We start from the raw sequence: 57,671 nt of genomic DNA, 5'->3' as shown, positions 1-57,671 counted from the left end.
CAATAAGTCCGGAAATGCGGACATCCATAGAAAAACTTAGGTTTAGGATACAATCTGTTTTAAAGGCCCGCGACTCTAAATATGTGCTTTTAAATGCTCCAAATGATAAAATTGACAAAATAATAGAGCTTTTACCGGGAATGCGCAGCCCAACAGTGCTTCCTTTGGCAGAAGAAGGCTGGAGCTCCATACATACGGTTATCAACAAAGACCGTTTTTGGGAAATTATAGACGAACTCAAGGCCATTGGGGCAGAAGGTATTTTGGTTTGCCCTATTGAAAAAATGGTGGTGTGATTTATTAAAAATGATAAAAGGAATTAAGTTAAAGAATTAAGGTTTTTATCTTATTAACGAACAACGAACAAAATGAACAAAATATACAATCCAACAAGAAGCCAATGGAACGAGGTTTTAAAAAGGCCTACACAGACCATTGAAGACATAGAGGCAACCGTGAGCGAGGTTTTTAACGAGGTAAGCCAGAAAGGCGATGAAGCTATCAAAAAATATACAAGTCTTTTTGACGGGGTGGACCTAAAGAACAACAAGGTTTCTAATGCAGAAATTAAAGATGCCATAAAGCAAATCCCCTCAGAACTTAAAGAAGCCATTAATACCGCAAAAAACAATATTGAAGCTTTTCATGCCGCCCAAAAAACAAACGGCATAAAGGTAGATACCGTAAATGGGGTTTCTTGTTGGCAAGAAAAGCGCCCAATAGAAAAAATTGGCCTTTACATCCCTGGCGGAACGGCACCTTTATTTTCCACGATTTTAATGTTGGCCATTCCTGCACAATTGGCCGGTTGCAAAGAGGTAGTATTGTGTACGCCGCCAAACAAGGAAGGGAAGGTAAACCCGGCCATTCTTTACACAGCTTCTCTGTGCGGGGTGGATAAAATTTATAAAATAGGGGGGATACAAGCTATAGCCGCGATGACTTTCGGTACCGAAACTGTGCCAAAAGTTTATAAAATATTTGGCCCGGGGAACCAATTTGTTACCGTGGCCAAACAATTGGCAACACGCTACAATGTTGCCATAGACATGCCTGCGGGGCCTTCGGAGTTATTGGTGGTGGCCGATGAAACCGCAAATCCTTCATATGTGGCGTCCGATTTGTTGTCGCAGGCAGAACACGGTATCGATAGCCAAGTGGTTATGGTATCTACTTCAAAGGAAATGATAGATTCCGTGGCCGACCAGATTGAGGAACAAATTAAGGGTTTACCGCGCAGGGCAATTGCAGAAAAAGCAATAGAAAATTCCCGGCTTATTTATGTCGATACCAAGGAAGATGCACTGGAATTGATTAATGAATATGGCCCCGAGCATTTTATAATCACGGTAAGCAATGAAAATTATTATGTAGACGGGATAGTAAATGCCGGATCGGTTTTTATTGGCGACTATACGCCCGAAAGCGCCGGCGATTATGCGTCGGGAACCAATCATACGCTTCCTACAAACGGCTATGCCAAGCAATACAGCGGTGTAAATTTGGATAGTTTTATGAAGAGCATGACATTTCAAAAAATAACAAAAGACGGAATAAAAAACATAGGGCCGGCCATAGAACTTATGGCAGAAGCCGAAGGATTGCAGGCACATAAAAATGCAGTAACCATACGCTTGAAAGATTTAAAGTGAGTTGTTGTTTGATGAAGAAATAGGGCTTCGCAAATATTTGAGTGAAGCATAAAAAGCAACAACAACGAGCAACAAACAACGAACAAATGACAACAACATTCAATATAAATACTTTAGTTCGGGAGAACGTTAAAAAACTCAAACCGTATTCTTCTGCGAGGGACGAGTTTAAGGATTTCGACAAGCAGATGGTTTTTCTTGATGCCAACGAAAATCCTTTTAACAACGGCATGAACCGCTATCCCGATCCGCAGCAGCGCTCCCTAAAACAAGCACTGGCTGGGCAAAAAAATGTTAAATCCAGCCAGATTCTCCTTGGGAATGGAAGCGACGAAGTTTTAGACCTTATTTTCAGGGCTTTTTGCGAACCCAGGCAAGACAATATCATTACGCTTCCCCCAACATACGGTATGTACAAAGTATTGGCCGAAACCAATGATATTGAAAACAAGGAAGTACTTCTAACCAAAAGTTTTGAGCCCGATGTAAAGAAAATTATAAGCGTTGCCGATAAAAACAGCAAGCTCCTATTTTTGTGTTCGCCCAACAACCCAACGGGGAATGCTTTTAATTCTGAGAAAATAGAAGAGCTGTTGCAAAATTTCCCGGGGATTGTAGTTATAGATGAAGCGTATATCGATTTTTCAAACAAAGAAAGTTGGTTAAGCCGTTTGCCGGATTATCCTAATTTAATCGTTACGCAAACCTTGTCAAAAGCATACGGAATGGCGGGTATCCGTCTGGGAATTTGTTTTGCTTCTGAAGAAATCATACATGTACTCAATAAAATAAAACCACCGTACAATGTAAATCAGTTAACACAGCAAAAGGCACTTTCAAGAGTTTTAGATATTACATCAGTAAAAAATGAAATAATCTCAATTTTAGAGGAAAAGGATAGTTTATCTAAAGTTTTAGATGAAGTGTATTTTGTTGAAAAAATATATTCGTCCGATGCCAATTTTGTGCTTGTAAAAGTAGACGATGCCAATTTGCGGTACCGTCAATTATTAAAAAAAGGTGTTGTGGTGCGAAACAGAAGCACACAACCTTTATGTAAAAATACATTGCGTTTCACCATTGGGACGCCCGCCGAAAACAAACAGCTAATTAAAGTTTTAAAAGAATTATAAATGAAAAAGAAAGTACTTTTTATAGATAGGGACGGGACTTTAATAAAAGAGCCCGCCGATGAACAAATAGATGCTTTTGATAAATTGGACTTTTACCCAAAAGCATTGGCGTACATGCCTAAAATTGCCGCGGAACTCGATTACGAGCTGGTTATGGTTACCAATCAAGACGGTTTGGGAACGAATGCCTTTCCCGAAGATACTTTTTGGCCTGTGCATAATTTTATCATGAAAACTTTTGAAAATGAAGAAGTTGTGTTTAAAGATGTTGTTATCGACAGAACCTTTGCCAAAGACAATGCACCCACAAGAAAACCAAATACGGGGTTGTTAACCAAGTATTTTTCAAGTGAATACGATCTGCAAAATTCCTTTGTAATAGGCGATAGGCTTACTGATATTGAGCTTGCTAAAAATTTGGGCGCAAAGGGCATCTTCATTAACAATCAAAGTTATCTTGGAGCAGAGGAGATTTCGGTAAAACGAGATGAATTAGATAGTTACATTGCTTTGGAAACAGATTGCTGGAAAGCAATTTATAGCTTTTTAAAGCTGGAAAATAGGGTGGCCGAAATATCCCGAAAGACCAACGAAACCGATATTTACATCAAATTAAACCTCGATGGGACCGGAAAAAGTGAAATTGATACCGGAATTGCTTTTTTCGACCATATGTTGGACCAAATTTCCCGTCACGGGCAAATGGACTTGACCATAAGCGTAAAAGGCGATCTGGAAGTAGACGAGCATCATACCATTGAAGATACGGCCATTGCCCTGGGCGAAGTTTTTAGCATGGCACTTGGCGATAAACTCGGGATCGAGCGTTATGGTTTTTGTTTGCCAATGGACGATTGCCTGGCGCAAGTGGCAATAGATTTTGGGGGAAGAAATTGGCTGGTTTGGGAGGCAAGCTTTAAAAGGGAGCTAATTGGGAAAATGCCTACCGAAATGTTTTTTCATTTTTTTAAGTCGTTTACCGATGGGGCAAAAGCAAACCTGAACGTAAAGGTGGAAGGTGAAAATGAACACCATAAAATAGAGGCGATTTTTAAGGCTTTTGCAAAAGCAATTAAAGCTGCCGTAAAAAGAGATACCGAAAAAATGATTTTGCCATCAACTAAAGGAATACTTTAGTTAATTTACATAATTCAATGGTAATAAATGTATTAATAAATAAATTAGAAAATAATCGTATAGCTAAAATTGATGAATTTTACGGTTAAAATTCTTTTGTTTGCTCTTTTAACTTCAAACTTTTAAACAATGAACATAACCATAATAGATTACGGAGCAGGTAACATACAGAGTATTAAATTCGCATTTGAACGAATTGGAATAACGGCTGTTTTGTCTGATGAAGCCGAAACAATTTTAAGAGCAGACAGGGTAATTTTTCCGGGTGTTGGGGAAGCCAGCAGTGCTATGCAAAAATTAAAAAGCACAAAATTAGACAGCATCATTCCAACATTAAAACAACCGGTATTGGGGATATGCTTGGGTATGCAACTTATGTGTAAATCATCAGAAGAAGGAAACACAAAAGGATTGGGGATTTTTGATGTAGACGTGGTAAAATTCAGCAATCAAGTAAAGGTACCTCAAATTGGGTGGAATCAAATAACCGATTTAAAATCCCGACTTTTTCAAGACATCGCGGAAAACGAATACATGTATTTGGTGCATAGTTTTTATGCGCCTTTATGCAACAAAACCGCAGCTTTGTCCAATTATGGACTCGATTATTCATCAGCCTTGCAAAAAGACAATTTTTATGGGGTACAATTTCACCCGGAAAAGAGTAGCAAAGCCGGGCAACGTATTTTGGAAAACTTTTTAAAGTTAGATGTTAAAAGTTAAATGGGAAAAGTAGAATTTATATAAAATCAATTGTTAGATAGAACTTAACAATTTACCCTTTTTGATGGAAATTTCTGCTTTAAGATACCAAAATCAAGGGAGTACAGAATTATTGATAATATTCATTGAAACACAAAAAAAGAACCAAAAAGATAGACTTTTAACTTTGAATATCTAATATTTAACATAAATAAAATGAGAATCATCCCCGCAATAGATATTATTGAAGGTAAATGTGTGCGACTTTCCAAAGGAGATTACAGCACCAAAAAAGTATACAACGAACATCCGCTGGAAGTAGCCAAGGAATTTGAGGCACACGGCATCCGGCATTTGCATTTGGTAGACTTGGATGGCGCCAAAAGCAAGCATATTGTAAATTATAAGGTTTTGGAGAGCATTGCTTCTAAGACAGGTTTGAAGATAGATTTTGGCGGCGGACTCAAATCGGATGAAGATTTGCGCATAGCTTTTGAAAGTGGTGCCAGTCAGATTACCGGAGGGAGCATTGCCGTGAAGGATCCAGAAATTTTTGAGCGTTGGATTGAAAAATTCGGGAACGAAAAAATTATTTTGGGCGCAGATGCCGACAATGAAAAAATAGCCGTTTCCGGTTGGCAAGAGGCATCAAAAGAAGAACTGCTTCCATTTATTCAAAAATACCTTCAAAAGGGAATTGAATATGTAATTTGCACCGATATCAGCAAAGATGGTATGCTGCAAGGCCCATCGTTTGAGCTTTATAAAAAAATAATAAATACTTCTGAAGGCATAAAATTAATAGCTTCCGGAGGGATTTCAACTTTTGACGAATTGCCCAAATTGGCAGAAATCGGTTGTGAAGGGACAATTATTGGAAAAGCCATTTATGAAGGAAGAATAAGCCTAAAACAATTAGAAAATTATATTTTAGATAGTTAAGGTTAGGGAAAAGGGATTGGGGAATAGTTATTTGTTAATGGTTAATTGTTGTTAACGATATTTTGAAACCAGAAACCTTGAATAGTTAATGATTATTAGTGAAAAGGGAGAAGTGAAAAGGGAATGGTTATTTGTTAATGGTTAATTGTTGTTAGCGAAACCTGAAACCTGAAACCTGGAATCTTTGAACCTCTGGACCCTCAACTCTCAACAACATAGCTACGTAACATCATAACAACATAGCAGCGTAACAATGTAACAACAAAAAAAATGCTTACAAAAAGAATTATACCTTGCCTGGATATTAAAAACGGTCGTACTGTAAAGGGCGTAAATTTTGTAGCCCTTCGTGATGCGGGCGACCCTGTGGAATTGGCAAAGCTATATGCCGAAAATGGGGCCGACGAACTTGTTTTTTTAGATATTTCGGCTACCGAAGAACGAAGAAAAACCTTGGCCGATTTGGTGCTTCGCGTGGCAAAAAACGTGAACATTCCCTTTACGGTAGGCGGTGGCATATCGTCTATAGAAGACGTGGACACCCTGCTTAAATGTGGTGCCGATAAAGTTTCGGTAAATTCATCGGCGGTTAAAAATCCGCAATTAATAAACAGTTTATCCGCAAAATTTGGAAGTCAGTGTATCGTGGTGGCCATTGATGCCAAACAGGTCAACGGGAAATGGAAAGTACATTTGGTAGGAGGCAAGGTACCAACAGATATAGACTTGTTTGAATGGGCAAAAGAAGTGGAATTGCGCGGAGCCGGGGAAATATTATTTACGTCCATGGACAACGACGGAACAAAAGACGGTTTTGCAAATGAAGCCCTTGCAAAACTTTCCACCGAATTAAACATCCCGATTATTGCTTCTGGCGGAGCGGGGAACACACAGCATTTCACTGATGCATTTTTAAAAGGAAAAGCCGACGCGGCCTTGGCGGCAAGTGTTTTTCATTTTAAGGAAATAGAAATAAACGATTTAAAAGAAGAACTAAAGAAAAATGGAATCCCAGTTCGGTTATAATGCTTTTGGTTGATTAAATGTTAGATAGTGATTGGGAAAAGGGATTAGTTATTTGTTAATGGTTAATTGTTGTTAACAATATTTTGAAACCAGAAACCAGAAACCAGAAACCTTGAACCTTGAATCTTTGGACCCTTAACTCTCAACTCTCAACAACATAGCAACGTAACATCATAACAGCATAGCAACATAACAGCGTAACAACGAAAAATATGAAAACAAACATAGATTTTAACAAAAACAAAGACGGGTTGGTTCCGGCCATTATTCAAGATCAAAACACCAAAAAGGTATTGATGCTTGGGTATATGAACGAAGAAGCCTATAAAAAAACGGTGGAAACTCAAAAAGTAACATTTTACAGCCGCACCAAACAACGTTTATGGACAAAAGGCGAGGAGAGTGGTAATTTTTTAAATTTAAAGGATCTAAAAATAGATTGCGATAACGATACGCTTTTAATCTATGTACAACCCGTTGGCCCTGTTTGCCATAAAGGAACAGATACTTGTTGGGCAGAAAAGAACCAAGCCGATTTTGGTTTTCTTTCAACGTTGGAAAATATAATTTCCAACAGAAAAGAAAATCGGGAAGACGAAAAAAGTTATGTGGCGTCGCTTTTTAGAAAAGGAATTAACAAAATAGCACAAAAAGTAGGCGAAGAAGCCGTGGAAACCGTAATTGAAGCCAAAGATGATAATGCAGAACTGTTTTTAAATGAAAGCGCCGATTTATTGTTTCATTACCTTATTTTATTACAGGCAAAAGGATATACATTGAAAGATATTGTTAAGGTTTTGGAAAGCAGGCATTAGGATTTTTTATATTTTTAAGGACACCGAGATATAAAACCGCTTGTATGAAAAATAAAAAAATCAATCTTAAAAGGGTTATCAAAAAGCCATTTAAAACTCAACAGAAAGTTGGAAAAGCCCCAGGAACCGTTACATATTTGGGTTTACGTGAAGATGGAGAGAATAAAATTTCGGTTACCGATTATTCAGGGGATTTTTACGAGACCAAAGTTTTGGAAAATGTTGAAGAAACATTCAAGTTTAGGGATACCGAAGCCATTTCATGGATAAATGTACAGGGGCTCAGCAATGTTGAAGATATAGAAAAGCTCGGCAAATATTACAATATCAATCCGTTGGTACTGGAAGACTTGGTAAATACCAACCAGCGGCCTAAGATTGATGAATATGAAGATTATATATTTTGTGTTCTTAAAATGCTGTACCTCGACAAAGAGGGGCAGTTAGTAGTGGAACATATGGCTCTTATTCTTTGCGAACATGCCGTGTTATTGTTCCAAGAAATAGAAGCCGATGTTTTTGATGGCGTAAGAGAGCGATTGGCCAATAAATTTGGGAGGATCCGCAATAGGGGAGCCGATTATCTGTTTTTTGCGCTAATAGATTCTATTATCGATCAATATTTTATTGTGTTGGAGCATTTAACAGATAAAATAGAATTACTGGAAGAAAAAGTATACAACAGCCCCGAACAGGATGTGGCCAATAGCATTCAGCAAATAAGAAAGGAAGTTTTGGGGATACGGAAAAACATATTTCCAGTCAAGGAAATCGCAAGTAGGTTGGTAAAAACCGAACACCGGTTGATTAAAGAAGACACCAAACTCTTTTTAGGCGATGTACTCGACCACAGCATTCAAATTCATGAAACCATAGAAATGCTCCGGGAAATGAGCATGAGCCTTATGGAAATGTACATGAGCAACGTAAGCAATAAAATGAACGAAGTAATGAAGGTACTTACCATAATGGCCAGTATTTTTATTCCACTAACGTTTATTGCGGGAATTTATGGGATGAATTTTGAATATATGCCCGAGCTGCATCATAGAAATGCCTATTTTATTGTTTTGGGGATTATGTTTTTAATTATAATTATTATGCTTATTTATTTTAAAAGAAAAAAATGGCTATAAATTTTTTAAATGAATTTAGCTCTTGAACTGCAAAATAGAATATCAACCAACCTGAGAATAAAAATCAAATGAGAAAAATTGTATGTGCGTTAGTAATCTTGATAGGATTTATAAGTTGTAAAAATGAAAAATCTTCCACTTCAGCAGAAAAACAAAAAACCAATACGGTTCCCAATATTGTAATCATTAATTTTGACGACCTTGGTTATGGAGATGTAAGTTTTAACGGTTCCAAAACCATACAAACCCCCAATATGGACTCGTTGGCACTAAACGGGGTACGGTTTACCAATGCCTATGCCGCTTCTGCCACATGCACCCCGAGCAGGTATTCCCTGCTAACGGGAATTTACCCTTGGAGAAAGGAAAAAGCAAAAATTTTACCGGGAAACGCGCCGTTGTTAATAGATACCAGTCGTGTTACATTGCCAAAAATGTTACAAAATTCGGGGTATACAACAGGCATTGTAGGAAAATGGCATTTAGGGCTTGGTAGCGGAGACATTAATTGGAATGCACAAATACAGCCCGGGCCGAATGAAGTAGGTTTTGACTATTCGTACATTTTAGCGGCCACCCAAGACAGGGTACCTACCGTGTATATTAAAAACGGCTATGTGGTCGGGTTGGATAAAAACGATCCTATTGAGGTGAATTATAAAGAAAATTTTGAGGGAGAACCTACAGCGCTCAGCAATCCTGAAATGCTTAAAATGAAGTGGGAACACGGACATAATAATAGCATTGTAAACGGAATTCCAAGAATTGGCTTTATGAAGGGAGGCGATACCGCTAAGTGGAACGATGAAGAAATGGCCAATGTTTTTTTAAAAGAAGCTCAAAATTATGTAAAAACTAATAAAAAGAAACCCTTTTTCTTGTATTATGCCCTGCAACAACCGCATGTGCCACGAACACCAAACCCAAAATTTGTGGGCACTTCTGGAATGGGGCCAAGGGGAGATGTAATTAAGGAAGCCGATTGGTGCATAGGCGAATTTATTAAAACGTTGAAAGAAGAAGGAATGTTGGAAAATACATTGATAGTACTTACGAGTGATAACGGACCAGTTTTAAACGATGGTTATTATGATGATGCTGTAGAAAAAGTAGGCAACCATAAACCGTGGGGCGATTTTCGAGGCGGAAAATATAGTATGTACGAAGCTGGAACACGGGTTCCTTTTTTTACCTATTGGAAAGGGAAAATTAAACCGGGCGTATCTAATGCCTTGTTTTGTCAAACAGATTTGTTTTCTTCTTTGGCACAATTGGTAAAAAGTAACGAAAAGGCGAAAGATAGTGAAGCATTGTTGCCTGTTTTAATGGGAGAAAGCACACACGGAAGGGAGCAGTTGACGCTTCAGGGGTCTTTGGGGACATTTTTTAGAAAAGGGGATTGGGCAATGATTCCACCGTCAAAAGGACCTAAACTTTTTAAAAATGTCAATATCGAGTCGGGAGCTTCAGACAAATATCAATTGTATAATTTAAAAGAAGATATTGGGGAACAAAATAACTTGTCAGAAAAATATCCTGATAAATTAGAAGAACTAAAGAAGGAATATCAAAATAGCCTAGCGGAATAAGCAGATAGAGATTGAGTATGTTTATAGTTGACTGTTGTTTGTTAATGAGTGAAAAAGTTATTTGTTAATGGTTAATTGTTGAACTTTTGTGACTTTGAACCTCTGAACCTCTGAACCTCTGAACCTCTGAATCTCTGAATCTCTGGGCTCTCAACTCTTAACAACATAGCAGCGTAACATCATAATATCATAGCTAGATAACAACATAACAGCATAACAACCTCAAACTTGAAACTTAAAGTTTGAAACTTTAAAAAGTGATAAGTGAAAAGGGATTGGGGAATAGTTAATTGTTAGATACTTGAATCTACTCTGGACCTTTGCAACTTTGAACCTCTGGACTCTCAACTCTCAACTTAAAAATGTTTGTTTAGAGGCGATACAATCGTTATCTATTGATTATAAAATTGGACATCATTACCAAGGCGGCCAGCACCAAGCCCATTCCGATTAATTTTTCGAGGGTCGCATTTTTTATTTTCAAGTTGAGTTTTTGTCCGCCCAGGGCACCCAAAGCAAAACCAAGCATTATTGGCCATGCTTCGCTAAACTGAACATGGCCTAGCATAAAATGGCTAATACTTCCCGTGGTGCTCGTAATTACAATCATGAAAAGGGCGGTAGCGGTCGCAATTTTTGCGGGCATTTTAAAAACCCTAAGCATGATGGGCGTTTTTAAAAAACCGCCACCAATGCCAAAAAGCCCGGCAAGTGTTCCGGCCATCAGTCCAAAAAACAATACCATCCAAACACTAAACCGGTATGCGGCATGATTTAAATGATTTTTAATGATGTAACGCGGTTTTAGCTTATTGAGCATATAGAAAAAACCTTGGCCTTTTTTGTTCTTTTCTTTTTTGAGGAAGAAAGATATCCCTAAAAATAAAACCATAACGGCAAACAGTACCTCTAAATGCACCGCAGTAATATACGAAAGGAGCAAGACGCCAATAAAAACACCTAAAATTGTTGGCACTTCAAGCAAAACTCCCATTTTAAAGTCAACAAAACCTTCCTTTCGATTTAAAAAAGTAGAAATAAGTGACGATGGCAGAAGCGATATCATAACCGAACCAACAGCCGTTGTAAGGGGAAAATGAAAAACCGCAATTAAAATGGGCACCATAAATATACCGCCGCCAAATCCTACTACAGAACCAAACATACTTATGGTGAAGCTGATAAGAATTAAAATGATGGTAATAATGATTTCGGTTTCCATATAATTAGTTTACCAACCCTTCCAGTGTTGCCCATTCGGTCCATGACCCATCGTATACTGATTTTTTAGTATTTACAACCAATTCGGAAGCCAATAAAACAATACAGGCAGTAATTCCCGAACCGCAAGTAAAGGTCAACGCTTTAGGGTTTTCGTGTTTTATTTTTTCAAAAATAGGTATTAATTCTCTTTGATTACGAATTTTTCCGTTTTTTAAAACACTTGTATAGGGAATATTGATGGAATTTGGAATGTGTCCGCTTTTTAACCCTTTTCTCGGGTCGGGGGCTATTCCATTGTACCTTTCAGAAGATCGAGCATCAATAAGAAGCGATTGTTTCACTTCAATATTTTTTTTAATGTATGGATAATTTTTTATTTGGCTGCGATCTATTGAAGCTGTAAAGTTTCCTTTTTCAGTATCAGGTTTTTGTATCGGTACCGTTTTATATCCTTTGGCAATCCATTCTGGCAACCCTCCATTTAAAACAGCTACATTATGGTGCCCCATAACTTTATACATCCACCACGCTCTTGGGCTGGAATAGATGCCCATATTGTCGTAAATAATTATTTTACTGTTATTGTTAATGCCAAGTTTTCTACTTTCGGTTTCAAATTGCTTTTTATCTGGAAAGGTGCTTGGAAATACCGATGTTTGGTCACTAAAATTTTCTTTCAAATTAAAATAGCGGGCATTTTTAATCTGGATTTGGCCTAAATTGTCTATTTCGTCATTTACTTTTGAAGGCAAACTGGCATCCAGGATTATTAAATCCGGGTCGTTTATATTTAAGTGAAGCCATTCTACCGAAACAATTGGTGTTTCCATTTTAGCGTATCAATCAAATAAATCTGAAGATAAATAACGATCGCCGCGGTCGCAAATAATAACCACAACAACCCCTTTATCCATGGTTTTAATTAATTTTAATGCAGCGGCTACGGCCCCGCCACTGCTCATTCCTGCAAAAATACCTTCTTTTTTGGCAAGCTCTTTGGCCATGTTGCGTGCCTCGGCTTCACTTACTTCAATAACCTGGTCTACTTTTTTAGGATTGAATATTTTTGGCAGGTATTCCTGCGGCCATTTGCGTATGCCCGGAATTTTAGATTCATCCGTGGGTTGAACCCCAACAATTTCTATTTGATGGTTTTTCTCCTTTAAAAAAGTAGAAGTACCCATAATGGTTCCCGTGGTTCCCATGGAAGAAACAAAATGAGTGATTTTGCCATCGGTATCTCTCCATATTTCGGGACCGGTGGTTTTGTAATGTGCTTTCCAGTTATCGTCGTTTCCAAATTGGTTGAGCATTACATAGCCTTCGTCTCTCACTTTAGCTTCGGCATAATCACGGGAGCCTTCAATGCCAACATCGGCAGAGGTTAAGGTTACCTTGGCACCATATGCCCGCATGGTCTGTACCCGCTCTTTGGTAGAATTTTCCGGCATAACGAGTTCCAGGTCCAAATGGAAAAGGCTGGCAATCATAGCCAGTGCTATTCCGGTATTTCCACTGGTAGCTTCAATAATTTTGGTGTTTTCTGTAATTTCGCCCCTTTCCAATGCGCTTTTAATCATATTGTAAGCGGGACGGTCCTTTACACTTCCACCGGGGTTGTTACCTTCCATCTTGAAAAGCAATTTTACATGCGGCTTATTTATTAAAACTTTGGCTTCTACCAAAGGCGTATTTCCTATTTGGTCAAGTATTGAAGAGCTATTCATTGGTAACGGTCTTTATTTTAATATCGGGGGTATGGGAAACGACCGAATTTGCGGGAATGGACTTTGTTAGCCAAACATTTCCGCCAATTACGCTGTTTTCACCAATTACGGTATCTCCTCCTAAAATGGTTGCATTTGCATAAATGGTAACATTATTTTCTATGGTAGGGTGCCTCTTTACGTTTTTTAAGTTTTTGGCAACATACAGGGCGCCCAAAGTAACTCCTTGATATATGCGGACATGATTTTTTATAACAGCGGTCTCCCCAATAACAATTCCGGTGGCATGGTCTATAAAAAACGACTTGCCAATTTTAGCGCCCGGATTTATGTCCACACCCGTAAGCCGGTGCGCATATTCGGTCATTAAACGCGGTACCAACGGAAAACCTGTTTCGTACAGCTCATGAGCTAACCTATAAATGGCAATGGCATAAAACCCCGGATAGCACAAGTATACTTCTTCTTTGGAAAGTGCTGCCGGATCGTCTTCTACAAATGCTTTTGCGTCGAGATTGAGCAATTCCAGTATTTGTGGAAGCTTTGCCAGATAATTTTCCCAAACCTTCGAGCATGGCTTTTTTACGTTCCAGCATGCCAAATCTACCAAGTCTTCAAAAGTGGCGGCTAGTTTTTCCATGTTTTCATCAACTGGAGTTTCGGCATCAAATAAAGTATAAAACAAAGTGTCCGTAAATTTTTCGGCAGTTTCTTTTAAACGGAACTTTAAATTAGGCTGTTGTTTGTGTTTTTTAATGCTATCGGCTATCGATTTTTGCATAACAATCTCTTTTAATTCAAAATTAATAATAATAAATGCTATAGCCCATGCAATTTGTATAACTTTATAAAACTATAACAAAACTAATCAGTCGTATGAGCATAACTCACATTTCGCCAAGTGTCTATAATTTTTTAAACAAACTGAAGGACAATAACAATAGAGACTGGTTTAATGAACATAAAGAAACATTTAAAAAAGAGCAACAAGAAGTTAAGGCATTTTATCAGGCTTTAATGGAAAAGCTACGCCTTCATGACGATATCGAAGACATGAAAATGTTTAGAATTTATAGGGATGTTCGTTTTTCTGCTAATAAACAACCTTATAAAGAACATTTTTCGGGGAGTTTTAAGCGGACGAAACCTAGGTTACGGGGCGGGTATTATTTGCATATTGAGCCCGGAAACACTTTTCTGGCCTGTGGCTTTTGGGCTCCCGAAAAGGAAGATTTATTGCGGATAAGAAAAGAATTTGAACTGGATGATGATGAAATAAGGGAAATTCTTAGTGAAAAAAAATTTAGGGATACTTTTGGTCAGCTTAAAGGCGAAGAACTTAAAACGGCGCCAAAAGGTTTCGACCGGGAACATACAGCCATCGACCTTATAAGAAAAAAGCAATATGTGGTTACCAAGAAATTTACCGACAAAGAAGCTACATCTTCTGGGTTTATCGATACTGTAGACGAATCGTTTAAAGCAATCCGCCCGTTTTTTGATTACATGAGCGACGTGTTGACAACCGACCTAAACGGGGTTTCTTTAATTGATTAATATATTTTTTCAACTACATAGGTATTGTTATTAAAGCTAATGCTATCTCCAATTTTTTTACCAATAAGCAACTGACCAACAGGAGCCTCTTTGGAAATGGCAAAAAATGTTTGGCCATCCAAAATTATTTTGCCCAGCGGGATAGACAAGAAAAAATTTCCATTACTGCATGCTACAAGACTCCCTTGCTTCACGGTGTCGTTGGTTTGAAAAATATCGACCTGTTTGAGTTTAGCCTTAAGGCTGTTGGCCTCTTCAAGATATTCCAGTATCTTGGTAAAATTACTTCCGTAGCCATTGCCGCTGCTGCCTTCGCCTTCATCTCCCTTGGTTTTGTCCTCGTTTTCTGCAGATTCCTTTATAATGTTGATTTCGGCTCTGTAACGTTCAATCCTTTCGTTTAAAATGTCGATACATTTATGGTAAAGCTGTTCCTTGTTCATTATCTAAATTTAAAATGAGCAGTTATGTAAAATTAACAGATAATGAAAACTTAAATCATAAAAATCATATAAAAAATCAAGCAACTATTTCGTGCTCCAAAAGCTGAATTTGATCTTTTAACCTTTCAATAACCAAATTCATCATCCTTTTGTTCAAGGCAGACGAGTTTTCAATGTAAATTAAATATTCATCTACGGTAAACTGTCCAATAACCATTCCTTTTAAAGAGTTCCTAAACTTAATGTCCTTTTGAATGGCATTGTCGATATACAGAAATCTTTTTTCCAGCGATAAAGTAAAAAATACGCCTTTGTGCTTGTTGGCATAATTTATAAAAGCTTCCAACAATAAATCGTTTTGCAGTTTAATAATAGGCCTTAAAGTAACGTTCTGGAAACGTTCGTCTTTACTCATTGAATCATAAACTGATGCTGATGGAATTTCTGGACGTACACTAAGCAAATCCGTTGTTCTGGTATCCATAATAGAGAAGTTTCTTTAAAGTTATGAATATATTTAGCTACAAAAATTTAAAAAAAAGATACTTTTCAACCATGTTATAAACAATAACACATCTTTAAGAAAGAAGCATTAACAAAATAGTAATTTAGTAGAAAAAGAATATGATTTATTCCATAAACCCATATACGGGCAATAAGATATGCAGTTTTACAGAACTTACCGATGCAGAAATAGCCCAGCAGATAAACAAGGCAGACGCGGTATATAACGAATGGAAAAATACATCTTTTAAAGAACGCTCTCAATTGATGCTGCATGCAGCCAAAATACTTTTGGCAAATAAAAAAGAATATGCTTCGACCATAAGCGAGGAAATGGGAAAACCCATAAAGCAAGCAATAGCCGAAGTTGAAAAATGCGCATGGGTATGCGATTATTATGCAGAAAATGCAAAAGAGTTCCTGTTGGAGAAGCAGATTCCTACCGATGCAAAAAAAAGCTATGTCTCATTTGAGCCTTTGGGAGTTATTTTGGCCGTTATGCCATGGAATTATCCTTTTTGGCAAGTGTTTAGGTTTGCGGCCCCAGCACTAATGGCAGGAAATGCAGGAGTTTTAAAACATGCCTCTTCGGTAATGCAAAGCGCAAATAACATACAACAAATCTTTGAGGATGCAGGATTTCCAAAAGGATTGTTTCAAAACTTGGTTATTGGCAGCAGCAAAGTTGATAGTGTGATAAAAAACCCAAAAATAAGAGCGGTTACCCTTACTGGAAGTAAACCTGCTGGAAGTGCTGTTGCAAGCACTGCGGCAAAAGAAATAAAAAAATCGGTGTTAGAGCTGGGCGGAAACAATGCTTTTATAGTTTTAAAAGATGCCAATATAGATCAGGCCGTAGAAATAGGGGTGAATGCCAGGTACCAAAATACGGGTCAGAGTTGCATTGCCGCCAAAAGGTTATTATTGCACGAAGCTATTGCTGAAGAATTTACAGAAAAATATATTGTTAAAGTGAAGCAATTAAAAAGCGGGGATCCATTGAATGAAAAAACTTATATTGGGGTTTTGGCAAGGGAATCCCTGGCAGAAGATTTAGAGAAACAAGTTGAAGATTCACTTAAAATGGGTGCACACGTTTTATTGGGCGGAAAACGGAAACAGGCTTATTATCCACCTACCATTTTAACAGACGTCACAAATGAGATGCCTGTTTTTATAGAAGAAACGTTTGGGCCGGTAATTGCCATAAAAACATTTAAAACTATTGAAGAAGCTATAGAAATATCGAATACTTCTGAGTTTGGGCTTGGGGTTTCTTTATTTACAGAAAATATTGACGAAGCCTTAAAATTGGTTCCCAGATTTCAAGAAGGTGCCGTTTTTATAAACGAATTGGTAAAATCGGATCCAAGGTTGCCATTTGGTGGAATAAAACAATCTGGCTATGGTAGGGAATTGGGTAGTTTTGGTATTAAAGAATTTGTGAACATTAAAACGGTTTATGTAAAATAAAAAACCTCCGAAAGTCAAATTTCGGAGGTTTTGAGTGTATTGCATTTTATTTATTGCTAATACCCCGGATTTTGTGTTAATGTTGGTTCTCCAGATGCGTCAACACTTAAGTCAATTTGCGCCTGTGGAATTGGAAAATACTCACTCTTTCCCGGAATGAACTTACCGCCACGTACGTCGGTTGTTATAGAGCCTTGATATGCAAAATAAGCATTTAATGTTTGCTCTGCAATACCCCACCTTACAAGGTCGAAGAAACGGTGACCTTCCATGGCCAATTCCAGTTTTCTTTCAAAATAGATGGCTTTTAGGGCATCTTCTTGAGAACCAAACTGCGCAGTGGTATAATCGCTTATATTGTAATTTGCAGCATTGGTAGTTTCATCAAACCCAGCCATTGGGTCACTTTCATCTTCATATTCCTTTAAGAAACCATTGGGATTTGCTGCTCTTTCTCTAACACGGTTTACATATCCCATAGCTAGGTCAAGGCTTCCTGCTTGTGCTTCTGCTTCGGCAGCCATTAATAAAACATCGGCAAAACGGATTATATGCACGTTAATAGCTGTACCAGGAGCCCATGAACTCTGATCGGCATATTTGTCTTGTGTTGCTTGCCAATAGATGTTCTTTTTAGGGGCATAAGGGCCACCGTATGCTTGATCTCGTACCCAAGCAGCGCCGGGATGGTCTCCCCAGTCATGGAAGGGGACGCCACGACGGCCCACTGTCCAATCCACGCGGGGGTCAAGAGAACCTGTATAGGGTGTAAAGGAATCATCAGCTGCAACACCCATATCATTTTTAACAGGGTTTTGGTTGTAATTATCCAAATCTGGCAAACCGGTAGTTTCATCAGTTTTATAGGAATTTACCAAGTCTTGTGTTGGCTGTAAAAAGCCACAACATCTAAACGGACTGTTATATGGAAAGTTTAATTTTCCGCCTTGATTGGAATTAGCAATAGTTCCGGTTCCGTCATTAGCGACCATTTGGATATCGAATACCGTTTCGGCATTATTTTCGGTTGCTGCATCAAAATTATCTTTGAAATCAGGAACGAGATCGTATTTTTCACCTCCGGAATTTACCCCCATATTAATTACATCGGTAAAAATGGTTTTGGCTTCTGAAAATTTTTGTTGATATAAATAAGTTTTTCCCAAATAAGCGGCGGCGGCCCATTTATTGGCTCTTGCAAATTCACCTTGAGTAGGAGGTAAGTTGTCGTAAGCATACTGAAAATCAGCTTCTATCATAGGCCAAATGTCCTGATCGTTGGGTTGCTTTGGATCCTCTGTGGTTTCATCAATCCAAGGAACCATATTGAACATTTTTTTTAGTTCAAAATAATAATGCCCTCTTAAAAATCGGGCTTCTGCCATAATTTTCGTTTTATCTCCTTCTGAAATATCCTCGGCTTCATTACAGTAATAAATGGTATTGTTGCACCTTTTTATACCTTCATATGTGGCTCTCCACTTGGTATTAAAAAAGCCATTGGAAGGATCAGCAATAAATTTGGCAATAGGGTCAATTGCGGGTTGATCCCCACCAAAACTTCCTTTACTGGCTATACCGCCAACAACAGTACCATAAATCCAATTATCGGGAGCGGCTTCCCATGGATTTCCACCTCCCAAAGCTTCTCCACCGGTAGAATTTCCTTGACCGTCCAAAGCGGCATAAGCACCAATTAACAAGGCTTCAACACCTGTTTGAGTTGCCACTTGATCTTCAGGGAGCGCACCAATGGTAGGTTGCTCCAAAAAGCTATCGGCACATGACCCCAAAGCCAGCATAAAGATTAAAATAGGAGTGTATATATAGCCTATTCTTTTTATAATTTTCATATATTTTCTTTTTTTAGTGTACATAATTAAAATATTACATTAAGTCCAAACAACAATTGTCTTTGGTTAGGATAGGCACCTTCATCGATACCAAAGTTTACAGATCCCCCAGATATTTCCGGATCAAGTCCAGAATAAGAGGTAATTGTAAAAGCATTTACCATTTGTGCGTACAAACGTAGCTTGGTAAGGTGTATTTTATCAAGAATTGATGACGGTAACGAATACCCTAATTGCATTTGTTTTGCCCTTAAATAAGAGCCGTCTTCTACAAAATATGAGTTAGGGACACCCGCTGTACTAGTAGACCCAGTAGTTTCTTGAATTGGAGCCCTGGCATTATGGTTATCTGGTGTCCAAGAATCGTACAAAGCTGTTTTACTTTTAGCTCCTTGAAACGAACTATAGAAATCGGTCCACCAGCGTACATTGTTCCATATATCATTTCCTTGAGACCCATATAAGAACATACTAAAATCCCAATTTTTATATAATAATTCTATATTCAAACCATATGTAAAATCAGGATTTGGATTTCCAAGAAAAGTTCTGTCGTCAGCATTTACAATATTATCTCCGTTTGTATCTGCATATCTAAATCTACCTACGGCAACATCACTTTGATATGTAGCGTTAGCATTTCCAGTTGCGGCAACGGCATCGGCATTTGCTTGATCTATTTCTGCTTGGGAATTCCAGAACCCGTCTATTTGATATCCAAAAAATTGACTTATTGAATGTCCTTCGGCATTTCTAATAATTGAGCTACCGTTAAAACGTCTTCCTTCTAAATCAAAATACTGCAATTCATCGGTGATTCTTATAATTTCATTATCATAAGAAGTTAATGTCACTGATGTATTAAGTTTTAAATCTTTGGTTATGTTGAAGAAGGTAGAAATATCAATGTCAATACCACTATTTTTCATTTCTCCAACATTTATATATGGTACTGTTGCCGCGCCTACTGTAGCTGGCAAGTTTGGATTATATAAAAGGTCTTTTACTGTTTTTTTATAATAATCGGCTGTAATTTGCACGGAGTTGTTGAATAGTGAAGCATCTATACCAATATTTGTATTGATATTCTTTTCCCATTGCGCACCTGGATTTCCGATTCTTGATTGAGAAAACCCTTCTGATGTACCCTCATTACTACCGCCAATGGCATAATATGAACCTTGCTGATTTCCAAGGAAAGTTGTGAATGAGTTTTGTGGATCTACATTTAACTGGTTACCCATAGTACCATAACCACCTCTTATTTTAAGGTCGTTTAACCAATTAGTTTCCGGGAAAAAGCTTTCATTGGTTATGTTCCAACCAGCACTAAAGGCAGGGAACCAACCGTATTGATTTTCTAAAAACCGTGAGGATCCATCACGACGAATAGTAGCACTTACTAAATAACGATCACTAAAATTGTAGTCTAGTCTACCAAAAACCGATGCCAATTGATCCTGATATTTAAGACTGTAGTTTGTTTGCGTACCCGATCCAGTATCTAAGGTTACATAATCTGGGTCGAAAGAGAAGTAATTTTGAGTAGTACCACCAACTTCGCGCCCTTTGTTTTGATAGGCTTCAGTACCCAATAATACTGTTAAGTTATGCTTTTCATCAAATGAATTTTGATATTTAACGGTATTGGTCCATGTCCAATTAAAGTTGGTAGCAGCTCCTTCCGTATATTGGTTTACGGTTAAATTTTCAGAGTTTTCATATTCAGGAAACTGGAAAGAGTTAAAACTATCTGTAAAATATTGGCCTCCGAAACTGGTTCTAAAAGTAAAGTGCTTTAAAAAGTCAACTTCGGCAAAAACATTTCCGAAAATCCTTGAAGATACCCCTCTGTTATTTCGGGTCCTGTCCATAATAGCCACCGGGTTTTTAGCATTACCCAAACCACTACCAAAGGAACCGGCATAATTGCCCATAATATCATATACGGGAATAATAGGCTGATTTCTAAATGCCATCCCGATGCCACTTCCTTCTGTAAGGGCATCAATTTGTGGATTGTCACGAATGGTAAAACTCATATTTTCCCCAATACGAACATTTTTTCCAATATTGTAGGTAGCATTGGCTCTAATGGTATAACGTTTTAAGTATGTATTAATTAAAGTTCCTTCTTGGTTAAAGTAATTTAAAGAGAATAGATAGCTGCCTTGATCACTACCACTACTTACCGATAGGTTATGACTTTGAATACTGGCCGGACTAAAAATTTCCTGGAACCAATTGGTGCCTTGTTTGTTGGCGCGTACAATTCTATAAAAATCATTTACGTCTCCTGAATTTGTATAATTTGGATCGACATTATACAATGACTCATCTACTGAATTGGCCCCCACCGGTGCAATGTAATTTGGTAATACGGGATTGGCCCCGTCCCCATATTGATCACTGCTTGGGGATTCACCTGGATTGGTATTGCGTTGCGCTATCCAGTTTAAGTCGGCCATTTCTTGAGAATTTAAGATATTCCATGGGTTTCCACTTTGTACCATCTGTACTCCGTAGTAGGAGTCATAAGACACCTTCATCTTACCTTTACCTTTTTTTGTGGTAATAATGATAACTCCATTTGCAGCACGGGAACCATAGATTGAAGCTGAAGCCGCATCTTTAAGTACCTGCATGGTTTCTACATCATTTGGATTTAGATCACCAATTCCATCAGTGGGGATGCCATCTACAACATAAAGGGGGGTGTTGTTGCCAAAGGTGTTGGCCCCACGAATTTTTACCTGGGGGGCTTCCCCTGGTTGTCCACCTCCGGTAATTGTTACCCCGGAAACACGCCCTTGTAATTGATTGGTAACATCAGCAGAGGGCTGCTGTGTTAATTCTTCTGTATCTACTACAGAGATTGCTCCAGTTAAATCCTTTTTACGTTGGGTACCATAACCTACCACTACAATTTCATCCAGTGCTGTAACATCTGCAGAAAGGGTAACGTCGATTGTGGTTTGCCCATTAACGGGAATCTCTTGGTTTTGATATCCAATATAGGAATAAACCAAAGTAGCGTCTGCGCTTACGGTAATGGAATAGTTTCCGTCAAAATCGGTTGTTGTTCCATTTGTAGTTCCTTTTTCAACAACGTTCGCCCCGGGAATTGGTGTTCCGGTCTCGGCGTCGATAATTGTACCTGTAATTTGTTGTTGAAGATTTGTTGAGTTGTCTTTAATAAGACCTCCCTTGTTAGCATACATACTTACACTAAAAAGTGCAAATATTAAAGGGAAAAATAGCTGTTTGAAAGTTGTCAAATAGTTTTTCACACATTTAATTTTGGTTAGACAATATAGTTAGCAGAATTATGTTAATGAATTCATAATTCGGTTAAAATTAGCTAAAAATTAATCGAATATTAAAATTTTAATTAACTTTTTTGAGAAAAGAATATATAAAACGAGCAAAGACTGCTAATTTGATAATAGCATATAAACTATACATATAACTTAATGAAAAGCTAATAAAAAACTAATAAAAGATTATTTGAAGAATTGCAATTTTTGTAAATTGATTGCTACTATTATAGAATATATAAATTTAATTTTTTTGATGAAATGAAATTTGGAAAAGTAAATAATCCTGAAAATATAGATTTTAAGCTACCGAAAGATCATCCCGAGACCGAAGTAATCCTTAAAAAGAAAAAAACAAAAACCGCAAAATTAAAAGTGCATGTTGGTTGTGCAAAATGGAACAAGCAAGATTTAAAAGGTTTTTATCCAAGAGGCACAAAAGATGAGTTGTCGTATTACAGTTCTCAATTCAATTCAATTGAAATGAACTCTACTTTTTATAGGAATTTTCCAATCGATCAGTTTGATAAATGGTATGAAAAGGTACCAGCCGATTTTAAATTTTTTCCAAAAGTCAATCAAATGGTAAGCCATATGAAAAGGCTTATCGAACCTGAAAAATTTCTCCCAGAATACTTAGACGGTGTTTCGCATTTTAAAGACAAGTTAGGGACCATATTTTTGCAGATGCATAATAATTTTGGACCGAAAAACTTTGACCGTGTAATACATTTCATTGAACAATGGCCCAAAGAGTTTGGCCTAGCAGTTGAATTTAGGCATACAGATTGGTTTAACGACGAAAAAGTAGCTCAGGAATTATATCATTTATTAGAAGAAAACAATGTAACCAATGTACTTGTGGACACGGCCGGAAGACGAGATCTTTTACATATGCGTTTAACCACCAATGAAGCTTTTATAAGGTATGTAGGTGCCAATCACGCTACCGATTACGAGCGTCTTGACGATTGGGTGAATAGATTAAAGATTTGGCATGACGAAGGCCTTTCCAATATTAATTTTTTTGTGCATCAAAACTTGGAAAAAGAATCCCCTTTATTATCGGCTTATTTTATTAAAAAGCTAAATAAGGAATTGGGAACAGATTTAAAGATTCCTAAAACCAAAGATGGAGAAAATCCCAAGCTTTTTTAAAGCATACGGAGTATTGTATTATTGATCCGACATGTTAATGTAGCTCAATGATATAACAGTAAAGTTTATGGTTCAATCAATTTCAACAATAATCAATTAATTTGACTGGCGGTTCTTCATAAAATTCTGTAGGTCCGAACCGGAAGGACTTTCAAATATTTCAAGATCAAAATGTGGGACCGCTGCAATTATGTGCTCAAAAATATCTGCCATAATACGTTCGTAGTTTTCCCATCGCTTATCACTTGAAAAAACATAAATTTCAAGAGGGATCCCTTCGGGGGTAGGCGCCATATGACGGGTCATAATCATAAGGTCTTTATTTGTGGCCGAATGATTTTGCAGGTACAAATCGCAATATTTCCTAAAGACACCAAGGTTGGTTTGGTTCCTTCCGTTAACAATATTGAGGTCTTTGTCGTAGCCCTGTTCTGTATTGAACTTATTGATATCGCGTTGCCTGTGCTCAATATATTGCTGCACGGCCTGAATGCTCTGGAATTTTTTCAATTCTTCTTGTGAAAGGAATTTCACGCTCGACGCTTTTATAAAAATTGCCCTTTTAATACGCCTACCGCCACTTTCTTGCATTCCTCTCCAGTTTTTAAAAGAATCGGAAATAAGTGCGTAAGTTGGAATAGTGGTAATGGTATTATCGAAATTTCTAACTTTTACCGTTGCAAGGTTAATTTCAACTACATCGCCATCGGCCCCATATTTTTCCATGGTAATCCAATCGCCAATGCGTACCATGTCGTTGGTAGAAGTTTGTATGCTGGCAACAAAACCCAATATGGTGTCTCTAAAAACAAGCAATAAAATGGCCGATGCAGCACCCAGTGCGGTAATAAACTTTACAATGGAATAGCCGGTGAGTTCAGAAAAAATAAAAACAATTCCTATAAACCATATAAAAATAATAACAACCTGTGCATAACTATCCAAAGGCTTATCATAAAAACGGTCGGTGGTACGAAGGTAATTTTTTATGCTCCTTACAATACTCCTTAAAATAAATACAATAAGCAGTATTAAATAAATATCCGTAGCTTTTAAAAGAAAGGTCTCCAGTGTTGGGAAATCTACAAAAACATAGGGGATAAGGCGCTTGATTAATATAAAAGGAATGATGTGCGCAACAAACTTTGGAAAATTGCTCTTTACCAAATAATCATCAAAAGTTGTTTTGCTTTTGTTTGTAAAAGAATAAAAAAACTTAACCACAAAAGTCCTTAAAATAAGATCTATTACGTAAATAAAAACACCAACTACAAGAATATTGATTAATAAATTGATTTTTTGAGCGGTTCCCAATGCATATCCTTGATTTAACAACCAATCGTGAACGTGGCAACTAAGTTGGGTCAATAATTCCTCTTTATCTTCCATAAAGGTTTAATTAAGCGATACAAATTTAACATAAAAGAAGTGTAATAAAATAGTTACTTCTTGCTTTTAAATTTCCTGCTTTTCTTTTTATTTGGATTGTTGAACAATCTTTTAAAAAAACCATCGCGTTTTTCCGGGTTGCAATCAAGGCTTTCCAATATTTCTTTTGATGGAGTTTTAAATGTTGTTTGTGTAATGGCATCTAACTCTTTTTGTTTGTTCATTTTTTGCAACCATAAGCCAAATATAGGTAAGGCAGCATTAGCACCTTGCCCCATGGCCGTTGTTTTAAAGCCTATTTGGTGATTGTCCAGCCCAACCCAGGTTACGCTTACCAATGCCGGTGTAATGCCCACAAACCACGCATCCTTATTATTTTGGGTGGTACCTGTTTTTCCGGCTATATCGTTTTTTAGTCCATACGTACCCCGTAACCGGGTTGCTGTACCGCTATTAATTGTAGCTTTCATCATTTCCAGCATAACTTCCCTAGTGGTGTCAGAAATAGCTTTTTCGTTTTCTTCCGGTTTTTCGTGTTCCATCAAGACATTTCCATGATCGTCTTCTATTTTTGTTATAAAAAAGGGCGTAGCGGGAATTCCGTTATTTACGTATGAAGTATAGGCTTTTGCCATTTCCATGACGCTAACTTCTGCCGTACCCAAAGCTAACGAAGGAACTTCTGGCAGGGCAGAGGTAATGCCCATTTTTTGTGCCTGCAATATGGTATTTTTTATACCTGCTTTTTCCAGTACTTTTACGGCAATTGTGTTAATGGAATTGCTCAATGCGTATTCCATGGAATAGTTCATGTATTCTTCATCTTCGTCTTTTGAGGCATTTTCTGGGGTCCAGCCTTTTAGGTTTTCGTAAGAAACGGGCTCCACCGAAAAATACGTGCACGGGTCCAATCCATTTTCAATGGCAGTAGTGTAAACAAAAGGTTTAAAGGTAGACCCCACTTGGCGCTTACTTTGTATTACATGGTCGTATTTAAAAAACTCGTAGTCAATTCCGCCGACCCATGTTTGCAGGGCGCCATTTTTTGGGTTAACGGATACAAACCCACAATTTAAATATTTTAAATAATGTTTTAGGCTATCTACCGTACTCAAGTTTTGTTTAGAAATGCTATCCCATTCAAAAACTTTTATTTCTTTTTCTTTCTGAAGGGAATCCATAATCTGGGCGTCATTCAAGCTGGCATTGGCCAATTTTTTATAAGAAGTTGTTTTTTTCAGTGCAGTATTTATAAGAAGCTTGTTGGTAAGCCACGGAGCCTTTTCTCCATAACTTTCTTCAAATTGTTGCTGAAGCTTGCTTAAATGTTCTTTAATGGCTTCTTCGGCCAATTTTTGCATTTCATAATTAATAGTGGTATGTATTTTTAATCCGTCGGTATAAATATTTATGGTGGTATCTTTTTTCTGGTTGTACTCTTTCAGCCAATCTTTTAAATATAGCCTTACATGTTCCCTAAAATAAGGCGCCATGCCGTCGTTGTAGCTATATTGCTGGATGTCCAGTTTTAAGGTGTCTTTAGAAAGGGTATCGTATGCTTCTTCATCGAGGTATTTGTAGTTTTTCATTTGATAAAGCACTACGTTTCTCCGTTGCATGCTCCTTTTTGGAAATAATTTTGGATTGTAATAATAAGTGGCTTTTAACGAGCCCACGAGCGTAGCGGCTTCAACAATGGACAAATGCGATGCTGTTTTATTGAAAAAGTGTTTTGAGGCACTTTCTATTCCGTAGGTATTGTCGCTAAACGGAACCGTATTTAAATAGTGCAATAAAATTTCATCTTTTGAATATACATCTTCCAGCCTTTTGGCAATTATGGATTCTCTTAATTTATGCACAATTATTCCCAACGAGCCCAGGCTTTTTCTAGGGTATAGGTTCTTTGCCAACTGTTGGGTAATGGTGCTCCCGCCACCCGATGACTCGTCTTGGAGCAGGATTGTTTTAAAAAAAACACGAAGCAAACTTTTATTGTCCACGCCGTTGTGCTCGTAAAAACGGGCATCTTCTGTAGCTACAAGTGCATTGATAAGCGTTTCTGGAATACTGTCAAAAGGGATTGGCTGCCTGTCGTTTATGTACAGTTTCCCAATGAGCCTGCCGTCGTTTGACAATATTTCTGTGGCTTCGTTCAGGTTGAGTTCAGAAAGCTCCTTTTCAGAAGGAATATGCCCCCAGGCCCCTAAATACACACTTAATACAAAAACAATGATGAGTCCAAAAAAACTCGCCAAAGCGATGAGCAGTTGCTTTTTATATTTTTTTAAATAGGCTTTTATCTTATCCATAGATTACAAACAAACAATTTTTTTTAATGTCTTTTGGTTAAAGGTGTATTAAAGTTATGGTGAAGCCACTGCTTATGTATACGAAAAAAAATCCCGCTTGGATGAAGCGGGATATAAATTATTGATTAAAACTTTTTAGCCTAAATACATTTTTAAAATTTTACTTCTGGAATTATGGCGGAGTCTTCTAATGCCTTTTTCCCTGATCTGCCTAACGCGCTCCCTGGTAAGGTCGAATACATCGCCTATTTCTTCCAAGGTCATGGGCTGTTGGTCGCCAATGCCATAGTTTAGCCTGATTACATCGGCTTCACGGGTGGTAAGCGTTTCCAGGGCACGGTTTATTTCAATGTTTAAGGAATCGTGCAACAGGTCTTTGTCCGGGTTAGGGGACTCGCCAGAGCGGACCACATCGTACAAATTGGATGTTTCCCCTTCTTTTAAAGGGGCGTCCATGGAAAGGTGCCTTCCCGAATTCCGCATGGACTGTTTTACGTCCTTAACGGTCATGTCCAGTTCTTTTGCGATCTCTTCGGCCGAAGGGGCCCTTTCGTGCTCTTGTTCCAGAAAAGAGTATGCTTTATTGATTTTATTGATGGACCCAATTTTATTAAGCGGCAGCCTTACTATTCTCGACTGCTCTGCCAATGCCTGTAAAATAGATTGGCGTATCCACCAAACTGCATACGATATAAATTTAAAACCACGGGTTTCATCAAACCTTTTGGCAGCTTTTACCAAGCCCAAATTGCCTTCGTTGATAAGGTCGGGCAATTTAAGCCCTTGATTTTGATATTGTTTTGCAACCGAAACCACAAAGCGTAAGTTAGCTTTTGTTAACTTTTCTAGGGCAACCTGATCGCCTTCACGGATACGCTGTGCCAATTCTACTTCTTCATCGGCAGTAATCATATCAATCTTGCTTATATCTTGCAAATACTTATCTAAAGATTTCGACTCGCGGTTGGTTACCTGCTTTATAATTTTAAGTTGTCTCATGTATTTTTTTCTATAAATTGATAATAACCTAGCATTAATAACATTTTTTTTCCAGAAAAGCAAATACAACTCCCTTTTAATGTCTTAAAACCCTGTTTTTTAGGATAATTTTAAGATTTACGGGCATGTTTTTTCCTTTAGGAAGAAGCTATTACAAAAAAACGCCTGAGAAATAAATCATCAGGCGTTTGTTATTAAGTGGATTAAAAAACTATTTAATCTCCAATACTTCAATTTCAAAGGTAAGGTCTTTTCCTGCCAATGGATGGTTGGCATCTACTACAATCGACGCGTCTTTTACATCGGCAACCACCAATTGTATTTCTCTTCCGTCAGGAGTTCTGGAAACAAGCCCCATTCCTTTTTTTGGTTCTATGTTTTCTGGAAGTTCTGCTTTAGGGATTTCCTGGAACAATTCTTCCCTTATGTCACCATAAGCTTCTGCAGAAGGAATATTGATAGTCTTCTTTTCGTTAACCGACATGTTTAAAATTCCGTTTTCAAACCCGGGGATTAATTGTCCCTGACCAAGCGTGAATTCCAATGGTTCTCTTTCCAGTGAACTGTCAAAAACTTGACCGTCCTCCAATTTTCCCGTGTAATGAACTTTAACTGTGTCGTTTTCCTTTACTTGACTCATATATACATTTTAATTATTGCCAGCATTTTTGCGGGCTTGAGTTTTTAATAAAGTGCGAAGCTAGGATAAATATATGGAACGACCATAGCGATTATGTTAAGTATTGTATAAAAGCTTCATTTCCAGTGATTTTTGATTTTTAGGCTGAAAAAAAAGCCACTTCTTTGTTAATCTTGTGTTTATCTCTGTCGAAAATTTCACTTTAAGGATAAAACTAGCTAAATTTGCCCGTTTAACCATTTACCTAAAAAGAAAGCATGTTTGCGATTGAAGAAGAAGAAAAAAAGGAGCTCTACGATTATCAAAAAGGGGCAATAGACGAGATTTTTGATCGTATACATAACAAGCCGCATAATTACCACCTTTTGTACCAATTGCCAACAGGTGGGGGGAAGACAGTTATTTTTTCTGAAATTGTACGAAGGTATATTCAGGAAAACAATAAAAAAGTGGTGGTGCTTACGCATAGAATAGAACTAAGTAAGCAAACCTCCAAAATGCTGCGTGGCTTTAACGTCAAAAATAAGGTTATAAACAGCAAGGTTAAGGAATTGCCCGACCAAAAGGACTATATGTGCTTTGTTGCCATGGTAGAAACCTTAAAAAACAGGCTGAACGACAACAAGCTGGAGATAGAAGACGTAGGTCTTGTAATAATAGATGAGGCGCATTACAATTCTTTTAGAAAACTATTGTCTTATTTTAAAAACAGTTTTATCCTTGGTGTTACCGCAACCCCGTTGAGCTCGAATATAAAGCTTCCCATGAAGGATAATTACAATGAGCTGATTATCGGGGAAGCCATAAAGACACTTATCGACAAGGGTTTTTTGGCAAAAGCCGATACCTTTTCGTTTGATGTGGGTCTTGGGACCTTAAAAATTGGTATCAATGGCGATTATACGGTAAAATCTTCAGAGGCACTGTATTCAAACCTGGAAATGCAGGAAAAGCTGCTGCATGCATACGAAGAAAAGGCCAAAGGGACCAAAACCCTTATTTTTAACAACGGGATTAACACATCTTGGTATGTTTACGAAATGTTCAGGGAAGCCGGTTATCCGGTGAGGCATTTAGATAATACGCACAGCAACAAAGAGCGTAAGGCAATTTTGAAATGGTTTAAAAACACGCCCGATGCTATTTTAAGTTCGGTAAGTATTTTAACCACTGGCTTTGACGAGCCATCTGTAGAGACCATTATTTTAAACCGTGCCACGCGGTCGCTAACACTTTATTTTCAAATGATAGGCCGTGGTTCGCGCGTGTTGCCAAATAAAAATAAGTTTAAAGTGATAGATTTGGGCAATAACGTTGCCCGGTTTGGTTTATGGAGCGAGCCGGTAGACTGGCAGCACATTTTTAGGTATCCCGATTTTTATTTGGAAAACATTAAGGACGACGAAGAAATTGAAAGCAATTTTGTTTACGAAATGCCGCCAAAACTCCGTGAAAAATTTAAAAATACTGCCGATGTTTCTCTTAATATTGAAGAAATTTATGATGAAACTATTAAAAAAGGATTGCGTTCTAAAGTAATATTGGAACGTTCTTTGACACAGCACACCAAAATGTGCGTTGACAATAGTGATGATGCATACGAGGCGAGAATGCTGGCAATGGAGCTAAAAGAGGATATAGACAGCCGTATAAAAAGATACTCGTATTGTATAAGCAAAAGCACCAAGAATTATAGAGATTGGCTGGCGGAAGACTATTTTAGAAAACTCAGGATGAATATCGTAAAAGAATATCAATCATAAAAAAAGAGCCTTTTTAAAAGGCTCTTTTTTTGCTTTTAAGTGTTATTAAATAATAAGTTTTATTTACATCCTCCGGTAAACCCGGTAGCGTCAAACTCTGTTTGGATGGCGCCTTGCTCTTCACCGCGCTTGGCTTGGATAACCAGCTGGTTAACACCGCTTCCGTCTCGTTTCGGACTACAGTATTCAAATAGGTAATAACTATTGGCTTGTCCTGCAACATTTTCAGAGATATCCTGAAAAGTATCTTCCAGCTCTTCTTTGTTGCTGGCAAATGCACTTCCGGTTTTACCAATTTGAGTCAGGACATTCTCGTCGATTTCATTACCAAGGCCAATGGTGAAAAAAGAAATATTCTCGTCGGCATTTTTTACTTTATTAATGGCATCGCTTTCGCTATAACGGGCAGCCTGATCGGTTCCATCGGTAAAAACAACTACAGATGATGCTGCCAAGATATCAAGTTCTTCGTTTTCCTGGAGTATTCCCGTTGCTATATCGGTAGATTTTATAACCGCACCGTACAAATCGGTAGATGGGTCTTGACTTATGTCGCTTGTTATGCTGTCGATTGCGGTCGTTAACGCTGCACGGTCTGATGTTAATGCGTTTAATTCGTGCAGTTCATCGCTTCCGTCGAACCAATAAATGGCCATTTTAAATTTTTCATCAGGAGTAGCGGGCATTACTTCTTCAACAAAACTAACCGATGCAGTTTTTAATTCTTCTAAACTGGAACTTAATACACTGTTACTTAAATCGAGTACAAGAAGCGTATTTGTATTGAATATTTGCGAATTAGGGGAAATCCTCCCGTTTGATTCGGAAGGCGATATAGGCTTGTAGCAATTATCGTTTCGTCCTTTTTCGTAGATGCTAAAATTGTTTGCCGTTAAGTTTGATACCGGTTCGCCTTCAAGTGTATTCACCTTAAAAAATACCGAAACCTTACCGGGAAGTGTAGTATAAGTATCTTGAATAGACAGTTTTAGCTGTGGGTCTCCAAGCCCGAGGCAATCATCTACATCCGGACCGGAAGCAAAATCGTCATCAGAAGAACCACAAGCAGTAAACATGGTTACAATACATAAAACACTCAATATAGTTTTAAATAATTTCATAAATGTTATCTTTTTATTGTTATTGGGATAAACGCTTCAAAAGGATTAAAATTATATTACAATACCAAATGTTTTAGCTTTTTGTTAGGATTTTGGCCACTTTATTAAAGAGATAGGGGGATTAAAATAAATGCATTTTCCTATCAATTCCCGATATACAATCAGCAATCGCTTAAATGCACGCCAACGGCCAGACCGCCCTCGGAGGTTTCTTTATATTTCGAGTTCATGTCTTTGGCAGTCTCCCACATGGTATTTACTACTTTGTCTAATGGTACCTTGGCATTTTTTGGGTCGGTATCCAGTGCCAGTTCGGCAGCATTAATTGCTTTTATGGCACCCATGGAATTGCGTTCAATGCACGGTACCTGCACGAGTCCGCCAATGGGGTCGCAGGTCAATCCCAAATGGTGTTCCATGGCAATTTCTGCGGCCATGAGCACTTGTTCGGGGGTTCCTCCCAATAATTCTGTTAAGGCTCCCGCGGCCATTGCCGAGGATACGCCAATTTCTGCCTGACACCCGCCCATGGCAGCCGAAATGGTGGCTCCTTTTTTAAAGATGCTCCCTATTTCCCCGGCAACCAAAAGGAATTTTTTTATCTCATTAAATCCTGCGTTATGGTTTTCAATAACCAGGTAATACATTAAAACAGCAGGAATAACCCCGGCACTTCCATTGGTTGGAGCCGTTACAACCCTGCCTAGCGAAGCATTTACTTCGTTAACGGCAATGGCAAAACAACTTACCCATTTAAGAATTTGCCTGAATTTAACTTCGGTTTTTCTTATAGCTTCCAACCATTCCTGAGGCGATGAATAGGGTACATTGCCCATTAAGCGCTGGTGGGTGTCGTATACGCGTCGGCGTACATTGAGCCCGCCGGGAAGGTTACCTTCCGTATGGCAACCCGTATGCATGCATTCCAGCATTGTATTCCAAATACGCAATAGTTCCCGGTCTATTTCAATATCTGTCCTGAGCGACCGCTCGTTTTCCAAAACAATATCAGAAATATTGGCATTTTCCTGTTGGCAATACACAAGTAATTCTGTTCCTTTTTGGGTGGGAAAGGGAAATGTTTTAAGGGTCTTGAGATTTTCCTTGGCATGGATTAATTCTTCTTTGACCACAAAACCACCGCCAATGGAATAATAGGTTTCTGTAATCGTTTTTCCAGAACTCAGTCTTGCTTCAAAAGTGAGCCCGTTTGCATGGAAAGGAAGAAATTCCCGGTGAAAAACAATGTTTTCCTTATAATTAAAAGGTAAAATCTTTTCATTGTTAAAACTTAAACTGCCTTCACTTTTAATTTTTGCAACAATACCATTAATGTCCTCAATAGGGATGTATTCAGGATCGGCACCCGAAAGGCCCAAAAGGATGGCCAAGTCGGTAGCATGCCCTTTTCCGGTTAGGGAAAGCGAGCCGTATACATGAACGGTAATTGCAGACACTTGTTTAAAATGTCCCATTTCCTTTAGCTCCGCAATCCATCTTTCGGCGGCTCTCCATGGTCCTAAAGTATGAGAACTGGAAGGGCCCACGCCAATTTTAAGCATATCAAAAACACTTATGCACTCCATGAACGAAAACGTTTTAGCGATGGCAAATATACATTTTGTTACCGAAGTTAAAAGTATAAATGTTTAAAGTTGTTGATTGGTTAATATTAAATTTAAATGAAGGTTACCTTAAAAAAATGTCAAAAGTAATTTCCAGTAGTTTAACCCTACCTTAAACTGGAAAAATAAACCCATACAATAAAGAATAGCTGTAATGGAACCCTAAACCAAAGATAAGTTAGTCCGTTTCCATTGTATTCCCCGGTTTGGTAATTTATATGGTTTAGGGCCGCATAGATATTGGCCGGCAAAACCAGAACAAAAAAAGCTATTAACATCCAGCCAACGATAATTCTATATTGGGGAAATAACAGTCCGATTGCCAAGCATATTTCCATAATGCCTGTTAATATTACAATTTCAAACCTGTACGGAATAAAATCAGGCAACATTTGTTGCATGCCCTTGCCAAAAGCAAAATGGCCGATTGCGGTAAAAACCAGCATAAGGGTCATTGCAATTCGTGCAGCCAATTTATAATCGATATGCCGATGTATTAATTTAAGTAGTAAAGCGGAAAACAAAAAAGAGCCTATGAGTACAATTAGCGGTTTCATTGATTGTTTTTTTAAGATGAATTTTTCAAAAAAGGTTTCTGCAAAGTTCCAATCTTTCCACGCTTTTCACAATGAACCCAAGTTAAGAAATACGCTTTCTTATCCGACTTAAAGCTTGTGGGGTAATTCCAATATACGATGCAATATATTTTAGCGGAATCTGTTTAATTAATTCCGGCCTGTCTAAAAAAAGACTTAAATACCTTTCTTCCGCAGTATTTTTCAACAGTGAAATTTCCCGTTTGGATTTTTTCAGAAACAAGTCTTCACCTGCAATCCTGCCAATGGTATTTCCAATTTGTGTTGTTTGGTATATTTCCTGAAGGTCATTGTACGTTAACCGCCAGAGAACCGTTGCTGTAATGGTTTCCACATTGTAAGTGGAAAGGGTCTGCGTTAAAAAAGAATCGTATGCACTTACAAACGAATTCGCAAATGAAAAACTAAAGGTAAGGTCGTTGTCTATTTTTGGTATATAGAAGCGCACAATACCTTTTTCAATAAAAGAAAGAGAGGTTTCTATATTCCCCCTTTTTAAAATAACGGATTTTTTGGGGTATTCCATCCGCTTTAATTTCGAGGCAAATAGCTGCCAATCTGCATCGGTAATGGAAACGTTTTTTTCAAACTGTTTTCTAATTTCTTCCAAGGCCATTTTTTATAGGGTTCAACTTAATACCATATGGATGTTTATCGATAACAAAATTAGTATAAAAACAATTGGTGTCAGCATACGTGCGTTCCATGGGCAATGTTTACACGGGGCCTTGGCGTGGTTCATTTTGTTTATGACAGTTTGTCATTTTTTTAGGCATGGCATAAAGATTGACTTTTACAAACCGAATTAAAAAAGATTTTTCAAACACTATAAAAACATAAACATGAGTAAAATTATTGGAATTGACTTAGGTACAACCAACTCTTGTGTTTCCGTAATGGAAGGGAACGAGCCAGTAGTTATACCTAATGCCGAAGGAAAAAGAACGACTCCCTCTGTAATTGCTTTTGTTGAAGGCGGCGAGATTAAAGTTGGCGACCCGGCCAAACGTCAAGCCGTGACCAACCCAAATAAAACTATTTATTCGATTAAACGTTTTATGGGGAACAAATTCTCGGAGTCTCAAAGAGAAGCAGACAGAGTACCTTATAAAGTAACCAAAGGAGATAACGACACACCACGTGTGGACATAGACGGACGTTTGTATACACCACAGGAATTATCGGCAATGATCCTTCAAAAAATGAAGAAAACCGCCGAAGATTATTTGGGTCAGGATGTAACGCAAGCGGTTATTACCGTACCAGCATATTTTAACGATTCGCAACGTCAGGCAACCAAGGAAGCCGGTGAAATTGCAGGCTTAAAGGTAGAAAGAATTATTAATGAGCCTACCGCGGCTGCATTGGCTTACGGGCTGGACAAAAAAGGAGAAGACCAGAAAATAGTGGTTTTCGATTTTGGTGGTGGTACGCACGACGTTTCCATCCTTGAGCTGGGAGACGGCGTTTTTGAAGTATTGGCAACCGATGGCGATACCCATTTGGGCGGTGATGATGTTGATGAAAAAATTATAGATTGGTTGGCCGAAGAATTTAAAGCCGATGAAGATATAGACTTAAGGAAAGATTCTATTGCATTGCAACGATTAAAAGAAGCTGCCGAAAAGGCTAAAATTGAATTGTCATCTGCAAATCAAACCGAAATCAATTTACCATATGTTACCGCTACCGCAAGCGGACCAAAACACTTGGTGAAAACATTGAGCAGGTCTAAATTTGAACAATTAATAGCCGACTTGGTAGAAAAAACCATCAAACCTTGCGAAAAAGCATTGAAAAGTGCTGGACTTTCAAAAAGCGATATTGATGAAGTAATTTTGGTAGGTGGGTCTACAAGAATCCCTGCCGTACAAGAAGCAGTAGAAAAATTCTTTGGCAAAAAACCGTCCAAAGGAGTTAACCCAGACGAAGTAGTTGCCGTTGGGGCCGCTATTCAAGGTGGGGTACTAACCGGGGACGTTAAAGATGTATTGTTGCTAGATGTAACCCCGCTTTCTTTGGGAATCGAGACCATGGGCGGCGTAATGACCAAGTTAATCGAGGCCAATACAACCATTCCTTCAAAAAAATCGCAAGTGTTCTCTACAGCCGCAGACAATCAGCCTTCTGTAGAAATACACGTACTTCAGGGAGAGAGACCAATGGCCACAGACAATAAAACCATTGGACGTTTTCACCTTGACGGAATTCCGCCAGCACCAAGAGGGGTGCCTCAAATTGAAGTAACCTTCGATATTGACGCAAACGGGATTATAAATGTTTCTGCTAAGGATAAAGGAACCAATAAAGAACAAAATATCCGTATCGAGGCTTCTTCAGGTTTAACCGAAGAAGAAATCGATAAAATGAAGAAAGAAGCAGAAGCCAATGCCGATGCCGACAAAAAAGCCAAAGAGAAAGTAGATAAGCTTAACGAAGCCGATGCCATGATCTTCCAAACTGAAAAACAGTTGAAAGAGTTTGGCGATAAATTATCGGCAGATAAGAAAAAGCCTATTGAAGATGCTTTGGAAGAATTGAAGAAAGCATACGAATCTAAAGAAGTAGACACCATTCAACCTGCTTTGGACAAAATTAACGAGGCTTGGAAAGTAGCTTCAGAAGAAATGTACAAAGCACAGGCCGAAGCCCAGCAAAACGGTGGTGCGGCTCCAGGTGGCGATGCCCAAGGAAACGCAAATGCCGGAGGCGATGCCAAAGAAGGCGAAGATGTACAGGATGTAGACTTCGAAGAAGTGAAGTAAGCACTGATACAAATTCAATAAATAAAAAAATCCCGGGTTTTAGCCCGGGATTTTTTTATTTCAAATAGATTCTTCCTATTTGAGCAACCAGCCACACAAATACACCTAGTATTGTGGCGTACAATCCAATTGGAATAAGAACTTCAATCACCTTTTCGACATTTAAATATTTTCGGGGTAAAAGTATATAAACCCTTATAAATAATGAAAAAAGTGACTACATCAATTTTGTGTAATACAAATCTTACAAAAATAACAAAATGAAATACATTAGGTTTAGGGGAGAACGGGTTATTTATTACTTTTTTTAAGCATGAAAATACCAATCTCTTTGATCAACCATATTACAATTCCTAAAACAGCAGCTAATTTTCCAATCAGAATTAAAAAATGTCCTGAATCCATGTCTATATAATTTATCATTGCAATACTATGATGATAAATATGTGGAAAGGTTGCTTAAGGGATTTACAATTATTTTTTATTTAACAGCCAAGATAGTTTATTAAACGTTCTCTTTGTCTTTAAGTAGGGTTAGGCAAACACGGATGGTCCAATAATCTATGGCCTCCTCAAAATATTCGTAATATGGTTTTAGTTGCTCGGGATTTTTCAATACCTTTTTTGCTTTTTCTATGGCCTTGAGGTCTGCTTTATTGATGTATTTTATAAGATTTATATCTTTTCCCTGTTCGTATAGGGTAATAAGGTGCGAGTAAATGGTGGTTGTGCTTAACGACCTTTTTTGGGCAATTTCTTCTATAGAAAAGCCTTCTTGGTACAGTTCAAGGGTTTTAAGATGGGTGTTTCCCTTTTTTTGCTCTTTTTTCTTTGTTTTCTCTTTATTGAAAGCTATTATTTCTTTAATAAACTGATACCCGTAATTTTCCAGTTTGCGTTTACCAACCCCGCTAATTTGCATAAATTCTTCATCTGTAAGAGGACGTTCTTTTTCAATTTCTTTTAAAGTGGCATCATTAAAAATTAAATAGGCGGGAATATCTTCTTCCCTTGCAATTTCCAACCGCAACTTCCGTAAACGTTCAAACAAACTGTTTTTGGTAGTTTGATTGGTACTGGTTTCATTGCTGGCAGTAATTTTATCGGTAGGTTTTGTAAGCGCCACTTTTTGCGCTTCGAATAATACTTTTTTGGCACTTGGGGTTAATTTTAGTGCATTGTGCTCATGGAATGCAATCTCAAGGTACCCAAGGTTTACCATTTGTACAATGTAATGTTGCCAGTCCCGCCATGAGATATTGTTGCCAATTCCATAGGTTTTAACGTGCTGGTAATCTTTTTCCAGCACATGTTGGTTATGCGAGCCCCTCAATACATCAATTACAGGTCCGATGCTTTCCAGCTCCTTGAGGCGGGCAACGCACGACAATGCTTTTTGGGTAAGTATGGTTGCATCAAAAAATTGTGGCGGGTTTTTGCATACATCGCAATTTCCGCAATCTTCCTCTAAAAATTCGCCAAAATAACTCAACAGGATTTTCCGGCGGCAGGAAAGGGCATCGGCATATTGTTTCATACGTTCCAGCTTGGCAAGCTGAACTTCTTGATTGCCACTGGTATTTGCAAAATTTTGCAACTGTACCACATCGGCATAACTATGAAAAAGAAGCGTTTTAGATGGAAGTCCATCCCTTCCGGCACGACCTATTTCTTGATAATAACCTTCTATATTTTTGGGCAGGTTGTAGTGTATTACCCAACGAACGTTCGATTTGTCAATACCCATGCCAAAGGCAATGGTGGCACAAACAATCGCTACGGTGTCATTAATAAAGCCTTCTTGAATTTTAGACCGTTGCGCATGTTGTAAGCCTGCATGGTATGCTTCGGCATTAAAGCCTGCTTTTTGTAGTTTATTGGCAATGGTTTCGGTGGTTTTTCTGCTAAGGCAATATATAATCCCGCTTTGGTTGGGCTTGGTTTTTATAAAATTCACAATTTGTTCCATCCGTTTGTTTCCCGGACGTACTTCTAAACTTAGGTTTTTCCGGTCGAAAGATGCCACAAACTTTTTTGCTTTCGGAATATTGAGCTGTTCTAAAATATCTTCACGCGTGGCCTTATCGGCAGTGGCGGTCAAGGCTATAACGGGGGTAGAAGAGAAGCGGTTTTTTAAGTGCCCCAATTGTGTATATGCAGGCCTAAAATCGTGTCCCCATGCCGAGATGCAATGGGCTTCGTCTACGGCAAACAGCGAAACTTTTATCTTGTTAAAGATGTTTTCAAGTAGCGATAAGCTTTCTGGCGCAACATACAGCAACTTTATTTTATTAGTTTCTAATTGTGCATAAATATCGTGTTGCTCTTCGGGGGTCTGACTGCTATTGAAATAGCGGGCCGAAATACCGTTTATGTTCAGTCCGTCCACTTGATCTTTCATTAAGGCAATCAACGGGGAAATTACAATGGTTACCCCGTCCATTAAAATAGCGGGAAGTTGATAACAAATGGATTTACCGCCACCGGTTGGCATAATTACCAGGCAATCTTCCCCTTTTAGAACAGTATTAATGATTTCTTTTTGAAGTGGCCTAAAAGTATCATAACCAAAAAAATCTTTTAACGATTTGTAAACAGTAGCTTCATTTGTCATAGGCTACAAAGAAAAGCAATACCGGACAATCCTTAAAGTACGAATGCAAAAGAATTCCTTAAAAAGACTATTTGTAAGAATTAGAAAGCAATAATTTAGTTACTTTTCTTAATCCATTCTTCTTTTAATATTCCGTAGCAACAGGTATTACGTTTAAAACCATTGATTAAGTAAACATTTTTACGCAAAATGCCTTCTAGTTTTGCACCGAGTTTTTCAACTGCTTTTCTGGAACGAATGTTTCTTTCGTCTATCCTAAATTCCACCTTTTCAAAATTCATCTTAAAAAAGGCATAGTCCAGCATTAATTGCTTCATTGCCGTATTCAAGCCATTCCCGTGAAAGTCACGTCCAATCCATGTGGCACCAATGTGCAACACTTTATTTTCCCAGTCTATGTTCATGTAGCGGGTGCTTCCGGCATAGCGGTCCGTCCTTTTGTCAAGAATTATAAATGGAACGGCTTCGTTTTTTCTGGCAAGATCGATGGCGGTCTGTACATATTCAATAAGGGCCTGCAATGTGGAAATGTTTGAAGGGGAATATTGTAATAAATCTTTTTCTGAAGAAATGGCATATAAATTTTTGTAATTCTCCATGGTAAGCGGGGAAAGTTTTACAATTTCGTTTTCAAGGGTCGGTATATTCATTGCGGTTGTTGTATTTTTACGTTTCAAAAGTAGAGATATGAATGCTGATAAAGAAAAAATTTTATCAATCATTACAGAGCGGTGCAAAAAGACGCTCATGGAAACGCTTAACATTGAGTATACCGAGCTTGGCGAAGACTATTTAATTGCCAAAATGCCGGTTACGCCCAAGGTTCACCAACCAGATGGGGTGCTGCACGGAGGGGCAATGGTGGCATTGGCCGAAAGTGTTGGCAGTGCCGCATCGTACATTTTTTTAAATACTTCCGAGTTTTTTGTCAGGGGCATAGAAATTTCTGCAAATCATGTAAAAAGTATTCGCGAAGGCGAAGTTTTTGCCAAGGCAACAATTATTCATAAGGGAAGGACCACGCAGTTATGGGAAATCAAGATTACCGATAAAGACGGAAATCTGGTATCGGTTTCAAAACTTACCACCATTGCTTTACCAAAAGAAAAATAGAGATGAAGTTAGCTTCCGAAGCATTTTTTGATAAAATAAAAAAGCAACATAAAGAGCAAAAGCCATTTGTAATATATAATAAGCCAAACATTAATAAAATAAGCGGGTTATTGCAATTAACCAATGATGTATTTTATACTGAAAAATACACAAAGGAGGGGTTTGTTTTTGTACCTTTTAGCAATAGCGAAAAAAGCATACTTATTCCAAGGGAAAATTCCCAAGCGATGGAATGCGGGCATAATTTCTCCAATGAGGAACAACAATTGGACGGTGTTTTGTTGAAGAAAGAAAGTTTAAAAGAAAAAAAACACATGGCTCTGGTAGAAAATGCAGTTTCCACCATTAAGCAAACGGCCTTGCAAAAGGTGGTTTTATCGCGTACCAAAGAAATAGAACTCCCTACTTTTAATTTTATTTTGGTTTTTAAAAAGCTTGTGCAAAAATATCCAAATGCTTTTTGTTATGTTTGGTATCATCCCGAAATAGGGCTCTGGCTTGGCGCCACACCCGAGGTACTATTGGTTGCTGAAGACAGGGCGTTTAAAACCATGGCATTGGCAGGTACTCAAAAATATAATGGGAAAATGGACGTTGAGTGGGGTGATAAGGAAAAAACAGAACAGGAGCTGGTTACTGAATCTATTCTTGAAAATTTGAAAAAAATCTGTCCTAAAATAGAAGTATCCGAAGTAAAAACGATAAAAGCGGGGCCATTGCTGCATTTAAAAACAGATATACGTGGCAAAGCCAATACCGGTAATATTGGGGATATTGTTGCTTGTTTGCACCCAACGCCGGCCGTTTGCGGACTCCCAACCGAGTTGGCAAAAGATTTTATTTTGAAGGAAGAAGGCTACAACAGGGCTTATTATACGGGGTTTTTAGGAGAACTGAATTTTAAAGAAGATACCAAAAAAATAACATCCCTTTTTGTAAACTTAAGGTGCATGCAATATACAGAAGGGAAATTAATTATATATGTTGGCGGGGGGATTACCAAAGACTCTGATGCTCAATTGGAATGGCTGGAAACCGAAAATAAATCCCGGACTATGCTCGACGCCTTGTTGAAATAAATCCTTCTTTTTAATGCGGAGCACACATAATTGAGTATTTTTGTGTATATAAAATCACCTTAGTTTATTTTAATGAAGTATTCTAGCATACCTTTAGCACAGACCGTTTCGGCCTTGTGCAAAGCCAAAGGAATTGAACATATCATTATTTCTCCGGGCAGTAGAAACGCCCCGCTTACCATAAGTTTTACAGAGGACCCATATTTTAAAACATACAGTATTGTAGATGAAAGAAGCGCCGCTTTTTTTGCACTGGGAATCGCCCAGCAACTAAAAAAACCGACTGCGGTGTTGTGCACATCGGGCTCTGCATTGTTGAATTATTATCCGGCAATTTCCGAAGCGTTTTATAGCGATATTCCGTTGGTGGTATTATCGGCCGACAGGCCTTCTTACAAAATAGATATTGGCGACGGGCAAACCATCCGTCAAGACAATGTATACGAAAGGCATATTTTGTATTCAGCAAATTTAAAACAGGATTTACGTGAAGAAGATATGGCAATTTCTGGCGATGGGAAGAACAAACCTTTAATGGAGGCACAGATTGGCCCTGTTAAACTTCAGCAGGCAATACAAAAAGAAAACGAAGAAGAAATCAACAAGGCGTTGAATATTGCTTTTGAAGAAAGTGGGCCTGTCCATTTAAATATTCCTTTTGAAGAGCCTTTGTACCATAAAACCGGGACGCAGTTTGTGTTTCCAGAAAATAATATGCCCAAAATAAAAAGGGAAAAACTTTCTGCTGAAGTTTTAAATCCTTACGTAGACATATGGAACAAAGCACAAAGGAAAATGATTTTGGTTGGTGTAAATGCGCCAGATTGTGTCGAGAAAGTATTTTTGGAGCAATTGGCCCAAGATCCATCGGTATTGGTATTTACCGAAACTACGTCCAATTTACACCACTCCAATTTTTTCCCCAACATAGACAAAATTATAGCTCCAATTGAAAAACTGGAAAATGCCCATGAGTTCTTCAGGGAATTGCAACCGGAAGTGCTGCTTACTTTTGGCGGGATGGTAGTTTCAAAAAAAATAAAGGCCTTTCTTAGAAAGTATCGGCCAAAGCACCATTGGCATATCGATGCAAAAAAGGCATACAATACATATTACTGTTTGGAAAGGCATTTTAAGACCACCCCAAATTTATTTTTTCAGGATTTTTTAAAGGAAGTAACACCTGTTAAAAGCGACTTTCAGACCAAATGGTTAAAAATAAAGGCAAAAAGGAGCAATGCCCACAAAGAATATATTACACAGATACCATTTTCTGATTTTAAGGTATACGAACGCGTGTTAAAAACCATTCCAGAAAATTACCAACTTCAATTAAGCAACAGTTCTACCATTCGTTATGCGCAATTATTTCAGCTTCACGAGAAGTTGCAGGTATTCTGTAACCGTGGCACCAGCGGAATTGACGGAAGTTCGAGCACGGCGGTCGGGGCAGCTTCAGCAACAAACAACCCAACCATATTGATTACCGGGGACTTAAGCTTTTTTTACGATTCTAATGCACTTTGGAACAATTATATAAGGCCAGACTTTAGAATAATTGTTATAAATAATGGGGGTGGGGGCATTTTTAGGATTCTGCCAGGCGATAAAAATTCAGAAAATTTTGATAATTATTTTGAAACCACGCACAATCTAAATGCAAAAGGACTTTGCAGTACATATGGATTTGAATATAAGTCTGTTGACTGCGAAACCGATTTGGAATCCAGTATAAAGCACTTATATAAAAAATCGTCTAAGCCATGTTTGTTGGAAATTTTTACCCCAAGGAAAATGAATGATGAAATTTTACTCAATTATTTTACTTTTTTGAGCAAAAATTAATATTTTTAAGCATCATTAATTATATAAAAAAATTAAATCATGAGTAAAAGAGACGAATTAGTTGCTAAATATGCCGCGGACCTAAAAGAAAAATGTGGTGTAACCGCAGATAAAGATTTGCTTACCAAAGTAGTCGTGGGCTTGGGTCCTGCTGTTTATAATGATGATGCTTCCACGGTTTCGGGAACCGACCCAAAAGAAGTTGAAACGGTTAAAAATAATTTTTTGATCAAGAAACTGGGCCTTTCAGAATCCGATGGTCTTGATAAGGCAATTGATGCCGTCTTGGAAAAATATGGAAAATCCAACAGAAATAAATACAGGGCTGTTGTGTATTATTTATTGGTAAAACATTTCAAAAAAGAATCGGTTTATTAGGCCATTAATGGTTTTACATTCGTGTTGTCATTTAAAATCACCCGAGCAAAAAACTGTTTTAATTGATTGATTTTAAGTGATAATAGTTCCTAAAGGCATTTTTTTAATGCCTTTTTTTGTTTGTCAAAGTCAACAATGGGGCATATGTCTTCTTAACCCGATCAGAAAAGCCCGCTTGAATGTTATTAATTTTTCTGGATCGCGCCAACAGAATATTTTGTAGGTTTGTTTTATAGCCTGAGTCCTATAATATGTCCAATCTAAATACCCTTTATTTAAAATGAAAAAAGTAGCACTGTTAACCGCGATTATAGTTTTGTGCATTGCCAATGTTTCCTGTAGTAGAAAAGAAGATGCCTCGGCAATTATAAATAGGTCTATTGAAGCTTCGGGAATGAACAAATTGGACAATAAGAAAATTTCTTTTGTGTTTAGGGGCAAAACATATAAATCCTTTAGGAGCAACGGTAGGTTTGAATTGGAAAGAATTACTAAGGATTCCCTGACCATAACAGATATTCTAACCAATAACGGTTTTACAAGGCTGGTAAATGGGGATAAAATACAGTTAGCAGACACGACCGCCAGTAAATATGAAAACAGTGTAAATTCGGTGCATTATTTTGCATACCTTCCTTACGGGCTTAACGGCAAGGCTGTAAATAAGGAGTTATTGCCTTCGGTAGAAATAAAAGGGGTTGCTTATTATAAAATCAAGGTATGGTTCGACCAAGAGGGCGGCGGAAAAGATTATGAGGATAAATTTGTGTATTGGATCAACAAAGAGAATTTCAAGGTAGATTATTTAGCATACTCATATCACGTAAACGAAGGCGGAATGCGGTTCAGGGAAGCGTATAACCGTAGAAACGTAAACGGGATCGATTTTGTAGATTACAACAATTTCAAGCCAAAATCAGCAAAAGCAAGCCTCTTCCAGCTCGATAGCCTTTTTCAGGCGGGTGGACTGGAATTATTGTCTAAGATAGCATTAAAGGATGTAAAAGTAGAAAACGCTCCAAACGTTAATTAATGGTCAGTAGATTAACCGAAACTACCGTTTTGCCTTCAAGGGTAACTATATAAAGGTTTCCGTTATTGGTATCTTCAATGTCCGTATAAGTTTCTTTCCCGATCAGCTTGTTTACAAGTTTTGGTACCGTATTGCTATGGCCCACAACCAGCACATGGTGCAAGCCTTGCGTATAAATTTTTTCAATATCCAGATTTTCGGGCGGGTAAGTGGTAATTGACAGGCCGTTCTTGCTTGCTGTTGGTGTTGCCGTTTGCTTTGTTCTTGTGTAATTGGTTGAATAAACCGCATCAAAAGGAACGTTTTTTAGTATCTCGCTCCATTTTTCTGCCCTCTCCAACCCTTTCTTGGTCAGTGCCGGGTTTTCTTCATCGGGATTCTCCCTGTTTTTTTCAGCGTGTCTTATAAAATATAATGTTGTAGTTTCTGCAAGTTTATCTTCATTGGCATTTTTGCAACCAAAGTTTAACACGCACAGCAATAATAATATGTATTTCATCCATCTAAATTTTGGATAAAGATATGTTAAACCATCAAATTATGATAAATATCATGTTTTTAGCTTCACATAAGGCATAATTTTGCCAAGTTTTATTTTTCGCATTAAAAATACTGTTTAATTCATTCAAAATAAGGAGTTTATAAGGTTTCTTTTATGTTTTTATAATTCATCTCATTTTATGAAACTAAAAAATAAATGTGCATTTCATCGAAAAAATGGGTTTTTAAACGAGTATTATTTTTTATTTAATATATTTGATATATGCAAAATGAACCAAAATAGAGTTTTTTACATTTTGAATTTTGCATAGAATAGGTTTTAAGAATCGCCCAATATTTTAAAATCGAGCACTATGAAAAAAATTACTACTTACGCTGTTTTTTGTTTACTGTTAGCTTATAACAGTTATGGCCAAAAAATTTCTGCTCCTCAACTTCAGTTTGAATATGCTTGTGTTAACGATGGTTTTAATGACTTTGAAGCTACCTTTGCTTTTAATGAAAAACCTTTTAATGCAGACAATGTTTTTTTCATTGAATTATCTGATAAAAATGGAAGTTTCAACAATGCCAAGGTTTTAAAAACCGTGGAAGGTCAAAACTATTCGTTTGAATTTACCGAATCGTTTTCGTTGCCAGAAACCGTTTATGGCGAGAATTACAAAATGCGCCTCAGGGCATCTTCGCCGGCCATGATAGGGGAGGCCACCGCAGCCTTTGATGCTTTTTTTGTGCCCAACGAAGAACTTGTGCTTAACAACTTCCAGGACGTAAGCCTGTGCAGTACTTCGGGGGCTACCATTAATCTAGACAAAGACGTAGCCGATGAATATGTGTGGTATAAAAATGGTGAGATTTTAAAAGTTACTACCGAAAATAAATTAAATGTTACCGAGCCCGGCGAATATTATGCAGAGCCTTATTATGGCAACTGTACCGGAACGCTTTATTCCAACTTGGTGATTGTTACCAAGGGCGAAAATTTTGAGGTGTCTATTTTAGGAGGCGAAAACATACAAACGTGTGCCAACTCGCCGGTTACCCTTGAGGCTTCCGTAGATAACGAAAACTATATCTATGCTTGGTACAAAAACAATGAAAAAATAGGAAACCTGCCCGAATATGCCCCTACATTGGAGATAAACAAAGACGGTGAAGGTTTTGGGGTATATCGTTTGGAGGTGACCAATGATGGCGGATGTACTTCTTCTTCTAGCGAGGTGAGCTTGCTCCAAAATAAAAATACCATTGTAGAAATAATATCGCCATTAAACGCTGTTATTATCGGGAACAACAAAGCAACGCTGTCCATTGGCACCAACAACAATATTGCATCTATAAATTGGTATAAAGACGGACAATTAATGAAAGATGGCATTAATTCTTCCAGTCTTACCGTGTCCCAACAAGGGGAATATTATGCCGAGGTTTCTTCTGGGAACGATTGCGATGACGATGTAAAATCGGAAACCTTTAAAGTATACGAGCCCCTGTCTTTTACTGCCCAAATAGGAACCGATGCTTCTTATAAAGCATGCCAGACTACCAAAGCATCTTTAAAACTTACGAGTTTGAGGGGAACATTATCAAACGGAGACGAAATAACCATTGATAACGATTTCTTGCACAATTTTAATATGGTATGGCTTAAAGATGATGAAACTACACAGCAAACCGGTGCATCAATTGCGTTGGACTATAAGAAAAATGGTAAATACCAATTGCAGATAACCTACAAGGGCGAAACTTTTATGTCCAACAGCAAAGAAATGGTTCTTGGATTGCCCGACATAGCTTTGACCATAGACAAACCAATGTCTTGCATAAGCAATCAAGGAAGGCTATTGGCCACTCCGTTGGAAGGAGCTACGTACAAATGGTTTAAAAACGGGACGCTGGTGGCTTCTGGATTGCAAAATAGTTTCTCTACCGAAAATGAAGGGACTTATTATGCTGAAGTAAGTTATGGTGGCTGTGCCATTTCTACCGAAAAAGTAGATTTAAAAAAGAACACGGAAGATTTAATAACCATATACCCCGGAGAACAGATTACCATTTCTCCCGATAGGATTATCCAGGCCAATGCAACGGGCGGAGAGAGTTACGAATGGTTGGACAGCGAAGGGAACATACTTAGTACAAATACTACCTTTAATATTCAGGAAGAAGGCACGTATACGCTCATAGCCCAAGTGGGTAGTTGCAAGATTGAAAAAAATATCGAAGTAACTTCCAACAATGTGGTTCAAATCTCGAATGTTGTAAGTCCGAACAACGATTCCATTAATGATAAATGGACGCTTCCGCAAAAATTTATCAACGACCCCGATACAGAGGTAATTATATGCGATTCGTATGGGTCAACTATCTTAAAAACAAATAATTACACAAATAATTGGCCAGATTCTTCTACCAATATGAGCACGGAAACCCCTGTTTTCTACTACTTTATTAACAAAAAAGGGAAGAATATTAAAAAAGGTTCCATTACCTTAGTAAACTGAAACTATTATTTAACCCCAAATAGTTTAGTTTTTTATGACTAAAAATTACCTGCTTACTATTGGTATGCTATTGGCATCATATGTGCTATTTTCCCAGGTTGAAAACAAGAGCACTATCGTCGATTGGAGACAGCATAACTTAACCAAATACGATAAGTTTTTGGTAAACCCGACCTATAGTTATGTGCGTAACGACACTAAAGCTGTAAGTTTTTGGAGTAGGATACAGTGGACCGGAGTTGAAAATTCCCCGCAAACATACCTTATTAGTTATTCCGGAAAGGTCGGGGAGCATTCTGGTGCTGGCCTAGGTTTGTACCAACAAAATTTAGGACTGCTTACAGATTCGGGACTTATCCTGAATTATGCTTATGGCGTACAGTTTACGGATAACGTACAATTGACTGTGGGTATGAACTCGACCCTTTTTAGAAGGGGACTTAACAAAAACGCGATCAATACGCCAGAGCCCGATCCGGCTATCCTGGATAATCAAGATGATTTTCTTTTATTGGTAATGCCGGGTGTAAATCTTTCCGTAAGCAATTTTGATATTGGCGTTTATGCCGAAAACCTTTTCGATTATAATTTTAACGATTCTAATACTTTAACCGATTTTTCCGATAAAATATTTTCGGGCCAATTGGCATATACAAAATCGTTCGATCAAAGTGTAGGTCTTCTGGAAGATGCCAAATGGCGTACATTGGTTTATGGAAAGACCTTGCCTAACGACGATTTTCAATATGGTTTTAATTCCTTGATAGACCTTCCGTACACAGGCTGGTTCCAGGCCGGTTATAACAGTACTTTTGGGATTATGGGGGGTATTGGCGTTAAAATAGGAGACGGTATAAGCATTGGCATTAATTACGAAACGGGTACAAGCCAAACCAATAATGCCTTCGGAAGTACTTACGAAGCCATAGCCACCATAGAACTGGGACCGAGAAAAATGCGTAAAAATCCGGCCCCGGAAGGAGGAAAAGCCGTAACATCTAAAAATGTAAATGAAGAAGACTATATTTCTTCAGAAGAAATAAAACGAAAACGTGCCGAGGACGCCAATAATATGGTGAATGATAAACTACCGGAAACCGCAATTGTTGCCGAAACTCAAGTGGAAACCAAAGATGCTACCGATAAATATGCTGTTTATGGGGGTGAAAGTAAAGGTAAAACCGATGGAGAAGATGGAGAAACAAAGGAAATTGCCAACAACAATACAACAAAAGAAGAAGTTGCCGGCAAACAAACCGATGCCAATGCCCAACAGGACGGAGTAAAGGTTGAAGATGCCTCAAACAACTATGCATTGTACGGTGCAAATGAAGAAAACAAAAGTGTGCAGGTGCCTAAAAATAATGCGGCAGAAAAAGCAGCAGTAACAACTTCTGCGGTGGCCGTGGCCAATAATACAGGCAATCAAAAAAACGGTAATGAAGAAAATAAAAACATTCCGCCTGAAACAACAGAAACAGTCAAAGATTATAAAGTAGACGATGAAGATTATGCCAAGGATGCACAGGCCCAGTTTAATGAAACATTGAATAATACTGGTGAAAAAACAGCAACAATGAAGACTGATGATGCCGAAAAGCAAACACTTACCGAGGCCGAGCAGATTGAAGCCCAATATCAGGAGTTTCTGCGGCAAAGCGATTCCATTGCCAGCACTTTAGACAGTAAAAATATAGACAGTACGGCAGTAACTACCGAAGTCTTTGGTACCGATACAAGCTATAAAACCATTGCAAGTGCACCGGGCATTGAAAAAGGGTTTTACCTTGTTGTGAATGTGTTCTCCCAAGAACATTATTTTAATGATTTTGTAGACGATTTAAGAAGTAAGGGCTTCGAACCGAAATTCTTTATCAATCCGGAGAACAACTATTATTATGTGTATTTATATAAGGCAGACCGTTATATAACCATTAAAAGTTTGCAGCGAAATAATGTAAACAATACATATTTTGCCGATAAATGGGTGCTTTGGGTTAAGTAAACCATGGTGCAAAACTAAGCCGAAAATGCTATCTTTGGGTTGAAGTCTTATTATTTTATAAATTATTTATATGAATACCAACCGACTAGAAGCATTTAGCGATGGCGTGCTGGCCATTATTATTACCATTATGGTTTTGGAGATGAAAGTACCCGAAGGCGCAACTTTTAGTGCATTGTTTTCAGTATTGCCTGTTTTTCTTACTTATATAATGAGTTTTGTATATGTCGGTATTTATTGGAACAACCACCATCATTTAATGCATGCGGTTACCAAGGTAAATGGTAGGGTTTTGTGGTCTAACCTCAATTTGCTGTTCTGGTTATCGCTTTTTCCTTTTGTAACTGGATGGATGGGAGAGAATCATTTTGAGACCAACCCAACGGTTTTATATGGTATTGTACTGTTTATGGCCGCATTGGGCTTTAAGTTACTTGTGCACAATGCCATAAAGTTGGAAGGGAAAAACTCTAAAGTAGGCAATGTGTATAAAAATGATAAAAAATTAGTAGGGTCTTTACTGTTATATGCATTGGGGATTGCTTTTTCTTTTATCGAGCCTGTTATTGGGATTGTTATGTACTCTTTGGTTGCTTTATTTTGGGTCATTCCAGATAAAAGGATAAAAAAAACCTTAAAGGAAGGTTGACATGAAGTTGCATACCACAAATAGCAAAAATACATTTATAACAGTGGCCGATGATTGTCCGCTCGAAATGGCAGAAGTCCCCCCGAGAAGAGAAGGGAAAAAATCCGTGGCCAATTATCAATTTGACGTATTGTACGATCATCCGTACGAGTATACTTCAGACGATGTTCTGTTTTTTGTCTACGCTACAAGAAATGCAATTCCGAAGGATAAATGGAAAAAAGAGCGCCTTAAGTTTTTTTCAAAAGGACAACCTTGTTTCCGGGCTTCCCCATTAACAAAAAGATATGGTTGGGGAATACATTCCGACAATAACGGAAAAATCGCCATCTATGGAATCGGCACAAAAGAATATGACAATTTTATCGAAGATGCATCGGTAACCAAAACCAAGGCCATGCGCTCTAAAAAAGCTTAACGCCAATTGCTGGTGAGGGTATGGTAGATTTACCAAGAAAAGAGAGGTGCCGTCAACTACTAAAATTCATTCATACATAAAAAAGGAACAGTTTCTACACAAATAATTGGCTTTTCACGGTAGAGAATGATAAATTTGAGTTTCTATAATCTATCTGCTAATTTATAACCTAATTCATATGAAGAAAATTCTGCTCGTATTTCTATTGGCTTCGTTCAGTTGCTTAAAAGCACAAACGGAGTACAATGTAAAAGACCATTACAACAAACAGGAGGTATTAATAACCATGCGGGACGGCATAAAGCTGCATACCACCATTTACAGCCCCAAAGACACTTCTGTAAAATACCCGATTTTAATGCAGCGTACCCCATACAGTTGCCAGCCATATGGCGAAGACCAGTTCCGTTCCAAAATAGGGCCGAATGAAACCATGATGAAGGAAGGCAACATAATTGTTTATCAAGATGTTAGGGGGAGATGGAACAGCAAAGGTGTTTACGACAATATGCGGGCCTATATCCCAAACAAAAAAAAGAAGGAAGTAGATGAAGCTTCCGATACATACGATACCATAGATTGGTTAGTAAAAAATGTAGATAATAATAACGGGAATGTTGGGGTCTGGGGGATTTCGTACCCCGGTTTTTACTCAACATATGCACTTTTAAGCGACCACCCCAATTTAAAAGCAGTTTCCCCACAGGCGTGCATTGGCGATTTCTTTTTTGACGATTTCCACCATAACGGGGCTTATCTACTGAGTTATTGGCGTGCAACGGCCGTTTTTGGGTATATGAAAGACAAACCCACCAAAGAATCTTGGTACGCTTTTCCCGAGCTGAACACACAAGACCAGTATCAGTTTTTTCTAGATGCGGGACCGTTGACCAACTTGGACAAGTATTACAAAGAAGACAATATTTTTTGGCAACAGTTAAAAGACCATCCTAATTATGATGAGTTCTGGAAATCGCGCGGCATTATTCAACATTTAAAAAATATAAAACCTGCTACTATGGTTGTTGGTGGCTGGTTTGATGCCGAAGATTTGTACGGACCGCTTTCAACTTATAAAACCATAGAAAAGACCAGCAATAATTACAACACCATTGTAATGGGCCCATGGAGCCATGGGGACTGGGCAAGAAAAAAAGGGCGCCAGGCTATTGGAAACGTGTATTTTGGCGATAATATTTCTGAATTTTTTCAAGATGACATCGAAACCAAATTTTTTAATCATTTCTTAAAAGACAACGGAAAAGGGGAGTCTGGCTTACCTGAAGCTTATGTATATGATACAGGATTAAATGAATGGAAGAAATATGATGTTTGGCCACCGGAAAACACAGCGGCAAAATCGTTCAGCATGGGTCAGAACCAAACGTTGGGCGAAATAATGACCATGCAATATTCTTATGAAGAATTTATAAGCGACCCCAAAAAGCCGGTTCCATACAGCGAAGACATTAAAATGGTTTTTACGCCAAGAAAATATATGACCGACGACCAGCGTTTTGCAGCGCGTAGACCAGACGTGTTGGTATTTGAAACGCCTGTTTTGGAGGAAGACATGACGGTAGTGGGCGATATTTTGGCAAAATTGCAAGTGTCCACAACCGGAACTGCCGCCGATTGGGTGGTGAAAATTATAGATGTATTTCCACCCGATGCAGAAGATTTTGAAGAAACACAAGACTATTTAAAAATGAGCAATTACCACATGATGGTGCGCAGCGAAGTAATGCGCGGCCGTTTTAGAAACAGTTTTGAAAATCCCGAACCTTTTGTTCCAAACGAAGTAACTCCGGTAAATATTACCTTGCAAGATGTATATCATACCTTTAAAAAGGGACACAAAATGCAGGTGCAGATACAAAGCACTTGGTTCCCGTTAATCGATTTGAATCCGCAAACTTATGTAGACAATATCTTTAAGGCGAAAAAAGAAGACTTTAAAAAGCAAACACACCGTGTGTATAATTCGTCTAAAATAGAGTTTAAGGTTTTGGATTGATTATAAATGGATTAAGACTTAAAAAAGGAGCTGAATTTTTTAGTTCCTTTTTTTATGGACTGAGCTCATTGTCAATAATGCAACAAAACGTTGCCATTTTGAGCAAAAACAGTGCTTTTTAATTGTCAAAATCTCAAATAAGTTTCCCGAAATATTTTATATTCGCAATCTAACTTAAACTAAAAACATTTGGCATGGCAATACTTTCCTTTGTAGGATTTACGCTTTTGGTAGCCGTAATAGCCTATATTGCAACACGAAAAACAGATGAAAATACCTCCGATGGTTACTTCCTTGGAGGGAGAAGTCTTACCGCCGGGGTAGTAGCCGGTTCTTTACTTTTAACAAACTTATCTACCGAACAAATTGTAGGGCTTAATGGTCAGGCATATACCGAAGGACTTTCGGTAATGGCATGGGAAACATTGGCTGCACTGGCAATGGTGGTTACGGCCATATTTTTATTGCCCCGCTATTTAAAGGGCGGACTTACAACAGTTCCCCAGTTTTTGGAGACTAGATACGACAAGTCCACAAAAACCATTGCCTCGGCATTGTTTTTATTGGGGTACGTAATTATATTACTGCCCATTGTGTTGTATTCGGGTTCCATTGCAATTTCAGATATGTTTAAAATTCCCGAACTTTTAGGGGTATCGCATACAACTTCCATATGGATATGCGTATGGGGAATTGGTATTATAGGCTCTATTTATGCAATTTTTGGAGGTTTAAAGGCCGTTGCCGTGTCTGATACCGTAAACGCAATAGGATTGTTAATAGGCGGTTTGATGATTCCTGTTTTTGGATTGTTGATGATTGGCGATGGGTCTATTACCGAAGGGATTTCTACTTTAATGACCGAGGCTCCCGAAAAATTCAAATCCATGGGGGGACCAACAAATTCGGTGCCTTTTAGTACCATTTTTACAGGGATGATGCTGGTTCAATTGTTTTATTGGGGAACCAATCAGGCCATTATACAACGTGCATTGGCAGCCAAAAATCTTAAAGAAGGGCAAAAAGGACTCTTATTGGCTGCTTTTATAAAAATTCTGGGGCCACTTATTGTGGTATTGCCGGGAATAATTGCTTTTCAAATGTTCGGCCCAGAGCTGGAAACGCCAGACCGCGCGTATCCTTTATTGGTAAGTGCCGTTTTGCCCAAAGCATTGTTAGGGTTTTTCGCAGCCGTTCTATTTGGTGCCATTTTAAGTTCGTTCAATAGTGCCCTAAATAGTTCGGTAACACTTTTCAGTATAGATTTTTACAAGGAATACATAAATAAAGACGCATCGGAGCTCGCCATTATTAAAAACGGAAAGTATTTTGGAATTGTCCTAGCTATCCTTTCCATGTTAATTGCTCCGCTTATAGCCAATGCACCTCAAGGGCTTTTTGGTTATTTGCAGGAAGTAAACGGATGTTATAGTATCCCGATCTTGACCATTATTGTTGTGGGGTATTTAACCAAAAGAGTGCCTGCCTTGGCCGCCAAGGTCGGTATTGTCTCCGGAAGTTTATTGTATATTATTAGCCAGTTTATTGTAAAGCCAATGATGACCAACAACGCCGTGGAAGCCGCAAAGGCATCGGGCATTACCGATCCTGATAAACTGGCCGAAATAGGCACATTGGCTTACCCGCATTATTTACACGTTATGGCAATTTTATTTGTTGCAAACATCATTATAATGTTGATTATTGGTAAAATAGCGCCAAGAAAAACAGATTTTGAACTAGAATACACACAAAAGGTAAATATAGAACCATACAAATTTTTGGTTCCGGTAGGATTGGCAATATGTGCTTTGGTTATTGCCATCTACGCTTATTTCTCATAAATGGAGAATTATATTGGCCGTAACATAAAACAATTATATGGCGGCCAATATAATTTAAACTTATTTTTCAAATTTATGTTAAAATGATTTCGATGTATCGGAAGGTGCTACCGTGGTTATTGTATGTTTTATTTTGAAAATCTTAACGGATGATACAAAACTATTTTGCCGCAATTTAACTATCTTTATTGGTAATAGATGCCGTTATGGTACATTGATGATAAACCAATACAGATCATGAAAAAAGTATTAATTGCAATAGATTATAACCCGACGACCGAAAAAGTGGTTGAAAAGGGTTATGAATTAGCCAAAACGCTTAATGCCCAAGTTTGTTTATTGCATGTAATCAGTAATTTGCAATATTACGGAATTCAGTATCCTTCATTTATGGGCTATGATGCCATGAACGTTACATTCGACCCAAAGTTTCAGGATGAAATGAAGAAGGTAGCAAAAGACTTTTTAGACACGGCACAAAAGCACCTTAACGATAATACAGTAACCTCGCATATTTCAGAAGGCGATACCGCCGATGAAATTCTTAATTATGCCAAAGAATGGGGCGCTTCATTAATTGTTATGGGAACGCACAGTCATAGCACGTTCGAGAAGCTATTAATTGGTACCGTGGCATCGTCTGTACTGGAACACACCGAAATTCCCGTGTACATGGTCCCTATTAAAAAAGACTAAGCATGGATAAACAATTATGGGCCACTTTTATTGCTGATTTCCCTTTTTTGTCGAACCCACACCAATATCCATGGGAGTTTACCAACAACATTGTAAACATATTAAAAGAAAAACAATTGTCCCTTGAGAACGATTATGTTATTAAAGAGGGAAATGCCGTGCATAATACTGCTATTGTTGAAGCAGGTGCGGTTATAAAACCTCCATGCATTATTGGTTCAAATAGCTTTGTTGGTGCCAATGCCTATTTAAGAGAGGGTGTTTTTATTGGTAACAATGTTAAAATAGGGGCCGGTTGCGAAATAAAAAGCAGTTTTATATTAAACAATTCGGCTGTTGCCCATTTTAATTATATCGGCAATAGCATTATTGGTCATGATGTAAATTTTGAAGCAGGCTCCATAGCCGCCAATCATTACAACGAACGGGAAAACAAAGAAATATGGGTTTTAATTGGGGATAACATTATTAAAACACATACGAAGAAATTCGGGGCTTTGGTGGGCGATGGAAGTAGGATAGGGACCAATGCTGTTTTGTCACCCGGTACTATACTGCAAAAAAAATCTATTGTTAAACGGTTGGAACTTATTGAGCAGGTAAACTATCATTAACTTTTTTTTGGTTTTGTTTACTGCCCTTTGCTCTTTTTCAATCGCTTTATTTCTTTCGTCAATGTCTGTTTTTCCACCTTAGATTTTGTAAGGTCTATGGCTCGATTATAATGAAAAATTGCTTTGTCCACATTTTTTTCCGCATATAAAAAACCCAACAGTTCATGGTAATAATTACTATGGATCAACGATAAGCTTTTGGCTTCTGTAATAGCCTTTTCATGTCCGTATATTTTGGCAAAGGCAAAAGTCCTATTTAGTGCCATTATGGGCGAATAATCAATAAGAACGAGTTGGTTGTAGAGGTTTAAAATATGTTTCCACTTATCTTCAACTGCTGGTGCGGTATGCCAATAGGCAATACCTGCTTCTAAATGATATTTGGAAGTATCGTTACTGTTTGTTGCATTTATCAAATAATAATTTCCCCTTTCAATAAGCGATTTGTCCCATAATTCCCTATTCTGTTCTTCAAACAAAACAAATTCCCCTTTATCATTGATCCTAGCTTCCAGCCGGGAGCTTTGAAAACACATTAAAGACAACAGGGCGTTTGTTTCGGGGGTATTGGTCAATGCATTATCGGTTAATAACAAAGTTAACCTGATAGCTTCCGAACAAAGCTCTTTTCTTATGGGTTTATTATTTGTTTTAGAAAAATACCCTTCGTTAAAAAGTAAATACAGCGTTTTTAAAACCGTGTCCAACCTAGATTTAATAGCAGTTTTGCTTAATGTCTGGATTTGAAAATCGTTATTTCGGAGGTTTTTTCGTGCCCTTAGCAACCGCTTTTTTATGGTTTCATTTTTAGTTAAAAAAGCATTGCCAATTTCTTCTAGGCTAAAACCGCAAAGAATTTGAAGTGCCAAGCATATTTGACTTTCTTTGGAATTGTCCGGGTTACAAACGGCAAATATCATGGCCAGTTGGCTATCGGAAATTATCTGATCGTCAAACTCAAATTTGTTAAAAGGTTCGGGGTCGCCCGGCTTGAGGTTGTCTTTAATTTTTGTTTCAAAAACAGCCCGGTGTTTAAAGTAATCCCTGGCTTTGTTCTTTGCAATGGTATAGAGCCATGCCGTAGGATTTTTGGGTATCCCGTTAATTGCCCAATGCTCGGATGCCTTTAAAAAAGTATCGCTGGCAATGTCTTCGGCAACTTCAATATGCTTTAAACCAAAATGACGGCATAAAACAGCCGTCATTTTTGCATATTCCATTCGGAACAAATGCGGTAAAAGTTGATTGTATTGTTGCGTTTTTTTCAATCTTAATCCCGTTTTAGGACTTCACGGACTTCAATATTCCCACCAACTTGGTCGAAAATAGGATTGGCTTTGGCCATTTCCACCGCGGCATCAATATTTTCGGCTTTCACGATAATATAACCACTAATAAATTCTTTAATTTCTGTATAGGGTCCGTCGGTTACCACATTATTTGCTTTAACGGTTTTTGCACTTCCGGGGGCTGGAAGCAGTGTATTGCCCTTGTCTACCAACTTGTTTTGTGCGGCTATACTCCCCAACCAATTCATCCGTTCCTGCATTTGCTCCGGCGAAGGTTTAAAGTCGGCTATATCCTTTAACCTGAAAATCAATACAAATTCTTTCATTTTATATATTTTTAATATTCACTTATATAACGATTGGCATTTCAATATGGGGACAATTTTTCGTCTGCGATGCTTTTTTTTTGCTCTTTAATAGTTCATAAGTCGGAGTCAAACTTTGCCCGAAAGGGTTTACTTATATTATAAAATT

General features: G+C 38.0%; 49 protein-coding genes (1 of these 49 running past the window's edge). 28 read left to right on the top strand and 21 right to left on the bottom strand.

The window, feature by feature from the left end; all coding sequences use genetic code 11:
* The 10 genes from hisG to UXI14_RS14930 form a co-directional block, all read left to right on the top strand.
* Positions 1-296, top strand: the 3' portion of a protein-coding gene (hisG, locus tag UXI14_RS14975) for an ATP phosphoribosyltransferase (RefSeq protein ID WP_277899604.1). Its footprint begins 568 nt before the window's first position; only the last 296 of its 864 coding nucleotides appear in the window; its start codon lies off the left edge, out of view; it ends in the stop codon at positions 294-296.
* A gap of 72 nt (positions 297-368) precedes the next feature.
* Positions 369-1,652 carry a histidinol dehydrogenase gene (gene hisD, locus UXI14_RS14970; RefSeq protein WP_335966813.1) on the top strand — a complete coding sequence of 428 codons (1,284 nt, stop codon included), beginning with the start codon at positions 369-371 and terminating at the stop codon, positions 1,650-1,652.
* A gap of 86 nt (positions 1,653-1,738) precedes the next feature.
* Complete coding sequence (gene hisC, locus UXI14_RS14965; protein WP_335966812.1) at positions 1,739-2,785, top strand: histidinol-phosphate transaminase; 1,047 nt, start codon at positions 1,739-1,741, stop codon at positions 2,783-2,785.
* The gene (gene hisB / locus UXI14_RS14960; protein WP_335966811.1) at positions 2,786-3,922 is read left to right on the top strand and encodes a bifunctional histidinol-phosphatase/imidazoleglycerol-phosphate dehydratase HisB; all 1,137 of its coding nucleotides are present in this window, start codon (positions 2,786-2,788) and stop codon (positions 3,920-3,922) included.
* 129 nt (positions 3,923-4,051) lie between these two features.
* Positions 4,052-4,645 carry an imidazole glycerol phosphate synthase subunit HisH gene (hisH, locus tag UXI14_RS14955; RefSeq protein ID WP_335966810.1) on the top strand — a complete coding sequence of 198 codons (594 nt, stop codon included), beginning with the start codon at positions 4,052-4,054 and terminating at the stop codon, positions 4,643-4,645.
* A gap of 195 nt (positions 4,646-4,840) precedes the next feature.
* The gene (gene hisA, locus UXI14_RS14950) at positions 4,841-5,566 is read left to right on the top strand and encodes a 1-(5-phosphoribosyl)-5-[(5-phosphoribosylamino)methylideneamino]imidazole-4-carboxamide isomerase (RefSeq protein ID WP_277899149.1); all 726 of its coding nucleotides are present in this window, start codon (positions 4,841-4,843) and stop codon (positions 5,564-5,566) included.
* A 270-nt stretch (positions 5,567-5,836) separates the two neighbouring features.
* Positions 5,837-6,592 (top strand): imidazole glycerol phosphate synthase subunit HisF, encoded by a 756-nt coding sequence (gene hisF / locus UXI14_RS14945; protein ID WP_335966809.1) that lies wholly within the window; start codon positions 5,837-5,839, stop codon positions 6,590-6,592.
* A gap of 212 nt (positions 6,593-6,804) precedes the next feature.
* Positions 6,805-7,407, top strand: a complete 603-nt coding sequence (gene hisIE, locus UXI14_RS14940; protein WP_277899151.1) for a bifunctional phosphoribosyl-AMP cyclohydrolase/phosphoribosyl-ATP diphosphatase HisIE — start codon at positions 6,805-6,807, stop codon at positions 7,405-7,407.
* 44 nt (positions 7,408-7,451) lie between these two features.
* A complete protein-coding gene (gene corA, locus UXI14_RS14935) occupies positions 7,452-8,543 on the top strand; it encodes a magnesium/cobalt transporter CorA (protein ID WP_277899152.1) in 1,092 nt (363 codons plus the stop codon).
* Positions 8,544-8,611: 68 nt separating this feature from the next.
* Complete coding sequence (locus UXI14_RS14930) at positions 8,612-10,132, top strand: arylsulfatase (RefSeq protein WP_335966808.1); 1,521 nt, start codon at positions 8,612-8,614, stop codon at positions 10,130-10,132.
* Between the two features lie 388 nt (positions 10,133-10,520).
* Here UXI14_RS14930 and UXI14_RS14925 read toward each other — a convergent pair whose 3' ends face one another.
* The 4 genes from UXI14_RS14925 to epsC are packed head-to-tail and all read right to left on the bottom strand — an operon-like array spanning position 10,521 to position 13,864.
* Positions 10,521-11,354 (bottom strand): sulfite exporter TauE/SafE family protein, encoded by an 834-nt coding sequence (locus tag UXI14_RS14925; protein ID WP_277899154.1) that lies wholly within the window; start codon positions 11,352-11,354, stop codon positions 10,521-10,523.
* A gap of 4 nt (positions 11,355-11,358) precedes the next feature.
* The gene (locus UXI14_RS14920; RefSeq protein WP_335966807.1) at positions 11,359-12,186 is read right to left on the bottom strand and encodes a sulfurtransferase; all 828 of its coding nucleotides are present in this window, start codon (positions 12,184-12,186) and stop codon (positions 11,359-11,361) included.
* 9 nt (positions 12,187-12,195) lie between these two features.
* Positions 12,196-13,083: a cysteine synthase CysM gene (cysM, locus tag UXI14_RS14915; protein WP_335966806.1), complete on the bottom strand. Its 888-nt coding sequence runs from the start codon at positions 13,081-13,083 to the stop codon at positions 12,196-12,198.
* Positions 13,076-13,864, bottom strand: coding sequence for a serine O-acetyltransferase EpsC (epsC, locus tag UXI14_RS14910; RefSeq protein WP_277899157.1), 789 nt, complete (start codon positions 13,862-13,864; stop codon positions 13,076-13,078). Before epsC ends, cysM begins: the two co-directional genes overlap by 8 nt.
* A gap of 95 nt (positions 13,865-13,959) precedes the next feature.
* Here epsC and UXI14_RS14905 point away from each other — a divergent pair, with 95 nt between their 5' ends.
* On the top strand, positions 13,960-14,640 hold the full coding sequence (locus tag UXI14_RS14905) for a DUF2461 domain-containing protein (RefSeq protein ID WP_277899158.1): 681 nt from the start codon (positions 13,960-13,962) through the stop codon (positions 14,638-14,640).
* On the opposite strand, the gene UXI14_RS14900 is transcribed toward UXI14_RS14905, so the two are convergent.
* Together UXI14_RS14900 and UXI14_RS14895 are read right to left on the bottom strand one after the other, a co-directional pair.
* The gene (locus tag UXI14_RS14900; protein ID WP_277899159.1) at positions 14,637-15,083 is read right to left on the bottom strand and encodes a transcription elongation factor; all 447 of its coding nucleotides are present in this window, start codon (positions 15,081-15,083) and stop codon (positions 14,637-14,639) included. The genes UXI14_RS14905 and UXI14_RS14900 overlap by 4 nt on opposite strands.
* A 76-nt stretch (positions 15,084-15,159) precedes the next feature.
* The gene (locus tag UXI14_RS14895; protein ID WP_277899160.1) at positions 15,160-15,567 is read right to left on the bottom strand and encodes a glyoxalase; all 408 of its coding nucleotides are present in this window, start codon (positions 15,565-15,567) and stop codon (positions 15,160-15,162) included.
* 140 nt (positions 15,568-15,707) lie between these two features.
* On the opposite strand from UXI14_RS14895, the gene UXI14_RS14890 reads away from it, so the two are divergent.
* Positions 15,708-17,060, top strand: coding sequence for an NAD-dependent succinate-semialdehyde dehydrogenase (locus UXI14_RS14890; RefSeq protein ID WP_335966805.1), 1,353 nt, complete (start codon positions 15,708-15,710; stop codon positions 17,058-17,060).
* A gap of 56 nt (positions 17,061-17,116) precedes the next feature.
* Here the strand turns inward: UXI14_RS14890 and UXI14_RS14885 are convergent, their stop codons facing one another.
* Positions 17,117-18,913, bottom strand: a complete 1,797-nt coding sequence (locus UXI14_RS14885) for a RagB/SusD family nutrient uptake outer membrane protein (protein WP_277899162.1) — start codon at positions 18,911-18,913, stop codon at positions 17,117-17,119.
* A gap of 26 nt (positions 18,914-18,939) precedes the next feature.
* Positions 18,940-22,134 carry a TonB-dependent receptor gene (locus tag UXI14_RS14880; RefSeq protein WP_277899163.1) on the bottom strand — a complete coding sequence of 1,065 codons (3,195 nt, stop codon included), beginning with the start codon at positions 22,132-22,134 and terminating at the stop codon, positions 18,940-18,942.
* 357 nt (positions 22,135-22,491) lie between these two features.
* Between UXI14_RS14880 and UXI14_RS14875 the strand changes: the two genes are divergently transcribed.
* Positions 22,492-23,388: a DUF72 domain-containing protein gene (locus UXI14_RS14875; protein ID WP_277899164.1), complete on the top strand. Its 897-nt coding sequence runs from the start codon at positions 22,492-22,494 to the stop codon at positions 23,386-23,388.
* A gap of 96 nt (positions 23,389-23,484) precedes the next feature.
* Here UXI14_RS14875 and UXI14_RS14870 read toward each other — a convergent pair whose 3' ends face one another.
* From UXI14_RS14870 to UXI14_RS14855, 4 genes are all read right to left on the bottom strand, one after another.
* On the bottom strand, positions 23,485-24,777 hold the full coding sequence (locus UXI14_RS14870; protein WP_277899165.1) for a mechanosensitive ion channel domain-containing protein: 1,293 nt from the start codon (positions 24,775-24,777) through the stop codon (positions 23,485-23,487).
* 53 nt (positions 24,778-24,830) lie between these two features.
* Positions 24,831-27,089 carry a transglycosylase domain-containing protein gene (locus UXI14_RS14865; RefSeq protein WP_277899166.1) on the bottom strand — a complete coding sequence of 753 codons (2,259 nt, stop codon included), beginning with the start codon at positions 27,087-27,089 and terminating at the stop codon, positions 24,831-24,833.
* A 135-nt stretch (positions 27,090-27,224) separates the two neighbouring features.
* Complete coding sequence (locus UXI14_RS14860) at positions 27,225-28,088, bottom strand: RNA polymerase sigma factor RpoD/SigA (RefSeq protein ID WP_335966804.1); 864 nt, start codon at positions 28,086-28,088, stop codon at positions 27,225-27,227.
* Positions 28,089-28,299: 211 nt separating this feature from the next.
* Positions 28,300-28,728 carry a peptidylprolyl isomerase gene (locus tag UXI14_RS14855; protein ID WP_277899168.1) on the bottom strand — a complete coding sequence of 143 codons (429 nt, stop codon included), beginning with the start codon at positions 28,726-28,728 and terminating at the stop codon, positions 28,300-28,302.
* A 257-nt stretch (positions 28,729-28,985) separates the two neighbouring features.
* On the opposite strand from UXI14_RS14855, the gene UXI14_RS14850 reads away from it, so the two are divergent.
* On the top strand, positions 28,986-30,491 hold the full coding sequence (locus UXI14_RS14850; protein ID WP_277899169.1) for a DEAD/DEAH box helicase family protein: 1,506 nt from the start codon (positions 28,986-28,988) through the stop codon (positions 30,489-30,491).
* Positions 30,492-30,550: 59 nt separating this feature from the next.
* Here UXI14_RS14850 and UXI14_RS14845 read toward each other — a convergent pair whose 3' ends face one another.
* From UXI14_RS14845 to UXI14_RS14830, 4 genes are all read right to left on the bottom strand, one after another.
* Positions 30,551-31,612, bottom strand: a complete 1,062-nt coding sequence (locus UXI14_RS14845) for a VWA domain-containing protein (protein WP_277899171.1) — start codon at positions 31,610-31,612, stop codon at positions 30,551-30,553.
* A gap of 161 nt (positions 31,613-31,773) precedes the next feature.
* The gene (locus UXI14_RS14840; protein ID WP_335966803.1) at positions 31,774-33,198 is read right to left on the bottom strand and encodes an L-serine ammonia-lyase; all 1,425 of its coding nucleotides are present in this window, start codon (positions 33,196-33,198) and stop codon (positions 31,774-31,776) included.
* Positions 33,199-33,344: 146 nt separating this feature from the next.
* Complete coding sequence (locus tag UXI14_RS14835; protein ID WP_277899173.1) at positions 33,345-33,794, bottom strand: hypothetical protein; 450 nt, start codon at positions 33,792-33,794, stop codon at positions 33,345-33,347.
* Between the two features lie 82 nt (positions 33,795-33,876).
* On the bottom strand, positions 33,877-34,443 hold the full coding sequence (locus UXI14_RS14830) for a Crp/Fnr family transcriptional regulator (protein ID WP_335966802.1): 567 nt from the start codon (positions 34,441-34,443) through the stop codon (positions 33,877-33,879).
* Positions 34,444-34,675: 232 nt separating this feature from the next.
* On the opposite strand from UXI14_RS14830, the gene dnaK reads away from it, so the two are divergent.
* On the top strand, positions 34,676-36,598 hold the full coding sequence (gene dnaK, locus UXI14_RS14825) for a molecular chaperone DnaK (RefSeq protein ID WP_335966801.1): 1,923 nt from the start codon (positions 34,676-34,678) through the stop codon (positions 36,596-36,598).
* Between the two features lie 505 nt (positions 36,599-37,103).
* On the opposite strand, the gene recQ is transcribed toward dnaK, so the two are convergent.
* Positions 37,104-39,212, bottom strand: a complete 2,109-nt coding sequence (gene recQ / locus UXI14_RS14820; RefSeq protein WP_277899175.1) for a DNA helicase RecQ — start codon at positions 39,210-39,212, stop codon at positions 37,104-37,106.
* Positions 39,213-39,307: 95 nt separating this feature from the next.
* Positions 39,308-39,862 (bottom strand): GNAT family protein, encoded by a 555-nt coding sequence (locus tag UXI14_RS14815; RefSeq protein WP_277899176.1) that lies wholly within the window; start codon positions 39,860-39,862, stop codon positions 39,308-39,310.
* A 37-nt stretch (positions 39,863-39,899) separates the two neighbouring features.
* On the opposite strand from UXI14_RS14815, the gene UXI14_RS14810 reads away from it, so the two are divergent.
* From UXI14_RS14810 to UXI14_RS14790, 5 genes are all read left to right on the top strand, one after another.
* Positions 39,900-40,325: a hotdog fold thioesterase gene (locus UXI14_RS14810; RefSeq protein WP_277899177.1), complete on the top strand. Its 426-nt coding sequence runs from the start codon at positions 39,900-39,902 to the stop codon at positions 40,323-40,325.
* 2 nt (positions 40,326-40,327) lie between these two features.
* Complete coding sequence (locus UXI14_RS14805) at positions 40,328-41,404, top strand: isochorismate synthase (RefSeq protein ID WP_277899178.1); 1,077 nt, start codon at positions 40,328-40,330, stop codon at positions 41,402-41,404.
* Positions 41,405-41,476: 72 nt separating this feature from the next.
* Positions 41,477-43,249, top strand: coding sequence for a 2-succinyl-5-enolpyruvyl-6-hydroxy-3-cyclohexene-1-carboxylate synthase (locus UXI14_RS14800; protein WP_277899179.1), 1,773 nt, complete (start codon positions 41,477-41,479; stop codon positions 43,247-43,249).
* Positions 43,250-43,288: 39 nt separating this feature from the next.
* Positions 43,289-43,627: a DUF2853 family protein gene (locus UXI14_RS14795; protein WP_277899180.1), complete on the top strand. Its 339-nt coding sequence runs from the start codon at positions 43,289-43,291 to the stop codon at positions 43,625-43,627.
* Positions 43,628-43,907: 280 nt separating this feature from the next.
* Positions 43,908-44,660 carry a DUF6503 family protein gene (locus UXI14_RS14790; protein WP_277899181.1) on the top strand — a complete coding sequence of 251 codons (753 nt, stop codon included), beginning with the start codon at positions 43,908-43,910 and terminating at the stop codon, positions 44,658-44,660.
* On the opposite strand, the gene UXI14_RS14785 is transcribed toward UXI14_RS14790, so the two are convergent.
* Positions 44,653-45,159: a phosphoglycerate mutase family protein gene (locus UXI14_RS14785; protein ID WP_335966799.1), complete on the bottom strand. Its 507-nt coding sequence runs from the start codon at positions 45,157-45,159 to the stop codon at positions 44,653-44,655. The two genes, UXI14_RS14790 and UXI14_RS14785, sit on opposite strands and share 8 nt — an antisense overlap.
* A gap of 355 nt (positions 45,160-45,514) precedes the next feature.
* On the opposite strand from UXI14_RS14785, the gene UXI14_RS14780 reads away from it, so the two are divergent.
* The 8 genes from UXI14_RS14780 to UXI14_RS14745 all read left to right on the top strand — a co-directional run bounded on the left by UXI14_RS14780 (position 45,515) and on the right by UXI14_RS14745 (position 55,908).
* Positions 45,515-47,665 (top strand): gliding motility-associated C-terminal domain-containing protein, encoded by a 2,151-nt coding sequence (locus UXI14_RS14780; protein ID WP_335966798.1) that lies wholly within the window; start codon positions 45,515-45,517, stop codon positions 47,663-47,665.
* Between the two features lie 34 nt (positions 47,666-47,699).
* Positions 47,700-49,670, top strand: coding sequence for a PorP/SprF family type IX secretion system membrane protein (locus UXI14_RS14775; protein ID WP_335966797.1), 1,971 nt, complete (start codon positions 47,700-47,702; stop codon positions 49,668-49,670).
* Positions 49,671-49,740: 70 nt separating this feature from the next.
* Positions 49,741-50,319 (top strand): TMEM175 family protein, encoded by a 579-nt coding sequence (locus UXI14_RS14770; protein WP_335966796.1) that lies wholly within the window; start codon positions 49,741-49,743, stop codon positions 50,317-50,319.
* Position 50,320: 1 nt separating this feature from the next.
* Positions 50,321-50,737: a DUF6157 family protein gene (locus UXI14_RS14765; RefSeq protein ID WP_335966795.1), complete on the top strand. Its 417-nt coding sequence runs from the start codon at positions 50,321-50,323 to the stop codon at positions 50,735-50,737.
* A gap of 178 nt (positions 50,738-50,915) precedes the next feature.
* Positions 50,916-52,754 (top strand): CocE/NonD family hydrolase, encoded by a 1,839-nt coding sequence (locus UXI14_RS14760; protein ID WP_335966793.1) that lies wholly within the window; start codon positions 50,916-50,918, stop codon positions 52,752-52,754.
* Between the two features lie 194 nt (positions 52,755-52,948).
* A complete protein-coding gene (locus UXI14_RS14755; protein ID WP_277899188.1) occupies positions 52,949-54,598 on the top strand; it encodes a solute:sodium symporter family transporter in 1,650 nt (549 codons plus the stop codon).
* Positions 54,599-54,835: 237 nt separating this feature from the next.
* Complete coding sequence (locus UXI14_RS14750) at positions 54,836-55,294, top strand: universal stress protein (RefSeq protein WP_277899189.1); 459 nt, start codon at positions 54,836-54,838, stop codon at positions 55,292-55,294.
* A 2-nt stretch (positions 55,295-55,296) separates the two neighbouring features.
* Entirely contained in the window at positions 55,297-55,908 is a 612-nt protein-coding gene (locus UXI14_RS14745; RefSeq protein WP_335966792.1) for a DapH/DapD/GlmU-related protein, read from the top strand.
* Between the two features lie 17 nt (positions 55,909-55,925).
* Here the strand turns inward: UXI14_RS14745 and UXI14_RS14740 are convergent, their stop codons facing one another.
* On the bottom strand, positions 55,926-57,128 hold the full coding sequence (locus tag UXI14_RS14740) for a DUF6596 domain-containing protein (protein ID WP_335966816.1): 1,203 nt from the start codon (positions 57,126-57,128) through the stop codon (positions 55,926-55,928).
* Positions 57,129-57,178: 50 nt separating this feature from the next.
* Positions 57,179-57,523 (bottom strand): YciI family protein, encoded by a 345-nt coding sequence (locus UXI14_RS14735; RefSeq protein WP_277899191.1) that lies wholly within the window; start codon positions 57,521-57,523, stop codon positions 57,179-57,181.
* Positions 57,524-57,671: the final 148 nt, after the last annotated feature.

This window comes from Galbibacter sp. PAP.153, from assembly GCF_037029175.1.
Taxonomy (GTDB): domain Bacteria; phylum Bacteroidota; class Bacteroidia; order Flavobacteriales; family Flavobacteriaceae; genus Galbibacter; species Galbibacter pacificus.
This window is presented reverse-complemented; position numbering and strand designations above follow the sequence as displayed.

Excerpts from the sequence above, each read along its gene's own strand:
- hisD (WP_335966813.1), top strand. The coding sequence starts at position 369 with ATGAACAAAATATACAATCCAACAAGAAGCCAATGGAACGAGGTTTTA.
- hisC (WP_335966812.1), top strand. The coding sequence starts at position 1,739 with ATGACAACAACATTCAATATAAATACTTTAGTTCGGGAGAACGTTAAA.
- hisB (WP_335966811.1), top strand. The coding sequence starts at position 2,786 with ATGAAAAAGAAAGTACTTTTTATAGATAGGGACGGGACTTTAATAAAA.
- hisH (WP_335966810.1), top strand. The coding sequence starts at position 4,052 with ATGAACATAACCATAATAGATTACGGAGCAGGTAACATACAGAGTATT.
- hisA (WP_277899149.1), top strand. The coding sequence starts at position 4,841 with ATGAGAATCATCCCCGCAATAGATATTATTGAAGGTAAATGTGTGCGA.
- hisF (WP_335966809.1), top strand. The coding sequence starts at position 5,837 with ATGCTTACAAAAAGAATTATACCTTGCCTGGATATTAAAAACGGTCGT.
- hisIE (WP_277899151.1), top strand. The coding sequence starts at position 6,805 with ATGAAAACAAACATAGATTTTAACAAAAACAAAGACGGGTTGGTTCCG.
- corA (WP_277899152.1), top strand. The coding sequence starts at position 7,452 with ATGAAAAATAAAAAAATCAATCTTAAAAGGGTTATCAAAAAGCCATTT.
- UXI14_RS14930 (WP_335966808.1), top strand. The coding sequence starts at position 8,612 with ATGAGAAAAATTGTATGTGCGTTAGTAATCTTGATAGGATTTATAAGT.
- UXI14_RS14925 (WP_277899154.1), bottom strand. The coding sequence starts at position 11,354 with ATGGAAACCGAAATCATTATTACCATCATTTTAATTCTTATCAGCTTC.
- UXI14_RS14920 (WP_335966807.1), bottom strand. The coding sequence starts at position 12,186 with ATGGAAACACCAATTGTTTCGGTAGAATGGCTTCACTTAAATATAAAC.
- cysM (WP_335966806.1), bottom strand. The coding sequence starts at position 13,083 with ATGAATAGCTCTTCAATACTTGACCAAATAGGAAATACGCCTTTGGTA.
- epsC (WP_277899157.1), bottom strand. The coding sequence starts at position 13,864 with ATGCAAAAATCGATAGCCGATAGCATTAAAAAACACAAACAACAGCCT.
- UXI14_RS14905 (WP_277899158.1), top strand. The coding sequence starts at position 13,960 with ATGAGCATAACTCACATTTCGCCAAGTGTCTATAATTTTTTAAACAAA.
- UXI14_RS14900 (WP_277899159.1), bottom strand. The coding sequence starts at position 15,083 with ATGAACAAGGAACAGCTTTACCATAAATGTATCGACATTTTAAACGAA.
- UXI14_RS14895 (WP_277899160.1), bottom strand. The coding sequence starts at position 15,567 with ATGGATACCAGAACAACGGATTTGCTTAGTGTACGTCCAGAAATTCCA.
- UXI14_RS14890 (WP_335966805.1), top strand. The coding sequence starts at position 15,708 with ATGATTTATTCCATAAACCCATATACGGGCAATAAGATATGCAGTTTT.
- UXI14_RS14885 (WP_277899162.1), bottom strand. The coding sequence starts at position 18,913 with ATGAAAATTATAAAAAGAATAGGCTATATATACACTCCTATTTTAATC.
- UXI14_RS14880 (WP_277899163.1), bottom strand. The coding sequence starts at position 22,134 with ATGTATGCTAACAAGGGAGGTCTTATTAAAGACAACTCAACAAATCTT.
- UXI14_RS14875 (WP_277899164.1), top strand. The coding sequence starts at position 22,492 with ATGAAATTTGGAAAAGTAAATAATCCTGAAAATATAGATTTTAAGCTA.
- UXI14_RS14870 (WP_277899165.1), bottom strand. The coding sequence starts at position 24,777 with ATGGAAGATAAAGAGGAATTATTGACCCAACTTAGTTGCCACGTTCAC.
- UXI14_RS14865 (WP_277899166.1), bottom strand. The coding sequence starts at position 27,089 with ATGGATAAGATAAAAGCCTATTTAAAAAAATATAAAAAGCAACTGCTC.
- UXI14_RS14860 (WP_335966804.1), bottom strand. The coding sequence starts at position 28,088 with ATGAGACAACTTAAAATTATAAAGCAGGTAACCAACCGCGAGTCGAAA.
- UXI14_RS14855 (WP_277899168.1), bottom strand. The coding sequence starts at position 28,728 with ATGAGTCAAGTAAAGGAAAACGACACAGTTAAAGTTCATTACACGGGA.
- UXI14_RS14850 (WP_277899169.1), top strand. The coding sequence starts at position 28,986 with ATGTTTGCGATTGAAGAAGAAGAAAAAAAGGAGCTCTACGATTATCAA.
- UXI14_RS14845 (WP_277899171.1), bottom strand. The coding sequence starts at position 31,612 with ATGAAATTATTTAAAACTATATTGAGTGTTTTATGTATTGTAACCATG.
- UXI14_RS14840 (WP_335966803.1), bottom strand. The coding sequence starts at position 33,198 with ATGGAGTGCATAAGTGTTTTTGATATGCTTAAAATTGGCGTGGGCCCT.
- UXI14_RS14835 (WP_277899173.1), bottom strand. The coding sequence starts at position 33,794 with ATGAAACCGCTAATTGTACTCATAGGCTCTTTTTTGTTTTCCGCTTTA.
- dnaK (WP_335966801.1), top strand. The coding sequence starts at position 34,676 with ATGAGTAAAATTATTGGAATTGACTTAGGTACAACCAACTCTTGTGTT.
- recQ (WP_277899175.1), bottom strand. The coding sequence starts at position 39,212 with ATGACAAATGAAGCTACTGTTTACAAATCGTTAAAAGATTTTTTTGGT.
- UXI14_RS14815 (WP_277899176.1), bottom strand. The coding sequence starts at position 39,862 with ATGAATATACCGACCCTTGAAAACGAAATTGTAAAACTTTCCCCGCTT.
- UXI14_RS14810 (WP_277899177.1), top strand. The coding sequence starts at position 39,900 with ATGAATGCTGATAAAGAAAAAATTTTATCAATCATTACAGAGCGGTGC.
- UXI14_RS14805 (WP_277899178.1), top strand. The coding sequence starts at position 40,328 with ATGAAGTTAGCTTCCGAAGCATTTTTTGATAAAATAAAAAAGCAACAT.
- UXI14_RS14800 (WP_277899179.1), top strand. The coding sequence starts at position 41,477 with ATGAAGTATTCTAGCATACCTTTAGCACAGACCGTTTCGGCCTTGTGC.
- UXI14_RS14795 (WP_277899180.1), top strand. The coding sequence starts at position 43,289 with ATGAGTAAAAGAGACGAATTAGTTGCTAAATATGCCGCGGACCTAAAA.
- UXI14_RS14790 (WP_277899181.1), top strand. The coding sequence starts at position 43,908 with ATGAAAAAAGTAGCACTGTTAACCGCGATTATAGTTTTGTGCATTGCC.
- UXI14_RS14785 (WP_335966799.1), bottom strand. The coding sequence starts at position 45,159 with ATGAAATACATATTATTATTGCTGTGCGTGTTAAACTTTGGTTGCAAA.
- UXI14_RS14780 (WP_335966798.1), top strand. The coding sequence starts at position 45,515 with ATGAAAAAAATTACTACTTACGCTGTTTTTTGTTTACTGTTAGCTTAT.
- UXI14_RS14775 (WP_335966797.1), top strand. The coding sequence starts at position 47,700 with ATGACTAAAAATTACCTGCTTACTATTGGTATGCTATTGGCATCATAT.
- UXI14_RS14770 (WP_335966796.1), top strand. The coding sequence starts at position 49,741 with ATGAATACCAACCGACTAGAAGCATTTAGCGATGGCGTGCTGGCCATT.
- UXI14_RS14765 (WP_335966795.1), top strand. The coding sequence starts at position 50,321 with ATGAAGTTGCATACCACAAATAGCAAAAATACATTTATAACAGTGGCC.
- UXI14_RS14760 (WP_335966793.1), top strand. The coding sequence starts at position 50,916 with ATGAAGAAAATTCTGCTCGTATTTCTATTGGCTTCGTTCAGTTGCTTA.
- UXI14_RS14755 (WP_277899188.1), top strand. The coding sequence starts at position 52,949 with ATGGCAATACTTTCCTTTGTAGGATTTACGCTTTTGGTAGCCGTAATA.
- UXI14_RS14750 (WP_277899189.1), top strand. The coding sequence starts at position 54,836 with ATGAAAAAAGTATTAATTGCAATAGATTATAACCCGACGACCGAAAAA.
- UXI14_RS14745 (WP_335966792.1), top strand. The coding sequence starts at position 55,297 with ATGGATAAACAATTATGGGCCACTTTTATTGCTGATTTCCCTTTTTTG.
- UXI14_RS14740 (WP_335966816.1), bottom strand. The coding sequence starts at position 57,128 with ATGGAATATGCAAAAATGACGGCTGTTTTATGCCGTCATTTTGGTTTA.
- UXI14_RS14735 (WP_277899191.1), bottom strand. The coding sequence starts at position 57,523 with ATGAAAGAATTTGTATTGATTTTCAGGTTAAAGGATATAGCCGACTTT.